At 72.1% G+C, this 52,785-nt stretch carries 58 protein-coding genes and 1 riboswitch; of the genes, 39 read left to right on the top strand and 19 right to left on the bottom strand.

The window, feature by feature from the left end; genetic code table 11:
* The first annotated feature begins 156 nt into the window (after window positions 1–156).
* A complete protein-coding gene (locus tag ABD211_RS30320; protein WP_344139202.1) occupies window positions 157–1,419 on the top strand; it encodes an endo-1,4-beta-xylanase in 1,263 nt (420 codons plus the stop codon).
* A 50-nt stretch (window positions 1,420–1,469) separates the two neighbouring features.
* On the opposite strand, the gene ABD211_RS30315 is transcribed toward ABD211_RS30320, so the two are convergent.
* Window positions 1,470–2,573, bottom strand: coding sequence for a glycoside hydrolase family 53 protein (locus ABD211_RS30315; RefSeq protein WP_344139200.1), 1,104 nt, complete (start codon window positions 2,571–2,573; stop codon window positions 1,470–1,472).
* Between the two features lie 273 nt (window positions 2,574–2,846).
* On the opposite strand from ABD211_RS30315, the gene ppgK reads away from it, so the two are divergent.
* The 4 genes from ppgK (at window position 2,847) to ABD211_RS30295 (ending at window position 6,142) form a co-directional block, all read left to right on the top strand.
* Window positions 2,847–3,593: a polyphosphate--glucose phosphotransferase gene (gene ppgK, locus ABD211_RS30310; RefSeq protein ID WP_344139198.1), complete on the top strand. Its 747-nt coding sequence runs from the start codon at window positions 2,847–2,849 to the stop codon at window positions 3,591–3,593.
* 103 nt (window positions 3,594–3,696) lie between these two features.
* The gene (locus tag ABD211_RS30305; protein WP_344139196.1) at window positions 3,697–4,278 is read left to right on the top strand and encodes a helix-turn-helix domain-containing protein; all 582 of its coding nucleotides are present in this window, start codon (window positions 3,697–3,699) and stop codon (window positions 4,276–4,278) included.
* Window positions 4,275–5,549, top strand: coding sequence for an MFS transporter (locus ABD211_RS30300; protein WP_344139194.1), 1,275 nt, complete (start codon window positions 4,275–4,277; stop codon window positions 5,547–5,549). The genes ABD211_RS30305 and ABD211_RS30300 overlap by 4 nt, the downstream gene beginning before the upstream one ends.
* A 101-nt stretch (window positions 5,550–5,650) precedes the next feature.
* A complete protein-coding gene (locus tag ABD211_RS30295; protein ID WP_344139192.1) occupies window positions 5,651–6,142 on the top strand; it encodes a DUF4262 domain-containing protein in 492 nt (163 codons plus the stop codon).
* Here the strand turns inward: ABD211_RS30295 and mug are convergent.
* The 4 genes from mug to ABD211_RS30275 all read right to left on the bottom strand — a co-directional run bounded on the left by mug (window position 6,139) and on the right by ABD211_RS30275 (window position 9,606).
* Window positions 6,139–6,705: a G/U mismatch-specific DNA glycosylase gene (gene mug, locus ABD211_RS30290; protein ID WP_344139190.1), complete on the bottom strand. Its 567-nt coding sequence runs from the start codon at window positions 6,703–6,705 to the stop codon at window positions 6,139–6,141. The two genes, ABD211_RS30295 and mug, sit on opposite strands and share 4 nt — an antisense overlap.
* A 234-nt stretch (window positions 6,706–6,939) precedes the next feature.
* Window positions 6,940–7,308 (bottom strand): VOC family protein, encoded by a 369-nt coding sequence (locus ABD211_RS30285; protein WP_344139188.1) that lies wholly within the window; start codon window positions 7,306–7,308, stop codon window positions 6,940–6,942.
* Window positions 7,309–7,458: 150 nt separating this feature from the next.
* Window positions 7,459–8,835 (bottom strand): VTT domain-containing protein, encoded by a 1,377-nt coding sequence (locus tag ABD211_RS30280; RefSeq protein ID WP_344139212.1) that lies wholly within the window; start codon window positions 8,833–8,835, stop codon window positions 7,459–7,461.
* Between the two features lie 81 nt (window positions 8,836–8,916).
* Window positions 8,917–9,606, bottom strand: coding sequence for an FKBP-type peptidyl-prolyl cis-trans isomerase (locus tag ABD211_RS30275; RefSeq protein ID WP_344139186.1), 690 nt, complete (start codon window positions 9,604–9,606; stop codon window positions 8,917–8,919).
* Window positions 9,607–9,711: 105 nt separating this feature from the next.
* Here ABD211_RS30275 and clsA point away from each other — a divergent pair, with 105 nt between their 5' ends.
* The 9 genes from clsA to ABD211_RS30230 all read left to right on the top strand — a co-directional run bounded on the left by clsA (window position 9,712) and on the right by ABD211_RS30230 (window position 15,454).
* Window positions 9,712–10,338 carry a cardiolipin synthase ClsA gene (gene clsA / locus ABD211_RS30270; protein WP_425560564.1) on the top strand — a complete coding sequence of 209 codons (627 nt, stop codon included), beginning with the start codon at window positions 9,712–9,714 and terminating at the stop codon, window positions 10,336–10,338.
* Window positions 10,335–11,210 carry a DUF881 domain-containing protein gene (locus ABD211_RS30265; protein WP_344139182.1) on the top strand — a complete coding sequence of 292 codons (876 nt, stop codon included), beginning with the start codon at window positions 10,335–10,337 and terminating at the stop codon, window positions 11,208–11,210. The genes clsA and ABD211_RS30265 overlap by 4 nt, the downstream gene beginning before the upstream one ends.
* On the top strand, window positions 11,210–11,542 hold the full coding sequence (locus ABD211_RS30260; RefSeq protein ID WP_344139180.1) for a small basic family protein: 333 nt from the start codon (window positions 11,210–11,212) through the stop codon (window positions 11,540–11,542). Before ABD211_RS30265 ends, ABD211_RS30260 begins: the two co-directional genes overlap by 1 nt.
* A gap of 77 nt (window positions 11,543–11,619) precedes the next feature.
* Window positions 11,620–12,426 (top strand): DUF881 domain-containing protein, encoded by an 807-nt coding sequence (locus ABD211_RS30255; RefSeq protein ID WP_344139178.1) that lies wholly within the window; start codon window positions 11,620–11,622, stop codon window positions 12,424–12,426.
* A 33-nt stretch (window positions 12,427–12,459) separates the two neighbouring features.
* Entirely contained in the window at window positions 12,460–12,846 is a 387-nt protein-coding gene (gcvH, locus tag ABD211_RS30250; RefSeq protein ID WP_344139176.1) for a glycine cleavage system protein GcvH, read from the top strand.
* 121 nt (window positions 12,847–12,967) lie between these two features.
* Window positions 12,968–13,414: an oxoglutarate dehydrogenase inhibitor Odhl gene (odhI, locus tag ABD211_RS30245; protein ID WP_344139174.1), complete on the top strand. Its 447-nt coding sequence runs from the start codon at window positions 12,968–12,970 to the stop codon at window positions 13,412–13,414.
* A 77-nt stretch (window positions 13,415–13,491) separates the two neighbouring features.
* Entirely contained in the window at window positions 13,492–14,157 is a 666-nt protein-coding gene (gene ftsR, locus ABD211_RS30240) for a transcriptional regulator FtsR (RefSeq protein WP_344139210.1), read from the top strand.
* 131 nt (window positions 14,158–14,288) lie between these two features.
* Window positions 14,289–14,753: a bifunctional nuclease family protein gene (locus ABD211_RS30235; RefSeq protein ID WP_344139173.1), complete on the top strand. Its 465-nt coding sequence runs from the start codon at window positions 14,289–14,291 to the stop codon at window positions 14,751–14,753.
* Between the two features lie 116 nt (window positions 14,754–14,869).
* A complete protein-coding gene (locus ABD211_RS30230; RefSeq protein WP_344139171.1) occupies window positions 14,870–15,454 on the top strand; it encodes a MerR family transcriptional regulator in 585 nt (194 codons plus the stop codon).
* Window positions 15,455–15,493: 39 nt separating this feature from the next.
* Here ABD211_RS30230 and ABD211_RS30225 read toward each other — a convergent pair whose 3' ends face one another.
* Both ABD211_RS30225 and mgrA read right to left on the bottom strand, forming a co-directional pair.
* Window positions 15,494–16,156, bottom strand: a complete 663-nt coding sequence (locus ABD211_RS30225; protein ID WP_344139169.1) for a hypothetical protein — start codon at window positions 16,154–16,156, stop codon at window positions 15,494–15,496.
* Between the two features lie 81 nt (window positions 16,157–16,237).
* Complete coding sequence (gene mgrA / locus ABD211_RS30220; RefSeq protein WP_344139167.1) at window positions 16,238–17,233, bottom strand: L-glyceraldehyde 3-phosphate reductase; 996 nt, start codon at window positions 17,231–17,233, stop codon at window positions 16,238–16,240.
* A gap of 104 nt (window positions 17,234–17,337) precedes the next feature.
* Here mgrA and ABD211_RS30215 point away from each other — a divergent pair, with 104 nt between their 5' ends.
* Both ABD211_RS30215 and gcvP read left to right on the top strand, forming a co-directional pair.
* Window positions 17,338–17,685, top strand: coding sequence for a hypothetical protein (locus tag ABD211_RS30215; protein ID WP_344139165.1), 348 nt, complete (start codon window positions 17,338–17,340; stop codon window positions 17,683–17,685).
* 95 nt (window positions 17,686–17,780) lie between these two features.
* A riboswitch (glycine riboswitch) is annotated at window positions 17,781–17,884 on the top strand.
* 72 nt (window positions 17,885–17,956) lie between these two features.
* Window positions 17,957–20,767 (top strand): aminomethyl-transferring glycine dehydrogenase, encoded by a 2,811-nt coding sequence (gene gcvP / locus ABD211_RS30210; RefSeq protein ID WP_344139163.1) that lies wholly within the window; start codon window positions 17,957–17,959, stop codon window positions 20,765–20,767.
* 100 nt (window positions 20,768–20,867) lie between these two features.
* Here the strand turns inward: gcvP and ABD211_RS30205 are convergent, their stop codons facing one another.
* The 4 genes from ABD211_RS30205 to ABD211_RS30190 all read right to left on the bottom strand — a co-directional run bounded on the left by ABD211_RS30205 (window position 20,868) and on the right by ABD211_RS30190 (window position 25,445).
* Window positions 20,868–21,077, bottom strand: coding sequence for a DUF5999 family protein (locus ABD211_RS30205; protein ID WP_344139161.1), 210 nt, complete (start codon window positions 21,075–21,077; stop codon window positions 20,868–20,870).
* 230 nt (window positions 21,078–21,307) lie between these two features.
* Window positions 21,308–22,504 (bottom strand): alanine racemase, encoded by a 1,197-nt coding sequence (locus ABD211_RS30200; RefSeq protein WP_344139159.1) that lies wholly within the window; start codon window positions 22,502–22,504, stop codon window positions 21,308–21,310.
* Entirely contained in the window at window positions 22,501–24,228 is a 1,728-nt protein-coding gene (locus tag ABD211_RS30195) for an IucA/IucC family protein (protein ID WP_344139157.1), read from the bottom strand. Before ABD211_RS30195 ends, ABD211_RS30200 begins: the two co-directional genes overlap by 4 nt.
* Window positions 24,225–25,445, bottom strand: coding sequence for an IucA/IucC family protein (locus ABD211_RS30190; RefSeq protein WP_425560565.1), 1,221 nt, complete (start codon window positions 25,443–25,445; stop codon window positions 24,225–24,227). The genes ABD211_RS30195 and ABD211_RS30190 overlap by 4 nt, the downstream gene beginning before the upstream one ends.
* A gap of 473 nt (window positions 25,446–25,918) precedes the next feature.
* Here ABD211_RS30190 and ABD211_RS30185 point away from each other — a divergent pair, with 473 nt between their 5' ends.
* From ABD211_RS30185 to ABD211_RS30175, 3 genes are read left to right on the top strand one after another with little or no spacing between them, the layout of a single operon-like run.
* Window positions 25,919–26,677, top strand: coding sequence for a class I SAM-dependent methyltransferase (locus ABD211_RS30185; protein ID WP_344139153.1), 759 nt, complete (start codon window positions 25,919–25,921; stop codon window positions 26,675–26,677).
* Window positions 26,678–26,722: 45 nt separating this feature from the next.
* Window positions 26,723–27,292: a hypothetical protein gene (locus ABD211_RS30180; protein ID WP_344139151.1), complete on the top strand. Its 570-nt coding sequence runs from the start codon at window positions 26,723–26,725 to the stop codon at window positions 27,290–27,292.
* A gap of 32 nt (window positions 27,293–27,324) precedes the next feature.
* Window positions 27,325–28,194, top strand: a complete 870-nt coding sequence (locus tag ABD211_RS30175) for a hypothetical protein (RefSeq protein ID WP_344139149.1) — start codon at window positions 27,325–27,327, stop codon at window positions 28,192–28,194.
* Window positions 28,195–28,229: 35 nt separating this feature from the next.
* Here ABD211_RS30175 and ABD211_RS30170 read toward each other — a convergent pair whose 3' ends face one another.
* Entirely contained in the window at window positions 28,230–29,243 is a 1,014-nt protein-coding gene (locus ABD211_RS30170; protein WP_344139147.1) for an alpha/beta hydrolase family protein, read from the bottom strand.
* A gap of 84 nt (window positions 29,244–29,327) precedes the next feature.
* On the bottom strand, window positions 29,328–29,735 hold the full coding sequence (locus ABD211_RS30165) for a protein-tyrosine phosphatase family protein (RefSeq protein WP_344139145.1): 408 nt from the start codon (window positions 29,733–29,735) through the stop codon (window positions 29,328–29,330).
* 60 nt (window positions 29,736–29,795) lie between these two features.
* On the opposite strand from ABD211_RS30165, the gene ABD211_RS30160 reads away from it, so the two are divergent.
* Both ABD211_RS30160 and ABD211_RS30155 read left to right on the top strand, forming a co-directional pair.
* Window positions 29,796–31,040 carry an FAD-dependent oxidoreductase gene (locus tag ABD211_RS30160; RefSeq protein ID WP_344139208.1) on the top strand — a complete coding sequence of 415 codons (1,245 nt, stop codon included), beginning with the start codon at window positions 29,796–29,798 and terminating at the stop codon, window positions 31,038–31,040.
* Between the two features lie 271 nt (window positions 31,041–31,311).
* Window positions 31,312–31,635 (top strand): hypothetical protein, encoded by a 324-nt coding sequence (locus ABD211_RS30155; RefSeq protein ID WP_344139143.1) that lies wholly within the window; start codon window positions 31,312–31,314, stop codon window positions 31,633–31,635.
* A 190-nt stretch (window positions 31,636–31,825) separates the two neighbouring features.
* Here the strand turns inward: ABD211_RS30155 and ABD211_RS30150 are convergent, their stop codons facing one another.
* A complete protein-coding gene (locus ABD211_RS30150) occupies window positions 31,826–32,479 on the bottom strand; it encodes a class I SAM-dependent methyltransferase (protein WP_344139141.1) in 654 nt (217 codons plus the stop codon).
* A gap of 147 nt (window positions 32,480–32,626) precedes the next feature.
* Window positions 32,627–33,193 (bottom strand): GNAT family N-acetyltransferase, encoded by a 567-nt coding sequence (locus ABD211_RS30145; protein ID WP_344139139.1) that lies wholly within the window; start codon window positions 33,191–33,193, stop codon window positions 32,627–32,629.
* A 64-nt stretch (window positions 33,194–33,257) separates the two neighbouring features.
* Here ABD211_RS30145 and ABD211_RS30140 point away from each other — a divergent pair, with 64 nt between their 5' ends.
* The 3 genes from ABD211_RS30140 to ABD211_RS30130 all read left to right on the top strand — a co-directional run bounded on the left by ABD211_RS30140 (window position 33,258) and on the right by ABD211_RS30130 (window position 35,570).
* Window positions 33,258–34,007: a Clp protease N-terminal domain-containing protein gene (locus ABD211_RS30140; RefSeq protein ID WP_344139137.1), complete on the top strand. Its 750-nt coding sequence runs from the start codon at window positions 33,258–33,260 to the stop codon at window positions 34,005–34,007.
* A gap of 12 nt (window positions 34,008–34,019) precedes the next feature.
* On the top strand, window positions 34,020–35,009 hold the full coding sequence (locus ABD211_RS30135) for a LacI family DNA-binding transcriptional regulator (RefSeq protein ID WP_344139135.1): 990 nt from the start codon (window positions 34,020–34,022) through the stop codon (window positions 35,007–35,009).
* 66 nt (window positions 35,010–35,075) lie between these two features.
* Complete coding sequence (locus ABD211_RS30130; protein ID WP_344139133.1) at window positions 35,076–35,570, top strand: hypothetical protein; 495 nt, start codon at window positions 35,076–35,078, stop codon at window positions 35,568–35,570.
* Here the strand turns inward: ABD211_RS30130 and ABD211_RS30125 are convergent.
* A complete protein-coding gene (locus tag ABD211_RS30125; protein WP_344139131.1) occupies window positions 35,460–36,626 on the bottom strand; it encodes a tyrosine-type recombinase/integrase in 1,167 nt (388 codons plus the stop codon). The two genes, ABD211_RS30130 and ABD211_RS30125, sit on opposite strands and share 111 nt — an antisense overlap.
* Before the next feature lie 140 nt (window positions 36,627–36,766).
* Between ABD211_RS30125 and ABD211_RS30120 the strand changes: the two genes are divergently transcribed.
* The 5 genes from ABD211_RS30120 (at window position 36,767) to ABD211_RS30100 (ending at window position 41,634) form a co-directional block, all read left to right on the top strand.
* Window positions 36,767–37,582, top strand: a complete 816-nt coding sequence (locus ABD211_RS30120) for a pentapeptide repeat-containing protein (protein WP_344139129.1) — start codon at window positions 36,767–36,769, stop codon at window positions 37,580–37,582.
* Between the two features lie 35 nt (window positions 37,583–37,617).
* On the top strand, window positions 37,618–38,091 hold the full coding sequence (locus ABD211_RS30115; RefSeq protein WP_344139127.1) for a peroxiredoxin: 474 nt from the start codon (window positions 37,618–37,620) through the stop codon (window positions 38,089–38,091).
* Window positions 38,092–38,180: 89 nt separating this feature from the next.
* A complete protein-coding gene (locus ABD211_RS30110; protein WP_344139125.1) occupies window positions 38,181–38,942 on the top strand; it encodes a hypothetical protein in 762 nt (253 codons plus the stop codon).
* A gap of 228 nt (window positions 38,943–39,170) precedes the next feature.
* The gene (locus tag ABD211_RS30105; protein WP_425560563.1) at window positions 39,171–40,259 is read left to right on the top strand and encodes a 3-deoxy-7-phosphoheptulonate synthase; all 1,089 of its coding nucleotides are present in this window, start codon (window positions 39,171–39,173) and stop codon (window positions 40,257–40,259) included.
* A gap of 313 nt (window positions 40,260–40,572) precedes the next feature.
* Window positions 40,573–41,634 (top strand): NADH:flavin oxidoreductase/NADH oxidase, encoded by a 1,062-nt coding sequence (locus ABD211_RS30100; protein WP_344139121.1) that lies wholly within the window; start codon window positions 40,573–40,575, stop codon window positions 41,632–41,634.
* Between the two features lie 67 nt (window positions 41,635–41,701).
* Here ABD211_RS30100 and cydB read toward each other — a convergent pair whose 3' ends face one another.
* The gene (gene cydB / locus ABD211_RS30095) at window positions 41,702–42,697 is read right to left on the bottom strand and encodes a cytochrome d ubiquinol oxidase subunit II (protein ID WP_344139119.1); all 996 of its coding nucleotides are present in this window, start codon (window positions 42,695–42,697) and stop codon (window positions 41,702–41,704) included.
* 9 nt (window positions 42,698–42,706) lie between these two features.
* The gene (locus ABD211_RS30090) at window positions 42,707–44,110 is read right to left on the bottom strand and encodes a cytochrome ubiquinol oxidase subunit I (RefSeq protein ID WP_344139117.1); all 1,404 of its coding nucleotides are present in this window, start codon (window positions 44,108–44,110) and stop codon (window positions 42,707–42,709) included.
* A gap of 149 nt (window positions 44,111–44,259) precedes the next feature.
* Here ABD211_RS30090 and ABD211_RS30085 point away from each other — a divergent pair, with 149 nt between their 5' ends.
* The 7 genes from ABD211_RS30085 to ABD211_RS30055 all read left to right on the top strand — a co-directional run bounded on the left by ABD211_RS30085 (window position 44,260) and on the right by ABD211_RS30055 (window position 50,458).
* The gene (locus ABD211_RS30085) at window positions 44,260–45,036 is read left to right on the top strand and encodes a lysophospholipid acyltransferase family protein (protein ID WP_344139115.1); all 777 of its coding nucleotides are present in this window, start codon (window positions 44,260–44,262) and stop codon (window positions 45,034–45,036) included.
* An 83-nt stretch (window positions 45,037–45,119) separates the two neighbouring features.
* Complete coding sequence (locus tag ABD211_RS30080) at window positions 45,120–45,551, top strand: hypothetical protein (protein WP_344139113.1); 432 nt, start codon at window positions 45,120–45,122, stop codon at window positions 45,549–45,551.
* Complete coding sequence (locus ABD211_RS30075; RefSeq protein WP_344139111.1) at window positions 45,545–45,778, top strand: helix-turn-helix transcriptional regulator; 234 nt, start codon at window positions 45,545–45,547, stop codon at window positions 45,776–45,778. Before ABD211_RS30080 ends, ABD211_RS30075 begins: the two co-directional genes overlap by 7 nt.
* On the top strand, window positions 45,775–46,740 hold the full coding sequence (locus tag ABD211_RS30070; protein WP_344139109.1) for an NAD(P)-dependent alcohol dehydrogenase: 966 nt from the start codon (window positions 45,775–45,777) through the stop codon (window positions 46,738–46,740). Before ABD211_RS30075 ends, ABD211_RS30070 begins: the two co-directional genes overlap by 4 nt.
* Before the next feature lie 56 nt (window positions 46,741–46,796).
* Window positions 46,797–48,182, top strand: coding sequence for an MFS transporter (locus ABD211_RS30065; protein WP_344139107.1), 1,386 nt, complete (start codon window positions 46,797–46,799; stop codon window positions 48,180–48,182).
* Window positions 48,183–48,680: 498 nt separating this feature from the next.
* Window positions 48,681–49,715, top strand: a complete 1,035-nt coding sequence (locus tag ABD211_RS30060; protein ID WP_344139105.1) for a S1 family peptidase — start codon at window positions 48,681–48,683, stop codon at window positions 49,713–49,715.
* Window positions 49,716–49,843: 128 nt separating this feature from the next.
* On the top strand, window positions 49,844–50,458 hold the full coding sequence (locus ABD211_RS30055; protein WP_344139206.1) for a thymidine kinase: 615 nt from the start codon (window positions 49,844–49,846) through the stop codon (window positions 50,456–50,458).
* Between the two features lies 1 nt (window position 50,459).
* Here the strand turns inward: ABD211_RS30055 and ABD211_RS30050 are convergent, their stop codons facing one another.
* On the bottom strand, window positions 50,460–51,416 hold the full coding sequence (locus ABD211_RS30050; protein ID WP_344139204.1) for a tyrosine-type recombinase/integrase: 957 nt from the start codon (window positions 51,414–51,416) through the stop codon (window positions 50,460–50,462).
* Between the two features lie 53 nt (window positions 51,417–51,469).
* Here ABD211_RS30050 and ABD211_RS30045 point away from each other — a divergent pair, with 53 nt between their 5' ends.
* From ABD211_RS30045 to ABD211_RS30035, 3 genes are all read left to right on the top strand, one after another.
* On the top strand, window positions 51,470–51,880 hold the full coding sequence (locus tag ABD211_RS30045; protein WP_344139103.1) for a nitroreductase/quinone reductase family protein: 411 nt from the start codon (window positions 51,470–51,472) through the stop codon (window positions 51,878–51,880).
* Window positions 51,881–51,940: 60 nt separating this feature from the next.
* A complete protein-coding gene (locus tag ABD211_RS30040; RefSeq protein ID WP_344139101.1) occupies window positions 51,941–52,273 on the top strand; it encodes a PadR family transcriptional regulator in 333 nt (110 codons plus the stop codon).
* A 65-nt stretch (window positions 52,274–52,338) separates the two neighbouring features.
* Window positions 52,339–52,785, top strand: a 447-nt coding sequence (locus tag ABD211_RS30035) for a hypothetical protein (RefSeq protein ID WP_344139099.1), incomplete at its 3' end; no start/stop codon positions are given.

Raw genomic sequence — 52,785 nt, 5'->3', positions numbered from 1 at the left:
GGTGGCGAAGAAGCGTGAACCCGGCACCGCCCATCCGGCGGGCAGGACCGGGACCGCCGCACCGCAAGGCGCGGCAGCATGATGAGCGCTTTCGAGTACTCGCATGCAACGGTAGGGTCCCCACGTCCGCAATGCCGCGAACACCGGAGGACCCGCATGCCGCCCGTCGTCGCCCGTACCCCTGAAGATTTTGATCCCGCGGTCCGGCCGCACCGCGTCGCGGACGTGAGTGTCACGGTGGTCGCGGACGGCGTGCCGCTCGCGGACGCCGAGGTGGTGCTCGCGCAGCGCAACCACCGGTTCCTGTTCGGCAACATCGGGTTCGACGAGATCGCGCTGGCCAACGGCGAGCTCGAGGGCGAGGCGCGCGAGCGCGCCGAGCGGGTCGCGGGCGCGTGGCTGGACGTGTTCAACGCGGTGACGCTGCCGTTCTACTGGGGGCGCTTCGAGCCGGAGCGCGGCGCGCCGGACACCGACCGGCTGCTGGCCACCGCACGGTGGTTCAAGGAGCGCGGCTGCGTGGTCAAGGGGCACCCGCTGGCCTGGCACACGCTCGCCCCCGGGTGGCTGCGCGACCTGCCGGTCGAGGAGGTCGCGCGGGAGCAGGTGGCGCGCATCCACCGCGACGCGGCCGCGTTCGCCGGCGTGCTCGACGCGTGGGACGTGATCAACGAGGTCGTGATCATGCCGGTGTTCGACAAGGAGGCCAACGGGCTCACCCGGCTGTGCCGCGACATCGGGCGCATCCCGCTGGTGCGGATGGTGTTCGACGCGGCGCGCGAGGCCGACCCGTCGGCGACGCTGCTGCTCAACGACTTCGACATGTCGACCGCCTACGAGTGCCTCATCGAGGGCGTCCTCGAGGCCGGCATCAAGATCGACGCGCTGGGGCTGCAGAGCCACATGCACCAGGGCTACTGGGGCGAGGAGCGCACGCTCGAGACGATCGGCCGGTTCGCCCGCTACGGCCTGCCGCTGCACTTCACGGAGACGACGCTGGTCTCCGGCGACCTGATGCCGCCCGAGATCGTCGACCTCAACGACTACCAGATCCCGTCGTGGCCGAGCACGCCCGAGGGGGAGGAGCGCCAGGCCGAGGAGGTCGTGCGGCACTACACGACGCTGCTGTCGCACCCGGCCGTCGTGTCGGCGACCTGGTGGGGCCTGACCGACGGCGGCTGGCTGGGCGCGCCGGGCGGGTTCCTGCGCGCCGACGGCACCCCCAAGCCGTCGTACGACGCGCTGTCCGCGTTGGTCAAGGGGGACTGGTGGACACCGCCGACACCGCTGCGCACCGACGCCGCCGGCCGGGCGCGGTTCGCGGGCTTTCTCGGGGAGTACGAGCTGGGTGCGGGGGGTCGGACCGCGACCTTCGACGTCTCCTTCCCCGGTGAGACGGCCGTGACGGTCGCGGTCTGACCCCCCGTGCCAGCGGTGGGGAGTGCCCCCACCGCCGGGGCACTACCTGGTCAGGGCGTCCACCAGATGTTCGGGTTGAGCTGCCCTGTCCAGTTGAAGATCGCCATGTTGTCCCACTCGTTGCCGGTCCCGTTGATGTTCGCCGGGTCCCAGCCGTTGCCGGCCCGGGCGACCCAGGTCGGCTCCCAGTAGAAGACGCCGATGGCGCCGGCGTTGCGCGCCGTGTTCTGCACGTGGGTGAAGTTCGTGCCCTGACCCGCCCAGGTTGCGGCGTAGCCCGAGCACGTGGTGTTCACCGAGTTGGCCTGACTGTCGGCATTGGACAGAGTGAAGGGGTACGCCGTTTCGGCGAGGATCACCGATTTTCCGTACCGGGCCTTCACGTCCGCGATGACGTTGTACAGGTTCGTCAGGTCGCCGTGCCACATGCAGTAGTACGACAGCGCGGTGATGTCCCAGTTGACACCCTTCGCCTTGATGCCGTCGTAGAACCAGCGGGCGTTGGCCATGCTGTTGGCGTTGGCCGTGTGGATGATGACCTGCGTGCTGCCGTTGCAGGCCTTCACCGCGTTGTACCCCTGCTTGAGCAGCAGACTGAGGTTGGTGAAGTCGTTGTTGACGACCTTCCCCTCGTTCCACAGCATGCCGACGTTGATCTCATTGCCGATCTGCACGGAGTCCGGCGTGGTGCCCTGTGCCTTCAGACTGTTGCAGACATCGAGCGTGTAGTTGTACACGTCCGTCTGCAGCTGGCTGATGTTGTGGCTCGACCACGCCGCCGGCTTGAACTGCTTGCCGGGGTCGGCCCAGGTGTCGGAGTAGTGGAAGTCGATCATCAGCTTCAGGCCCTTGGCCTTGATCGCCGCCGCCTGCGTGAGCACCTTGGCCTTGTTGTTGTATCCGCTGGCCGGGTTGTTCCAGACGCGCAGACGCGCGTAGTTCACACCCCGCGATTTCAGAATGTCGTACGGGTTCTGAGCCGTGCCCGACGCGTTGTAGTACGTCTGGCCCAGGTCCAGGCTGCGCTGCAGGGACGAGACGTCGGCGCCGAGCATCGACAAAGTCGCCGCGTGTGCGGTGCCCGGTGCCGTGAGGGTCGCGGCGATGACCGCGACGGTGGTCAGCGCGGCGGCCACGGCTCTGGAACGGATCATCCAGATCTCCTTCGGGTGGATGGACGATTCCCCCGTGGGGTGGATCTTTGTGAGCGCTCTCAAGCGCGCCGTCTAGATTGGTGGAGAGACCGTCCTACAGCAAGACCAAATGTGCTGCCCAAAAGGTGTGCAAATTTTGCCAGGATGGCTGGGAGCGCTCACAGGTTCCTGGTCGTGAAGGGGTTTTCATTGACGCATACAAGTGCGTCGCTGACTGATCCGTCCGTGGCGCGGGTAGGTAGTCTGGGCGCGAGAGACGTCGGAGGGGGCGCCATGATCCTGGGTATCGACATCGGTGGTTCCGGCATCAAGGCCGCACCGGTGGATCTCGACAAGGGCGCGTTCGCCGCCGACCGCAACCGGGTGGAGACCCCGCGCCCGGCCACGGTCACCGACGTGGTGGCGGCCACGGTCCGGGCCGTGTCCGCCTTCGAGGGGGCCGACCGGATCGGCGTGACGTTCCCCGGCGTCGTGCTGCACGGCGTCGTGCGCACGGCCGCGAACATGCACGACTCGTGGATCGACGCGCCGGCGGAGAAGCTGTTCGGCGAGGCCCTGGGTCGGCCCGTGGTCGTGCTCAACGACGCCGACGCGGCCGGTGTGGCCGAGATGACCTACGGCGCGGGCCGCGACCACCCGGGCGTCGTCGTGATGCTCACCTTCGGCACGGGCATCGGCAGCGCGGTCTTCGTCGACGGCCAGCTCGTCCCCAACACCGAGTTCGGCCACCTGCACTTCCACGGCGGCGAGGCCGAGGACTACGCGTCCGACCGGGCCCGCACCGTGTACGGGCTGGACTGGCCCAAGTGGGCCCACCGGGTGCAGGGCTACCTGCGCCACCTCGAGGTCCTGCTGACCCCCGACCTGTTCCTCATCGGCGGCGGCGTCAGCAAGAAGGCCGACAACTACCTGCCGCACATCAACATCCGTACGCCGATCCGGCCGGCCACCCTGCGCAACGACGCCGGCATCATCGGCGCCGCGCTGGCCGCGTCCCGGATGCCGCTCGCGGTCGGCTGACCGTCCCGGATCTCTGCCGGCCCGCGCCGCTTCGGCGCGGGCCGGTTGCGCTGTGCGCTGGTCGAGTTTGCAAAGAAACCTTTGCAAAGATATCTTTGCGGTTATGGTCCCCGCCGACGAGCGCGTCACCCTCACCGCGAGCACCCTCAAGGGCATCGCCCATCCGCTGCGCGTGCGCCTGCTCGGGCTGCTGCGCTCCGACGGGCCGTCCACCGCCACGAAGCTGGCCCAGCGGGTCGGCGAGTCCAGCGGCGTGACCAGCTACCACCTGCGCCAGCTCGCCCTGCACGGCTTCGTCGAGGAGGACCCCGACCGGGGCAGCGGCCGCGAGCGCTGGTGGCGGGCCCGGCACCGGTCCAGCGAACTCACCGCGGCGGACGCCCGCCAGGCGCCCGAGGACGCCGAGGCGTTCCTGCGCGCCGTCGCCGCGCTCGCCGCCGACCGCGTCAACGCCTGGCTCGACGGGGCGCCGACCCGGCCGGCCGCCTGGGACGACAGCGGCACCCTGTCCGACTGGTCGCTGCGGCTCACCGCCCAGGAGGCGGCCGCCCTGGTCAGCGAGCTCGAGGCCGTCGTCGAGCGGTACCGGATGGACCGGCCCGACGTGCCCGCCCCCGCCGGCACCGAACGCGTGATCGCGCAGATCCAGGTGCTGCCGTTCCTCGCCGACGAGCCGCAACCGTGAACCGCCGTCCGCTGGTCGGCCTGCTCGTCGCCGAGACCATCTCCAACCTCGGCAGCCGGATGACCATGGTGGCGCTGCCCTGGCTGGTGCTCGTCACCACCGGCAGCGCCGCCCGCACCGGCCTCGTCGCCGCGGTCGAGATCCTGCCCTACGTCCTGGCCAGCGCCCTGGGCGCGCCGGTCACCGACCGGGTCGGCGGCCGGCGCGTGTCCGTCGTCGCCGACGCGGCCAGCGTGGTCGTCGTCGGCGCGGTCCCGTTGCTCGCCGCGACCGGGGACCTCGGGTTCGGCGCGTTGCTGGCGCTCGTCCTCGTCGCCGGCGGGCTGCGCGGCTTCGGGGACGCCGCCAAGCGTGGCGCCATGTTCCCGCAGTCCGTGGCCGCCTCCGGGATGGAGATGACGCGGGCGGTCAGCCTGCACGACGGGTTGTCGCGGGCCGCGGGGCTGCTCGCCGCCCCGTTGGCCGGCGCGATCGTGGTCGCCTTCGGCGGCACCACGAGCGCGCGTGGGGCGCTGGCCGTGCTGCTTGTGGACGCGGTGTCCTTCGGCGTCTGCGCGCTGCTCGTCGCCTTCCTCGTGCGGACCCGGCCCGTGGAGTCGCAGGCGCGGGAGCCCTACGGGGCGGCGCTGCGCGCCGGGCTGGCGTTCGTCCGGTCCGACCGGCTGATCCTCGGGCTGCTGCTCATGGTGTCGTTCACCAACCTGCTCGACCACGCGACCGGGGCGGTGCTCGTGCCCCTGTGGGCGCGCGACGTGTTCGGCTCGCCGCTGGGCATCGGGCTCGTGTCGGCCGCGTTCGCCGCCGGCGCGGTGCTCGGCAACATCGTCTTCACGTACCTGGCGCCGCGGCTGCCGCGCTGGGCCCCGTACACCCTGGGGTTTCTCGTCTGCGGGGCGCCGCGCTACGTGGTGCTCGCGTTCGACGGCGGCGCGTGGTCCGTCGGGGCGGTCAGTTTCGTCGGCGGGCTGGGCGCGGCGGCGCTCAACCCGATCCTCGGGGCGGTGTTCTACGAGCGGATCCCCGAGCGGCTCATGGCCCGGGTGCAGGGGCTGTCCACGGCGGTCGCGTTCGCGGGTATGCCGCTGGGCGCGCTGCTCGGCGGCTGGCTGGGGGAGTACGGGGCGCGCGTGGCGCTGCTCGTGGTGGGGGCGATGTACCTGGCGGCAACGCTCGCGCCGCTGTTCGGGCGGTTCTGGCGGGAGATGGACGTGCGGCCCGCGCCACGGGTGCCGGTGCCCCGCGAGCCGGCTCCCGTCGAGGCGCTCGTCTGAGTTGTCAAGTCTGTCCACAGCGGGGTCGCCCGTCCACAGCCCGGCCCGCCGATCTCCATCGATCCCTATCGTCGGTGTTCTCACGCGACGGGGGAGTGGGTATGGACGAGCGGGAGCGGTTCGACGCCCGGGTCACGGCGGTGGTGCGCCGCTACGGCTGGTTCGTGCAGTACGTGCTGGGCGACACGTGCTCATCGACCACGTGCGGGTGTTCGCGGACGGGGGTGCCGGCGTACGCGTACTCCATCGGGCTGTTCGGGCTCGGGCATCCGGAGCTGGTCGTCTTCGGGCTGCCGCCGGACACGGCCGGCGGCGTCATCAACGCCCTCGGACGTCGGGTGCGCGCGGGCGGCATCCTCATCCCGGGCGAGGTGCTGACCTTCGACGAATGGGCGCACCGGGTGCGGCCCGAGGCGCTGCCGGACGCGGGCGAGCTCGCGCTCGGCGCGCACCGGTACTACCGCCGCGAGGTGCCGTTGCTGCAGCTCAGCTACGACGACCGGGCGGGGCGGTTCCCCTGGGAGCCCGATCATGCGGCCCCGCACCTGCAACCCCGTCCCGGCACCTTCCGGCCACCGGGCCCAACATCCTAGGATGCCTTAGGCGGTGTGACGTGGTGGGCGGCGGCCCGGCGTAGGGCGGCGAACTCGGCGGCCAGGGTGTCGACGGTGAAGTGCGCGTTGAGGCCGCTCGGGTTGGGCAGGACCCACACGTATGTGGTGCCGAGGCGGGTCGGTTGCCTGCCGAGGGCCGCGCGGCCGTCGCCGAACGCGGTCCGGTAGGCGGTCACGCCGACGACGGCGAGCCAGGCCGGCCGGTATTCGGCGACCTTGGCGCGAAGGCCCCCGCTGCCGGTGACCAGCTCGTCGGTGGTCAGTTCGTCGGCGCGGGCGGTGCCGCGGGCGACCAGGTTGGTGATCCCGAGGCCGTGGCCGAGCAGTTCGGCCTGTTCATCGGGGCGCAGTTGGCGCGGGGTGAAGCCGGACCGGTGCAGCGCCGGCCAGAACCGGTTGCCGGGCCGGGCGAAGTGGTGCCCGGTCGCGGCCGACCACAGGCCCGGGTTGATCCCGCAGAAGAGCACGTCGAGCCCGTGGGCGATGACGTCGGGGATGGTCGCGTCCCGCGCCGCCTCGAGCTGCTCCCGCGTCGGCCGCACGCCGCCTCCCTCCTGTGTTGACCTGCAAGTTTGGCGGCTACAGGGAGCGGCTGTAGCGACCGGACCCGCAAGTTCCGCGGTGACCTCTGGCAGCAGCCACCCGCGGTGTGAGCCGCGTGCGGCATCCCAGCACGTCACGGGTGATAACCTAGCGTCCTAGGACGACTTAGAGGTGGTGGCTTACGCCACCACTGAAGAACATTCAACGGCAAGAACAGAACGGGGTTCTCGCCGTCAGCGGTCGTAGGCGGTCTTGTGGCGGGGCTCGTAGAGCAGCATCTCGCCGGCGCCGGGGACCTTCAGGCGGATGGTCAGCCCGAACGACGTCTCCGCGATCTCGCCGGCGAACGTCGCGCCACGGGCGGACAGCGCCGCGACGGTGCGCTCGATGTCGTCGCACATCAGCGAGATCTCGTGGTGCACGGGGGTGCTCCACCCGTGCTCGTTCGTGGCGGGATGCACGCCGAGCTCCGAAGGCCCGGAGGTGAAGATGAGCCAGCCGTCGTGGGCGTCCACGTACGGCCAGCCGAGCACGTCGCGGAAGAACTCCCGGGCGGCCGGCGCATTCTCGGCGTAGACCAGCGCGTGCACCGCGGTAATCACGAGATCAGCGTAGTAAGGGCGAGGGCCGGGCACGCCCGTAATCGGCGTGCCCGGCCCTCGCGGGCGGGCGTCAGCCCTGGCGGGACCGTGCCAGAACGCCGATGTCGGGGTTGTCGGTGAATTGGCGGGATTGGAGATTACGGGCGGTGCTCAGCTCACGGTGGTGAGTTCGGGGGTGTCCTCGTCGGCGCGGACGCGGTCGCGGGTGCGCCAGGCGGAGGCGAACACGACGACCCAGAGGGCGCCGAGCAGGGTGGACGCGAGGATCTCGCTGGGCCAGTTCCAGCCGACGTAGACGCGGCCGGCGGCGACGAGCATGACGACGGTGACGGCGGTGATCCAGGCGGCGACGCGGATCTCCCAGCGGGGGCGGCGGCGGGCGATGAGCCAGGCGACCATGCCGAGGCTGGCGGTGGCGAGGGTGACCTGGTTGGGGAACAGGGCGCCAGCGCCGGCCTCGCCGCTTTCGCCGGGGCGGACCCAGTCGGCGGCGATGGCGAGGATGACCAGGGGCAGGAACGCGCCGACGGTGCCGAGGACGCCGAGCACGTCGGCGCGCCAGCGGGCGGGCCACGGGTTGAGGAGCAGGCCGACGATGCCGGTGGCTACGACGAGGTAGGACCCGCGCAGGACCGACAGGAGGGTGATGGTCGGTTCGGTGAGGGCGTCGGTGCGCAGGGTGGCGATCCAGTCGACGGTGACGCCGTCGATGAGGGGTAGGCCGCTGTTCGCGACGAGCGCGTCGATGGCCCAGGTGAGGCCGGCGCCGACGCCGAGGACGAGGCCGACGCCGAGCAGGACGCTGGTGGCGACGGCGCCGCCGACGCCGATGCCGGCGGTGAGCCAGCGGAAGGCGGTGTCGTAGGCGCGGTCGAGCAGGCGTAGCGGTCCCCAGGTGCCGAGCCGGTCGCCGAGGGCGGTGACGGGGTCGGGGTGACGGCCGAGGTAGCGGCCGAAGGCGACCATGGCGCCGACGACGATGAGCAGGAGGAGTACGGCGCCGGTGGCGCGGCCGAAGACGTGGGCGAGTTGTTCGTAGCTGGTGCCGGCGAGGTAGCCGAGGGCGAGGGCGCCGCCGACCTGGGTGGCGACGCCGGCGAGGTCCCAGGGGAGCAGCTGGCGGTAGGTGAGGCCGGACATGGCGGCGAGGCGGGGCATGAGGGTGCGGGCGAAGGCGACGTGGCGACCGAGGAGGATGGCGCGGCCGCCGTGGCGGGCGAAGAGGGCTTCGGCGCGGTGCCAGCGGGGTTCGCCGACCCAGTGGCCGAGGCGGCTGGCTTTCAGCCGGGGGCCGAGGCGGCGGCCTTCGGCGTAGCCGAGCGCGTCGCCGGCGAGCGCGGCGGCAACGAGGACGATGGCGGTGGGGATGGGGCTGGTGACGCCGGTGTAGGCGAGGAAGCCGGCGGCGACGAGGGTGACCTCGCCGGGGAGGACGAGGCCGATGATGAGGCCGGTTTCGGCGGCGACGAGCAGGGCGGCGACCGTGTAGACGGCGAGTGGGGGCAGTCCGTCGAGCCAGGCAATCATGGTCTGCACGGATGAGATGTTCTCAGTGTGCACAAGGGGGCCGCATCGGGGATGAACCCGATGCGGCCCCCTTGTCCTGTGTTACTGGGCCGGGGTGGAGGAGAGGATGTCGACGACGAAGCGCAGAGGGCCGGCAGGGCGGCCGCCGCTGGCGTCGTCGCCGTAGGCGAGGTTGGAGGGAATGTCGAGCTGCACCCGGCTGCCGACGGTGAGGCCGACGAGGCCCTGGTCCCAGCCCTGGATGACCTGGCCGACGCCGATGGGGAAGGTGGCGGGCTCGTTGCGCTTCCAGGAGGAGTCGAACTCCTCGCCGGTCTTGTAGGACACCCCGACGTAGTTGACGGTGATGTTCTCGCCGGCGTTGACGGCCCCGCCGGTGCCCTTCACCAGTGTGGTGACCTTGAGTTCCTTGAGGTCGCCGGTGCCCTTGGTGACGACGGGCTTGGTGGACAGCGCCGGGTCGAGGGAGACCTGCGGGGCCTGGGGGCCCGCGCCGGCGCCGGCGGTGGCGCCGGCGCTCGCGCTGGCGTCGGGGGTGCTCGTCAGCGACGTGTCCTTGGTGTCGAACACACCGGTGAGGGCGGCGACCACGAGGGCCACTGGGATGAGGGCGAGCAGCACGGCGCCGGCGGTGCGCAGCTGCTTGCTTCGCCGCTTGGCCTTGGCGCGCCGAACAGCGGCGGCTTTGCCGAGGGCGCGGCGTTCCGACTTGGGAGGCAGGCCCAGGCCAGCGTCGCCCGGCGCCTTCTTGGAATTGACCCGTGTGCTCACGGCAGCGAGCTTAGCGGCTCCGGCCGACGCGGTGCGGGGCGCGAGGTCGTGTCGGGGCTATAGTGACTTGCGTTTTGGGAGTCGCCACAGGCTGAGGAGGGTGCGGTGGCGCGTAGGCCGGGGGAGTCCGCTGCCCCTGCACCGCAGCCGCGTGGCCGTTCGGCGGTGTGGACCATTCCGAATTTGATCAGTTTCGCGCGCCTGTTGGGTGTGCCACTGTTCCTGTATCTGTTGCTGGTCGCGCACGAGGACGTGGCCGCGGTCGTGGTGTTGGCGGTCGGCGGCACGACGGACTGGGTGGACGGGTATCTGGCGCGCCGGTTGGGGCAGGTGAGCCGGCTGGGTGAGTTGTTGGACCCGTTGGCTGACCGGTTGTACATCCTGGCGACGTTGTTGGCGTTCACGGTCGACGGGGTGGTGGGCTGGCCGTTCACGATCGCGTTGCTGGCCCGGGAGGCCGTGCTGTTGATCAGCCTGGGGGTGTTGCGCCGGTACGGGTACGGGCCGCCGCCGGTGCATTACGTGGGTAAGACGGCGACGTTCATCCTGTTGGTGGCGTTCCCGACGTTGTTGTTGGCGACGGTGGGCGGCACGACGGGCACGGTGGCGTACGCGGCGGGTTGGGCGTTGGCGTGGTGGGGCCTGGTCCTGTACTGGGTGGCGGCGGCGCTGTATGTGGGCCAGGCGGCCGCGCTGGTCCGGGCGGCCCGGCGGGCCCCGGCGACGCCATGACCGAGCGCAGCGAGGGTCCGCGGTTCGCGCCGGATCTGCTGACGGAGATGTTCCAGAACCCGTTGGATCCGGGGTATGCGGACGCGGCGGCGCGGCGGGCGGCGGAGGGTCCCAAGCCGCGGTGGAGCCGGGTGACCAGCGGGGGGTTTCGCCTGTTGGTGCTGGTGGCGATCGGGTTGCTGTTCGCGGTGGCGTACCGGCATGTGGTGGCGGGTGAGTCGGAGAGCTCGCGGGCGCACGCGGGTCTGGTCGATGAGGCCCGAGGGGCGCAGGCGCGCACGGATGACCTGCAGGGGCAGGCGGACGCCCTGCGCGACGAGGTCGCGGCGCTGCGGGCTGAGGCGTTGGGCGCGGGTTCGGGTGAGCTGCGGGCGTTGCGGGAGCGGGAGGCCGCGACGGGGCTGGCGAAGGTGACCGGCGACGGGGTGATCGTGACGGTGTCGGACGCGGCCCCGCAGGTGGACCCGACGACGGGCAAGCAGGTGACGCCGGAGGGCGGCCGGGTGCTCGACAAGGACCTGCAGGAGGTCGCGAACGGGCTGTGGGCGGCGGGCGCGGAGGCGGTCGCGGTGAACGGTCAGCGGTTGACGGCGACGTCGACGATCCGTACGGCCGGCAGCGCGATCCTGGTGGATTTCCGGCCGGTGACGAGCCCGTACCAGGTGACGGCGATCGGCCCGGATGACATGTTGGACCGGTTCCTGGCCGGGCCGGCGGCGGCGCTGCTGCGCGGGTTGAAGACGCAGTACGGCATCGATTTCGCTACGTCGCGTCGTGATGATCTGATTCTGCCGGCGGCGGGCACGGACATTCCGTTGCGGTTCGCCCGGCCTGACGTGTCCCCGTCGCCCACGCCCACCGGAGGTGGCTGATGATCGCGGTGCTGTTCCTGGTGGTCGGCATCGTCCTCGGTGTCGTGCTCGAGCCGACGGTGCCGGTGGCGTTGCAGCCGTATCTGCCGATCGCGGTGGTGGCGGCGTTGGACGCGGTGTTTGGTGGGGTGCGCGCGAAGCTGGACGGTGTGTTCGACGACAAGCAGTTCGTCATCTCGTTCATCTCGAACGTGCTGGTGGCGGCGTTCATCGTGTATCTGGGTGACCAGTTGGGGGTGGGCGGTCAGCTGTCGACGGGTGTCGTGGTGGTCCTGGGTGTGCGGATCTTCGGCAATGTGGCGGCGATCCGCCGGCACCTGTTCCGGGCGTGAGTGCCGTGGCTGACGAGTACCCCCCTCTGACGCCCGCGGACGGTGAGCGTCGCGCGGACAGTGGCCTGGGTTGGCCTGTGGCGGCGGCTTCGCCGCCGCGCGAGGACGTGGTGGCGGAGCCTGAGCCGGCGCCCGAGAAGGAGGCGGCGGCCGAGGTCGCGCCCGAGAAGCCCGACGCGGGCGGCGGGCGGCGCCTGTCGGCGGCCGGGGCGGTGATCGGGCTGCTCGTGGGGTTGCTCGGGTTCGCGCTGGTGGTGCAGTTGCGCAGCAACACGGGCGACACGCAGTTGCAGAACACCCGCCCGGAGGACCTGGTGCGGATCCTGTCGGACCTCAACGCGCGGGAGGAGCGGCTGCGGTCGGAGATCGGCAACCTGCAGTTGACGCGTAGCCAGCTGGCGTCCGGCGCCCAGGGCCGGGAGGCGGCGCTGGCGGAGGCGCGTCGGCGCGCCGACGAGCTGGGCATCCTGGCGGGCACCCTGCCGGCGGTCGGGGAGGGTTTGAAGATCCAGCTGGTGCCGGGCCGCGACGATCCGATCAAGGCCGCGACGGTGCTCGACGCGGTGGAGGAGCTGCGGGGGGCCGGGGCGGAGGCGATGCAGATCGCCGGGAACAACGGGACCACGGTGCGCATCGTGGCCTCCACCTACTTCGTTGATTCCTCAGCGGGGCTCACAGTGGACGGAAAGGGTCTCACGGCCCCGTACGCGATCACGGTGATCGGTCCGGCGCAGACGATGAACACGGCGTTGACGATTCCCGGCGGGGTCGCTGACGCGGTCGCGCGCGACGGCGGTAACGTGATCGTCGACAACTCGGGGGAGGTTCACGTTGACGCGCTGCACCCTGCCAGCCCGTTGCGGTGGGCCAACCCCGTGTCGTGAGTTGCCCACCACGAGTTCGCGAGGACGAGACACGTGATCCCTGAGAACCTTCGCTACACGGCCGAGCACGAGTGGGTCGGCGCGGTGGCCGGTGCGGACGCGCTGCGGGTGGGCATCACGGACTTCGCCCAGGACTCTCTCGGTGACATCGTCTTCGTCGACCTTCCCGACGTCGGGTCGACGATCGAGGCTGGTCAGCCGTTCGGTGAGGTGGAGTCGACCAAGAGCGTCTCCGAGTTGTACGCTCCCGTGACCGGCACGGTGGTGGCCCGCAACGACCAGCTCAACGAGGAGCCGGAACTCGTCAACACCGATCCCTACGGGTCGGGTTGGCTCATCGAGCTGGCCCCGGCGTCGGCGGAGGATCTCGACGAACTGCTCGACGCGGCGGCGTACGGCGCGCTGACCGAGCAGTCATAGACACCCCGGCCGCCGCCGGCGTCGCACAGTGTCGTGGGCTTCGTGTGGCGCGTCCGGTTGACCCTTTGTTCAGGCCATGGCTAGGCTCGCCCAGTCGACTAATGATCCGTGAGGTGGTCCGATGACGCGCCCAGACGACGAGTACCCCCCGCTCGACGTCACTTCGACGCTGCACCTCGGCGGACTTGACGAGGTCCTTGAGACCCCTGGTGACTCCGACGTGGTGCCGAGCCGGGTGGCTGGTTCGCTTCCGCCGGGGATGGCGCTGCTGGTGGTGCGCCGTGGCCCGAACGCGGGGGCCCGGTTCCTGCTCGACCACGATGTGACGACGAGCGGCCGGCACCCGGACAGTGACATCTTCCTCGACGACGTGACGGTGTCGCGTCGGCACGCCGAGTTCCACCGCGACGGTGGCACCTTCACGGTCCGCGACGTGGGCAGCCTCAACGGCACGTACGTGAACCGTGAGCGGGTCGAGGCGGCCACGCTGAGCAACGGTGACGAGGTGCAGATCGGCAAGTTCCGGTTGGTGTTCATCGCGGGGCCTCGGCCAGACGACCTGGCGTGACGGCGGAGGCGGCGGCGCGCGGCCGGCCGCGCGAGCAGACGGTTCCCACGGGCGCGTCGGTGTCCGTGGGTGCCACGCTGAGCATCGGTGAGGTGCTCGCCGAGCTGCGCGGCCAGTTCCCGGACGTCACCATCTCGAAGCTGCGGTTCCTGGAGGCCGAGGGGCTGATCGAGCCGCACCGGGCGCCGTCGGGTTACCGCAAGTACAGTTCGGCGCACGTGGAGCGGTTGCGGTTCATCCTGTCGGCGCAGCGCGACCGGTACCTGCCGTTGCGGGTCATCCGCGAGCAGTTGGCGGCGGTGGACCGGGGCGAGCGCGTCGTCGGGGTCGCGTCGGCGCGCCCGGACGGGGACACCGGCTCGGGCACGGTGGAGGTGCGGCTGAGCCGGGTGGACCTCGCCGAGCGGGCCGGTCTTGACGCCGAGGCGGTCACCAACCTCATCGAGTACGGGCTGCTGGTCCCGTCCGGGGACGGTTCGTTCGACGCGGAGGCCCTCGCTGTGGCGCGGGCGGCCGCCCAGTTGGCGGCGTTCGGGATCGCGGCGCGGCACCTGCGGGCGTCGCGGGCGGCGGCGGACCGGGAGGTGGGGCTGCTGGAGCAGATCGTGGCCCCGATCGCCCGGCACGGTGGGCCGGGCGGGCGGGCCCAGGCGCTGGAAACGGTGCACGAACTCGCCGCGTTGACCGCCCAGTTGCATGCGGCGCTGGTGCGGGCCGGGCTGCGCCGTGGCCTGGGTGTTTGACCACTTCTGTATCTGCCGTCACACCCGTTGTCACGATCACGGCACGGCGGCATGCGGACGGTGCGGTCGCGACCCGTGTACCGTGCAAAGGAGAGCAGGCGCCAGGGCCGAAAGAAGGGGCGAGGACTGAGGTGCGCGAGCTGAGCGTCGTGGGCGTCAGGGTCGAGCTGCCGGGCAACCAACCGATCGTGCTGCTGCGCGAGGTTGACGGCGACCGGTACCTGCCGATCTGGATCGGTGCGGTGGAGGCCACCGCGATCGCCTACGAGCAGCAGGGCATCAAGCCGACCCGGCCGCTCACCCATGACCTGTTGCGGGATGTGCTGGCCGCGCTGAAGGCGCCGCTGCACGCCGTGGAGATCATGGAGATGAAGGAGAACATCTTCTACGCCGAGCTGCTGATCGGGGACGGGCTGCGGATCTCCGCGCGGCCGAGCGACTCGATCGCGTTGGCGTTGCGGGTCGGCGCGCCGATCCGGTGCACGGACGAGGTTCTGTCCGAAGCGGGCATCATCATCCCCGATGAGCAGGAGGATGAGGTGGAGAAGTTCCGGGAGTTCCTGGAGCAGGTGCGCCCCGAGGATTTCGCCGGCTGACAAAGGGCTTTCCCCGTCGGCGGGATGCTCGGCGTGTCGTGCGTGACGTTTCCCGGCAACCCTCAACGCGAGCTATAGGGTGGGCCACAGGAAGCACCGCGGCGGGAGGTAGGCAGATGCGGGAGCCTGCGAGTCCGGGCGTCACCACCGATCCCCAGGTGGCCGAGTCGCCCGACGGGTCGGGTGACTCCGTCGGCTACCGCGGCGTCACCGCGTGCGGGGCGGCCGGCATCAGCTACCGCCAGTTGGACTACTGGGCCCGCACCGGGCTGGTCGTGCCCGGGGTCCGTGACGCGTCCGGCTCCGGCACCCAACGGTTGTACTCGTTCCGCGACATCGTCGTCCTCAAGGTCGTCAAACGGCTCCTCGACGCGGGCGTGTCCCTGCAGAACATCCGCAAGGCGATCGACACGCTGCGCCAGCACGGTGTGGAGGACCTGGCCGGCATCACGTTGATCTCCGACGGAACGTCGGTGTATGAGTGCCGTTCCGCCGAGGAGGTCGTCGACCTGCTGCAGGGCGGGCAGGGGGTGTTCGGCATCGCCATCTCCGGCGCGTTCAAGGAGATCCAGGGCTCCCTGGCGCACCTGCCGGTCGCTGGCGAAGGCTCCCCGGAGCCGGTCGCCGAACCGGCCGGCGAAGCGAACTCCGAGGCCGGCGACGAGCTCGCGGCGCGCCGGGCGCGCCGCCGCGTCGGCTAGACCGTGGTCAGTGGTGGGCCACGTCCGCAGCCTCGTCGGTTAGTCAGCCGTCAGGGACACCCGGCACAAGGGCGCGGCGACCTGCCGATCGGCGAGCGCGTTCCATCTGTTCAGTTCCACAGCGTCGCAGCGCGCGGTCGCCAGCGGTTCGCGGCGCCGCCGAGCCACCCAGTCGACCAGCTGTTGCGGGTCGTTGACCGGCCCAGCGAATCCGATCAGGGTGGCGTGCCAGATGTCGCGACGATAGCCGCGTTCGAAGCCGTCAGCGTCGCGGGTGGCCAGTGATTCCGCGAGCCGGGCTCGCAGCCTGTCAGCCGTGTCGTCGACCGGGTAACCGCAGGCCATCACGTTGCCCGGCGCGAGGGTAAGCCCATCGAAGCGCAGCCGCACCGGCCCCAGCCCCGCCACCGCTTCCCGTAGCGCGTCCGCGTACAGGGTCATCCGGTGTTCGTCGATGGTGTCGTCCGACGCCGGGTGCACGGCACGAACCGTCACATGGTGATCAAAATGGTAGGCGTCGCCGATGACGGCCGCAGCCTCGCTGGCCAGGGTGGCGAATGTGCTCCGGGTTGTCTCATCGAGCCGCAATGCGATCGACACGGGCCACCGACCTGTGCCCAGCGGCCCGTCCTGGGTGACCGCATCGCCACGCAGGATCGCGCGACTGCCCTGTGTCCACAACTCCTGATAACGATCGGCCACCCACGTCCCTACGATGCGGTGTCGGTTGCTGTGGCGGGAAGTTGCCCCTGGAGGGGTGACTTCCCGCCACAGCATGGAAGGCTAGGCTTCGGTGGCGTAGCGGTCGATCTCAGTGAGCTCCGTGTCGGTGAACGACAGGTTGGTCAGGGCAGCCAGGTTGGCTTCCAACTGGGCGACGCTGGACGCGCCGATGATGAGGCTGGTCATCCGCGGGTCGCGCAGCGCCCAGGCCAACGCCAACTGGGCCAGGGACTGGCCGCGCTTCGCCGCGATGTCGCCGAGCGCCCGCACCTTCGCCATCGTCGCGTCCGTCAGGGCGTTCTCGGACAGGAACCGGCTGGTCGCGATCCGCGAGTCGGCCGGGACGCCGGCCAGGTAGCGGTCGGTGAGCAGGCCCTGGGCGAGCGGCGAGAACGCGATGCAGCCCGCGCCGACGTCGGAAAGGGTGTCGAGCAGCCCGTCGCGCTCCAACCAGCGGTTGATCATCGAGTACGACGGTTGGTGGATGAGCAGCGGCGTGCCCAGCGACCGCAGGATCTCCGCCGCCTGCCGGGCCAGGGTGGCCGGGTAGTTGGAGATGCCCACGTACAGCGCCTTACCGGCGCGCACGGCGGCGTCCAGCGCCCCCATCGACTCCTCGAGCGGCGTGTCGGGGTCGGGGCGGTGGTGGTAGAAGATGTCGACGTAGTCCAGTCCCAGGCGGGCCAGCGACTGGTCCAGCGACGCGAGCAGGTACTTGCGGGAGCCGAAGTCGCCGTACGGGCCGGGCCACATGTCGTACCCGGCCTTGCTGGAGATGATGAGCTCGTCGCGGTACGGGCGCAGTTCGCGCCCCAGCAGGCGGCCGAAGTTCTCCTCGGCGGCCCCGGGCGGGGGCCCGTAGTTGTTGGCGAGGTCGAAGTGCGTGACGCCCAGGTCGAACGCCCGGCAGGCGATCTCGGCCTGGGTCTGCAGCGGCCGGGCGTGCCCGAAGTTGTGCCACAAACCGAGCGAGATGGCGGGCAGCAGCAGCCCGCTGCGCCCGGTACGCCGGTAGGTCATGGTCTCGTAGCGGTCGTCGGCCGCGCGGTACGTCACGTGATCACCCTAACGGGCCCGCCCACTATGGAGAGTTTTGGGCGCGAACGGTCGGGGTACCCGCCCAGGTAGACAGTGACGCAAGCGGCGATGAGGAGGCGGCCATGAGCCGAAAGCGGCGCAAGGAGGTGTCCCGTCTCGTCGATCACGCGTGGGGCAACCTGACCTCGGCGGCGAGCACCGGCGGGGACAAGGCCAAGCAGTACGGCGCGAAGGTCGGCGCCGGTTCGAGGGAGGCCCGGCGGCGCGCGGACGCGGCGCTGGACGCCCTGTCCGGCAAGCGGCCGCCGGTGCCGTGGGGCCTGGTCGCCGGCGTGGCGGCGCTGGGTGTGGCGTTGGGCTGGGCGGCGACCGTGTTCGGTCGCCGCGCGGTGACGACGGCGCAGCAGCAGTTGACCGCCGACCCGGAGGACATCACGCTGTACGCCGACGAGGTCACCCCCGCGCACTGACGCGTGCGGTCGCCGGCCGGGGTGTGGGATCTTCAACACTCCCGGCCGGCGACACACGGGCGTAACGGCCGCGCTGGTAGCGTGGCTAGAGCCGACACACCCACACGGGAGAGTCCAGCCACCGGGTCATGCCCGGGGCCGGCGCCGAAGGGGCAATTCCTCCCCGGAACCTCTCAGGCACCCGGACCGTGCAGGGCAGGCGACTCTGAAACGCCGCAAGGTGTGACAGAAGGGGAGGAAGGCCCACGCCATCCTCACCCCTGGAGAGTCCGTGAAGCCGTCCGAGTTCGCCGACCGCCACATCGGCACCACCGCAGACGCCCAGCGGCGCATGCTCGACGTCGTCGGTTACGGCGGTGTCGAGGAGCTCATGGACGCCGCGATCCCCGAGGTCATCCGCTGGCACGGCGCCCTGGACCTGCCGGCCGCCGCGAGCGAGGCCGAGGTGCTCGCCGAGCTGCGCGAACTCGCCGCCGCGAACACCGCCGCCGTCTCCATGATCGGCCTGGGTTACTACGGCACCCACACCCCCGGGGTCATCCGCCGCAACGTGCTGGAGAACCCGGCCTGGTACACGGCCTACACCCCGTACCAGCCGGAGATCTCGCAGGGGCGCCTGGAGGCCCTCCTCAACTTCCAGACCATGATCGCGGACCTGACCGGGCTGACCACCGCGAACGCGTCGATGCTCGACGAGGGCACGGCCGCGGCCGAGGCGATGACGCTGGCCCGCCGCTCCAGCAGGACCAGGAGCAACGTGTACGTCCTGGACGCCGACACGCTGCCGCAGACCATCAACGTGATCGCCACCCGGGCCGAACCGCTCGGCATCGAGATCCGCGTCGTCGACCTCGACGCCGGCGAGGCGCTGCCGGAGGCGTACTTCGGCATCCACCTGCAGTACCCCGGCGCGAGCGGGGCCGTGCGCGACCACAGCGAGGTGATCGCGGCCGCGCACGCGGCCGGCGCCCTGGTCACCGTCGCCGCCGACCTGCTGGGCCTGTGCCTGCTGCGCGCGCCCGGCGAGATCGGCGCCGACATCGCGGTCGGCAGCGCGCAGCGCTTCGGCGTCCCGATGGGCTTCGGCGGCCCGCACGCCGGCTACCTCGCGGTGCGTGCCGGCCTGGAGCGGTCCCTGCCGGGTCGGCTGGTCGGGGTGTCGCGCGACGCGGACGGGGCGAGCGCGTACCGGCTCGCGTTGCAGACCCGCGAGCAGCACATCCGCCGGGAGAAGGCGACCAGCAACATCTGCACCGCGCAGGTGCTGCTCGCCGTCATGGCCAGCATGTACGCGGTCTACCACGGCCCCGACGGGCTGCGCGCGATCGCGGCCCGCGTGCACGGGCGGGCGGCGACCCTCGCGGCCGGCCTGCGCGCCGGCGGCGTCGAGGTCGCCCACGCGGACTTCTTCGACACCCTCACCGCGGTCGTGCCGGGGCGGGCGGGGCAGGTCGTCGCCGCCGCCGAGGCGGCCGGGGTCAACCTGTGGCACATCGACGCCGACCGGGTCGGGATCTCCTGCGACGAGACGACCACCCGCGCGCACCTGGAGACGGTCTGGGCGGCGTTCGGCGTCGCGCCCGTCGAGGATGTCGCCGGGGACGTCGCGATAGCCCGTACCAGCGAGTTTCTGACCCACCCCGTGTTCGGGGCGCACCGGTCGGAGACGGCGATGCTGCGCTACCTGCGCTCGCTGTCGGACAAGGACTACGCCCTGGACCGCGGCATGATCCCGCTCGGGTCGTGCACCATGAAGCTCAACGCCACCACCGAGATGGAGCCGGTGACCTGGCCCGAGTTCGCGAACGTGCACCCGTTCGCGCCCAGGAGCCAGACCCGGGGGTACGAGCGCCTGGTCGCCGACGTCGAGGCGTGGTTGGCGGAGCTCACGGGCTACGACGCGGTGAGCGTGCAGCCCAACGCCGGTTCGCAGGGGGAGTTGGCCGGGCTGCTGGCGATCCGGTCCTACCACCGTTCGCGCGGGCAGGCGGACCGCGACGTGTGCCTCATCCCGTCGAGCGCGCACGGCACGAACGCCGCGTCGGCCGTCATGGCCGGCATGCGGGTCGTTGTCGTGGCCTGCGACGCGGACGGCAACGTCGACCTGGCCGACCTGGACCGGCAGGTCGAGGCCCACCGCGACGACCTCGCCGCGATCATGGTGACGTACCCGTCGACGCACGGCGTGTACGAGACGGGCATCTCGGAGCTGTGCGCGAAGGTCCACGACGCGGGCGGGCAGGTGTACGTCGACGGCGCGAACCTCAACGCCCTGGTCGGGTACGCGCTGCCGGGCAAGTTCGGGGCCGACGTGTCGCACCTGAACCTGCACAAGACGTTCTGCATCCCGCACGGCGGCGGCGGCCCGGGCGTGGGCCCGGTCGCGGTGCGCTCGCACCTCGCGCCGTTCCTGCCCGGCGACCCGCTCGTCGGGAACGGGCACGCGGTGTCGGCGGCGCCGCACGGGTCGGCGGGCATCCTGCCCATCCCGTGGGCGTACCTGCGCCTGATGGGGCCCGACGGGCTGGCGCGCGCGACGGGCGCGGCGGTCCTGGCGGCCAACTACGTGGCGGTGCGGCTGCGCGAGCACTACCCGGTGCTGTACACGGGCGCGAAGGGTCTCGTGGCCCACGAGTGCATCCTCGACCTGCGGCCCATCACGAGGGCCAGCGGGGTCAGCGTGGAGGATGTGGCGAAGCGGCTCATCGACTACGGCTTCCACGCCCCGACCATGTCGTTCCCGGTCGCGGGGACGCTCATGGTGGAACCCACCGAGTCGGAGGACCTCGTCGAGCTGGACCGCTTCATCGACGCGATGATCGCGATCCGCGCGGAAATCGACAAGGTGACGGCCGGCGAGTGGCCCGCCCAGGACAACCCGCTGGTCAACGCCCCGCACACGGCGGCGTCGGTCAGCGCCGACGAGTGGCGTCACGCGTACCCGCGCTCGGTCGCGGCCTACCCCGACGGGGTGGACGCCGCCCGCAAGTACTGGACGCCGGTGCGGCGCATCGACGGGGCGTACGGAGACCGCAACCTGGTCTGCGCGTGCCCGCCGCCGGAGGCGTTCACTGCCGGCTGAGGCCGCAGCCGTTCTTTTGGCGAGGACCGAAGACGGCCGAGCCAGTGCCGAGTGAGCAACCCCGCCTCGATGCGGGGGTCCCGGCCGGTGCGTCGTGTCGCTATCCGCCGATGAGGGCGTGCCTGGCGGGGCCACGGTGGGGTGCCACCACGAGCCCGTCGGGCATCAGCTCACCGGTGTCCTCGAACACGATGACACCGTTGCAGAGGAGGCTCCATCCCTGCTCAGGGAAGGTAGCGATCATTCGGGCGGCGTCGTGGTCCACAGCGGCGGCGCCCGGGCATGGGGGTTGGTGTTTGCACTCTTGCATCGTTGATCTGCTCCGGGGTGGAACGGTTGTTACCTAGGTCACGTGACCAGTGATGCACGCTACTCCGGAAAGTGGTGCACAACGGAGCATGTGACCCCGGCTTTGCGGCATATTCCACCCTTCGTAGGACTGTAGTCCACCTGAAAGGCCATCCGGACCAGGGCGCGCCGACGATACGTGATAGCCGTTCGTGGGAGCGCTCCCGATATTCCTGAAGTCACCCAAACATCTCAGACAACGAGGATGTTCGGCGGATCGTGTCGCAGGAACTGCAGGTGCGAAATGTCCCATCCGTACGCGCCGGCGCGGCCCAGGACGATCAGGTCCCCGACCCGCACCCGGCCCAGGGCCTGGTCGCGGGCCAGCACGTCGCGCGGGGTGCACAGCTCGCCGACCACGTCGACCGGCTCGTCGCAGTGCGGGCGCGGGTACGGGTGCGGCCAGTCGTCGACCGGCACGACCTGGCACGGGTGGCTGTAGCCCCACGCGGCCGGCAGCCGGAAATGGTGCGTGCCGCCCCGCACGACCGCGAACCACCGCCCGTGGGTGGCCTTGACGTCGACGACCTCGGCCGCGTACCAGCCGGCGTCGGCGGCGAGGAACCGGCCCGGCTCCATCACCAGCGACGCGCCGTAGGGCAGCGCGGCCGTCGCCGTGGTCAGCCCGTGGGCCAGCACCGCGAGATCCAACCGGGACGTGCCGGTGTAGTCCACGCCCAGACCGCCGCCCAGGTTCACGTACGTCAGGTCCACACCGTGGCGGTGCGCCGCCCGCACCGACCAGGCCACCGCGTCGGCGGCGAACCGCCCGTGCGCGACCGCGTCCAGGCTGTTGGACACCGCGTGCAGGTGGAACCCCACCAACCGCAGCCCGGGGGTGGCCAGCGCGAGGGCGACCGCGTCGGGCACGTCGGCCTCGTCCAGGCCGAACGGCGTGGCCACGCCCGTCATCTGGTGGGAGCCGTCGGGGACCGCGCCGGGCCGGTTGACCCGCAACGCCACCCGTACGCCGTCCGGGCCGGCCAGGCTCGCCACGGCCGCCAGGCGGCGCAGCTCGTGCAGGCTCTCCACGTGCACGGTCACCCCGGCCGTCGCCGCCGCGAGCAGCTCCGCGTCGGTTTTCGCCGGGCCGCTGAACGCCACCGCGGCGCCCGTCACGTCGGCGACCAGGTCCAGCTCGCCGCCGGACGCGACCTCGAACCCGTCGACCTCGTCGACCAGCGCCGCGAGCAGCGCCGGATGCCCGTTGGCCTTCACCGCGTACAGCAGGCGCCCGGCCGGGGGCAGCGCCGCCTTGACGGCCCGCGCCGCGCTCACGGCCGCGGTCGTGTCATAGACGTACGCGCAGCGCGGCGGCGTCAGCCCCAGCAGCGCCGCCCGGACCCGCTGCGGAACATGCCCGAATACGTCAACGCCTGGTCCCGTCACGTGCGGCTCAACGGGTTGTCGACCGGGACGTAACGATCGCCGCCCGCCGGGTCCAGACGCATGCGCAGCAGGGCCTTGTGGGGCATCGTCGGGGCCGTCAGGAACGCGTGGTCGGCCGCGGCCGCCGCGTCGTGCGGGCCGCCGCGCAGGCCGGCGTACACCTCGTCGATCACGGCCCGGACCACCGACCAGGCCACCGCCTCGTCGAGACCGTGCGAGACGACCAGCCCGAGCACCACCTCGCCCAGGTGCGCCTGCAGCGACGTGTACCCGAGCTTCGCCAGCATCGTGGTCACGTCGGCGGCGCCGATCACCGAGCCCGGCCACAGCCGCAGCGGGCGGCCCAGGCGCGGCTGGTGGACGCGCAGGCCAGCGAAGTCGCGCAGGGCGAGGCGGTGCGGCACGCCGCCGATGAACGTCGGGACGCAGTTCTGCAGGTGCGCCTCCAGGCCGATGCCGTGACACGTCGCCAGGCGCAGCGCCGCGGGCAGGAGCAGCCGGGCGTACCCGTCGAGGAAACCCCGCGCGGCACTGGCGCGCTGGCGCACGCCGCGGGTCGCGGCGTAGCGGTCCACCAGCTCGGCGAGGACCGTCATGCCGGTCAGCGGCGACGTCGAGTACAGGGCGGTGCCGGGGATCGCGACCTCGCCGGGGCGCAGCCGACCGGACAGGCCGGTGCGCAGGATCGCGGCCAGGTCGCGTTCGCGGTCGCCGCCGGCGGCCACCGCCGAGCCGGCGAGCTCGTCGAACAGCACCACCCGGGCACCGTCGGGGTCGGCGTCGAGCAGGTCGCGCAGCAGGGCCGAGATCGTCGGACCGTTGCGGGTGCTGGCCACCGAGATGCTGCGCCGGGTCGAGGTGACCTGGATGTCCAGCGACAGCTTCAGGTAGCGGCGCTCGCCGCGACGGTCCGGCGGCAGCAGCAGGGTGCGCAGCGCGGCCGTCGGGACCGCGGGCAGGCGCGCGCCGTCGATCGGCACGAGGGCGCCGTCGGCGAGCAGGTCCGCGTACCGGGTGGGCAGGAGCCGGTCGAGCTGCCACGCGTGGGCGGGCGTCACCGCGTAGCGGGTGCGGTTGAGCCGGTGCGCCAGCTCCGGGTACGCCGTGGCGAGCGTCTCGCCGAAGTCGTCGCCCAGGTGCAGGTCGCGGCGCACGGCGACCAGGCCCAGGCTGGTGCCGGGCGATTCGAGGTCGTGGCGCAGCACGTCGGCGAGGTCCCAGCCCAGCCGGGTGCGCCCGCACGGGTGCAGGTTGTGGCCCTCGGTGGTGAGGCGTTCGAAGAACACGCACTGCGCGTCGGGGTCCAGGCCGGCGGCCAGGTCGAGGGTGTCGCGGGCGCCCGTGCCGCGGGCCCGCTGCCGGGTCACCGCGTCCGACCAGGTCCGGCGCGCGTACGCGAGGGCGAGGTTGGCGGTCGCGTCGGCCAGCTCGACGGCGACCTGGCGCGCGTCGGCGCCCAGGACGGCGCACGCGAGGCCGGCCGGGTCCTGGTCGGTCCCGCCCGCCGGCACGATCCGGCCGAAGCCGAACCGGGTCGCGTCGGCGGGCGGCTCGGCGAGGCCCTCGCGCCACGCGGCGGCGAGCAGCCGGTCGCGGACCACGTCCGCGGCGCGGGGCACGTTCGCGCGGAACTGCTCGTGCAGGTCCGGCGCGAGCGTCGCGAGCTGCCGCTCCGTTGACCGGCACGCCCGCGCGGTCAGCGTCTCGGCAAGAATCGCACTCATGATGCAGCCGCCATGGGATTCGGCACGGTGATCCAGGTGTCGTCGAGGGGGGCGGCGGCCAGGCGCATCGTGGTCATGGCCTTGAGCGGCAGCGGGTCGCGCCACACCGGCGGTGGGGCGTTCGCGGCGCGCAGGGCCGCGGCCACGCCCGCCCACAGCGGCGCGGCGTCGGCGTCGAACTCGCGGGCGAGCACGGTCACCAGCTCGGCCAGCACCGTGGTGACGAACGCGGCGACCAACTTGGTGCGCAGCTCGTCGGGATCGTCGATGGCGAGGTCGCCGCGCAGGTCGGACGCGGCGATGCCGAGCCGGCCCGGGCTCAGGCGCACCCCGCCCACGTCGCGGTAGAGCAGCCGTACGGGCCGGCCGTCGCGGAGTACCACCAGGGTGTTCTGACCGTGGGCCTCCAGTGCCACGCCCGCGTGCAGCAGCGCGAACAGCGGCGGGCAGGCCAACGCGAGCAGATCGTGGAGGAACCCGGCGGCCGCGCCGGCGTAGCCCTCGGTGACCGCCTCGCGGATCAGGGGGCGGCCGTCGGCCGGTGACGGGGCGGCGAGCGCGGCGAGGGGGACGGCGATCTCGCCGGGGGACAGGTCGGGGGAGCGGCGCACCACGTAGGACAGGCCGCGTGCCGGCACGCCGTCGACGAGGACCGCGCCGGCGGCGACCTCGCGCAGGACCGCGATGGCGGGCATGCCCGCGGTGAGCCGGGTCAGCAGCGTCGACACGAACGGCCCGTTGTGCACGGCGGCCGGCGACACGATGCGGACCGCGCTGGTCATCTGCACGTCGACGGCGGTCTTGACGTGGATGCCGGGCTCGTGGACGGGGGCGAGCGTGCGCAGCGACATGAGCGGCCGGGCGGGCACGTGAGCGCCGGTCGGGGTGAGGAACGGGAACGCTCCCGCCACGTGGTGGGCCTGCCAGGGGTGCAGCAGCAGGCGCGGCGGCAGGCCCTCGCCCGTGGACAGCCACCGCTCGGCCGGCACCGCCACCTCGACCAGCGACACCGTGGGGCGGTGCTCGGGGGCGTAGGCGAGGACCTCGGCGGTGCTCATGCCCAACCGGGTGCGGCAGCACGGGTGCAGCGGGTGCCCGTCCACCACGTACTGCTCGACGGCGGCGAGCGGGTCGGCGGCGGACAGCAGCGCCCGCAGCGCCGGCGGCCCGCCGGTGGGTGCCGGCTGGGCGGCACGGGCGAGGGCGAGGTTGTGCACGCTGTTGTCCAGCTCGGCGGCCAGGCGGGCGACCTCGCCGGGCAGGCGCAGGTCGCGCAGCAGAGCGCCCGGGTCGGTGTGCGGGCGGCCGTCGACGGTGACGGTGAGCCCNGGGCGGCCGTCGACGGTGACGGTGAGCCCGACCGGCGCGTCGGCGAACGCCGCCGGGTCGCCGCGCAGCCGGTCAGCGTCGACGAGCTTTTCGCGGCGCAGCGCGCCCGACAGCTTCGCGAGCACGGTGGCCCGGGCGCCGGGCAGGGCCGCGGTGTAGGCGGAGTGTAGGTGGGCCGGGACGTCGGCGACCGGCGCCGACGGTGGCGCGGCCGTGAGCTGTTCAGGCACCCGTGTGACCCTCCCCAATCCGTCGCCCGAGGTCCCAGGTTAGCCGTTTCGATCATTGAGCGCCCGGTCCGGCGCGCGTGGCGCGGCTGAACGTTTAGTGAAGATTGCCAGATAATCACGCTATGTCAGAGATGGGACGATCCACCACCGGGACCACGCCCGCCCGCCCCGGCCCCCGTCGCTGTTTCGCCACCCCCGCCGACGCGCACCGCGCCGTGCAGCAGGTCGTCACCGACGTGCTCACCGCGCGGCGGCGCCCGCGCGTGCTGGAGGCGGGCGCCGGCAAGCGCACCCGGTTCGACCTGCCGTCCGACGCGTACGTCGTCGGCGTCGACACCGACGAGGTCGCCATCGTCCGCAACGAGCGCCTCGACGAGCGCGTGCTGACCGACCTGGCCGCCTACGCCGCCCCGGCCGCCAGCTTCGACCTCATCACCTGCTGGTACGTCCTCGAACACGTCGACGACCCGGCCCTGCTCGTGGACCGGTTCGCGACCTGGACCGCGCCGGGCGGGCTCGTCGTCATCGCCGTACCCAACCTGCGAAGCGTCAAGGCGTTGGTGACGAAGGCGACGCCGCACGCGTTCCACGTGTGGTTCCGCCGGTACGTGCTCGGCTACCGGCAGGCGGGCCGCCCCGGGCACGGCCCGTACCCGACGACGCTGCGCCGGGCCATCGCGCCCGCCGCGCTGACCGGCCGGTTCGTCGCCCGTGGCCTGCTGCCCGTCTTCGAGGGCCACTTCGAGGACGCCAAGCAGGTCGCGTTCCGCGAACGGTTACGCCTCACCGGTGACCGGTGGGACGCCGCCGACCGGTGGGTGACCCGGGCCAGCCTCGGTCGCCTCGACGCGGCCCGCAGCGAGTACGTCGTGGTGCTGCGCCGGGTGTGAGCGTGCGTCCTCGTGGGCACTAGCTCCACGAAGGAGGAACACGCCATGACAGCCACCCAGATCGTGATCACAGTCGTTGTCGTGCTCGTCGTCGTGGCCGCGGTCGTCGCCGGTGTGCTGGCCGCGACCCGGTGGTCGCTGCGGCAGCAGTTCGGCCCGGAGTACGACCGGCTCGTCGCCGAGCGCGGTGGCCGCGCCGACGCGGAGCGTGAGCTGCGCGAGCGCCGCAGCCGTCACGCCGCTCTGTCGCTGCGGACCCTCGATGACGAGGCCCGGACCCGCTACGCCACCCGGTGGGCCGACATCCAGGCCCGTTTCCTCGACGAGCCCGAGGCGGCCGTGGCCGACGCCGACGCCCTGGTCGGCGACCTGCTCACCGAGCGCGGCTACCCCGACGCCGAGGTGGACGAGCGCGTCGCGCTGCTCAGCGTCGAGCACGCCCACCGCCTCGACGACTACCGCGCCGCGACCGGTGTGGTGGCCACCGAGAAGGCCACGACCGAGCAGTTGCGGCAGGCCATCGTGCAGTACCGCGCCGTCATCACCGACCTCATCGGCGGCGAGCCCCTGCGCCTCGCCGGCGACCCGACCGAGCCCGCCGCGACCACCCGCTGACCTCGCTGAACTCGCAGAAGGAGACCGCCCCCATGATGTTCAAGCACGACACCCGCCCCGACGCCGAGGTCCGCGACGACGAGCTGCCCGCCGGCGACCGCCAGGTGGTCGACGGTGAGCTGGTTGACGAGTACGACGGCAGGGCGCGTCCCGTGGACGCGACCACGGACGACACGGTCGTGACCGACGCGCGCGCCGACCATGACCCCGACGACGACAGTGACGAGGTCGTCGACGACGGGGAGCCGGGCGCGGACGGTCCCGACGCCGCCACGACGTTCGACCACGCGGCCGACGAGGACGAGGACATCGTCGCCGACGACGAGCCGACCGCCCTGACCGACGAGGCGGCGGACGACGATGACGACGACGCGCTCGACCGCGACACGGTGGCCGGGCACGACGCGGCGGCCGACGAGGACCTGCCCGACGCTGACCTGGCCGACGAGGCCGACGCCCTGACGGCGGCGGACGCCGACGCCGTGACCCCGTTCACGCCCGACGAGGGTGCCGACGCCGAGCCGGTCGTTCCCGCCGACACGCTGCCCGGCTACGACGCGACCCCGGGGCCGGCCGAGCCGACCGCGGTCGACGAGCCGGCCGCGCTGGTGCCCGGCGCGGTGACCGACGAGCCCGGCGCCGGACGCTGGGCCGACGCGGACGGGCAGGCCTTCCGCGACCGGTGGCGCGACGTGCAGCTGCGCTTCGTCGACGACCCGCGCGGCGCGGCCGCCGAGGCCGGCACCCTGGTCGGCGAGGCGGTCGAGGCGTTCACCGCGGCGCTGGCCCGCCAGCGGCAGGAGCTCGACGCGTGGCAGTCGACCGAGGGCGACGACACCGAGATCTTCCGGGTGGCCGTGCGCCGCTACCGCGACCTGCTGGACAAGATCGTGTCCAGCTGACCGACCCTCCCCAGGGGAACCGACAGCAGCCGTCTCTACAGGCGGCTGCTGTCGTATGTGGACACCCCGCCGCGGCGCGCGTCGGCGGCCAACCGCTTACGGGCGGCCGCGTCGCCGTAGAGGGTGGCCCGCCAGAAGTCGGTGGTCGTGGCATTGACCTGGTCGAACCCCTTCGCGCCCGGGCGCAGGTACTCCCCGTGGCCCTGACCGGTCAGCGTGAGGAACCCCTTGGGCCAGGACAGCTTGCGGTACGCCGTCCGGGCGCCGGAGACGGCGACCGTCTGATCGTCGGAGCCGTGCACGAACAGCACCGACGCGGCGGGCCCGGTGAAACTGCCGCCCAGCGACGCCCCGGCGATGACGATCGCCGCGTCGACGCGCTCGTCGCGGTTGGGCGAGGAGAGCATGCCGATGGTGGTGAACCCGCCGGCCGAGTGCCCGGCGGCGCCCACGTGCGCGGTGTCCAGGTGCCCGGCGAGCGGGTCGCCGGACTTCGTGTTCAGGCCGCGTACCTTGCTGATGACGGCGGCCGCGTCGAGTGGTTGCTGGCCCACGTCGGTCACGTCGAACGGGTCGGCGTTCGCGTTCGTCCTCGGGTACGCCGGGGCGGCGACCACGAAGCCGGCGGCCGCCCACCGGGTGGTCACCGCCGCGTAGTACTCCGGCAGGCCACGCAGGCCGTGGCTGAACAGCACGATCGGGAACGTGCCGGACGCGACCCTGGCGCCGGAGCGGGCGTTACCACCGGCGGACCCGGTCGCCGGGTACCAGATCGTGGTGGCCAGTTTTCGCCCGTCGCGCACGACGGTCAGCTGGCGCACCCCGACCGCGAACGACCGTGCGGGCGCCGGCGACGGGGCCGCCTTCGTGCGCGGGGCGGCCGACGGGAGCGCGGGCCGGGTCGTCGTACCGGCGGTGGGTGCCGCGGTGGGTGGCCCGGCGGCGTCCGGACCGGCGGCCGGCGGAGCGCCCGGCGAGCAGCCCACGATCAGGGCGAGCGCGGCGACGGACGCGGCGAGGCGGGCGAGGGTACGACGTGGCGCGGGCATCCCGCCGAGTATGGCCGCCCACCCGCGCTCCGACCACCCGTGACGCGCGCGATCTTGGGTAGGTGGGTCCGTTATGTCGGCCTTTCAGGTGACGTGGCGCAGCCAGCGACGCTGCCACAGCGTCTCCACCGCGCGGCGGTGGTAGTGGGCGCGCACCCAGGTGACCGCCGCGCGACGGTCGAGCCCGTCGAGGATGACCAGCGCCGCCAGGGCGGTGCCGGTACGCCCGACGCCACCGCGGCAGGCCACCTCGACCCGCTGCCCGGCGTGCGCGCGCCGGTGGGCCTCGCTCAGCGCGTCCAGCGCGTCGGCCGTGTCGCGCGGGGTCCGGAAGTCGGGCCAGTCCACCCGCCGGTGCGCCCAGCCCGGCGTGGGCCCGTCCGCCAGCAGCAGCGCGAAGTCGGCCGGGCTGACCGGGTCGGCCACCCGCCGCCCGCGCACCCGCACCCCGGACGGCAGCGCGAACACGCCCGTCCCGTCATCCCATGCCATCGCCGTGAAGTATCGCGCACGGGGCGCGGGCCCGTGTTGAATGAGGACGTGGCCACCGTGATGGAGACCGATGTCTGTGTCGTCGGGGGCGGCCCGGCCGGCCTCGTGCACGCGCTGTTGCTGGCGCGCGGCGGGGTGCGGGTGACCGTCCTGGAGAAGCACGCCACGTTCCTGCGGGACTTCCGCGGTGACACCGTCCACCCGTCGACCCTGACCCTGCTCGACGAGCTGGGCCTGGGGGAGCGGGCCGAGGCGCTGCCGCACCGCAAGGTGACCCGTCTGCAGGGCGTCTTCGCCGACGGACGCTTCACGCTCGCCGACTTCACCCGGGTCAGGATCGCCCACCCGTACATCATGTTCGTCCCGCAGTGGGACTTCCTCGAGATGATCGCGGACGAGGCGGGCAGGTACCCGAACTTCACCCTGCTGCGCTCGCACGACGTGGTCGATCTGATCCGGGAGCCGCACCCACGGGTCGGTGACGTGGTCACGGGCGTGGTGGCACAGACAGGGGGGAGGGACGGGGAGCGGGTCGAGGTCCGTGCCCGGCTCACGGTCGCTACCGACGGACGCCACTCCACGGTACGACAGCTGCTGGGCTGGGTGCCGAAGGACTACGGCGCGCCCATGGACGTGCTGTGGTTCCGGCTGCCCAGGCACGAGTCCGACGGCGACGGCGTGGCCGGCCGCGTCGGCAAGGGCAAGATCATGGTGTGCATCGACCGGGGCGACTACTGGCAGCTGGCCTACGTCATCCCCAAGGGCGGGTACGGCACGGTCGTCGCGGCCGGCCTGGACGCCCTGCGTAGCTCGCTGGTGCAACTGTGGCCCGACCTCGCCGACCGGGTCGACCAGATCACCGGCTGGGAGCAGCTGAGCATGCTGACCGTGCAGGTCAACCGGCTCGCCCGCTGGCACGCCCCCGGCGTGCTGCTCATCGGGGACGCCGCGCACGCCATGTCACCGATCGGCGGGGTCGGCATCAACCTCGCCGTCCAGGACGCCGTGGCCGCCGCCCGGCTGCTGCTGCCCGCGCTCAGGTCCGGGCGCCTGTCCGACGCGGAGCTGGCGAAGGTGCGCCGGCGGCGGCTCGTGCCGACCGTCGGCACCCAGTTGGCGCAGCGCGGCATGCAACGCGCGCTGCTCGGCCCGGTCCTGGCCGGCACCGGCCCGGTCAACGCGCCCTGGCCGCTGCGGCTGCTGCGCCGCCTGCCCGCGCTGCAGGCGCTGCCCGCCCGGGCGGTCGGCGTGGGCCTGCGCCCCGAGCACGCCCCACCCCCGCCCACCGGCAGACCGGCGCCGTGACCAGCGGCGCGTGATCGGTCCTGTGCTTGCCCATCATTTCCCTCCCGTGGGACGGGCCGGTGCCACACGATGGGAAGAGGGAGATACCACCCCGCCCGGAGCGCCGTGAGCGGGCGCGCCGGGCGTTCGAGCGCCGGGCCAGGCGCCTCGCGGCCGCGACCCGGTTCGACTGCCTCGGCGCGCAACAGACCGAAAAAATCCGTATGAGCCGGGTATTTCTGGCGCCCGTCGGCTGATGCTCGGCCCGCAGCGGACAGAGGGGGAGCGGGCCATGAACAGCACGTTGACCTCGGCATACGCCGAGGCACTGTTCAACAGTGAGCTGCCAACGGGATCGACGCCGACCCGGGCCGAGGCCGCCACGGCGATCCGCCGGGCGATCGCGGAGTTCGGCGGCGTACGGGCCTGTGCCAGCGTGATGGCCAGCGAGTACGGCGACCATCCGGAGACCGCGATCCGCCGCATGCGGTGGGCCCTGGCCGTCGCCGAGTCGCACGTGCCCACGCCGGCCCGTTACGCCATCCGATGTGCCCGCAGCCGGGCGCACCACCACCACCGACACCACCGCACCTATGTACCGCTTCATTCATCCTGAAAAGAGAAACGTCATGCGCATCAAGCCGATCCTCATGGCCCTCAGCGTCGCCGCCGGCGGCATCCTCGTCGCCTGACGTTCCACTGCGACAAGGAGGGCGAAGGCGGCTACACCTGGACCCACCTGCGCGACGAGGAGCTCGACCTGAACGGCTCCATCGTGGAGTGCTGACAGGTGCGCGGTGGGCGGGTCAGCCGACCCGCCACACCGTCACGTCCTTGGTGTCCGCGTCCTCCAGTGAACGGTCCACCGGCACCCGGTAGTCGGCCACCCGCGTGAACCGCTCCCGCGGCAGGTACGCCCGGCCCGGGTCGCCCACCAGCACCTGCGCGCCGCGCGCCCGGGCGCGCTCCAGGAACGCGAGCACCCGCTGCGCCATCGCCCGCGAATAGAACACGTCCCCGGCGAACACCACGTCCGCCGCGCCGCCGTCACCGTCGAGCAGATCGCCGTGCACCACGTCCACCACGAACCCGTTGGCGTCGGCGTTGAGCGCGATCGCCGCCGCGGCGTACCCGTCGATCTCATTGGCCACGACGGACGCCGCGCCGGCCGCGGCGGCGGCCACCGCGACCAGGCCCGACCCCGAAGCCACATCGAGTACGCCCCGGCCGGCCACCAGGTCCGGGTGCTCCAGCACGTAGCGGGCCAGGGCGTGCCCGCCCGCCCACGCGAACGCCCAGAACGGCGGCGGCGTGCCGGTGGCGCCCAGGTGCGCCTCGGTCGTCTGCCACAGGTCGATCGCGTCGTCGGCCTGGTGCAGCAGCAGCGACGGCAGGCCCGGCACGGGCCGCAACGTGGTGTGCGCGCGGACGAAGTCAGCCACGCCCAGTGTCGTACTCACCCGCCGGACGCTACCGTGACGCCCATGCGACGCGTCCTGCTGTGGTTAGGTCTGATCGAGGAACCCGATCCCGAACCGGGCCCGCCCTGGTATGTGACCCTCACGGTTACCTTCGTGTGCATGCTGGCCGGCATCCTGCTGCTGCGCTCAAGCTTCTTCGGCCTCCTGATCGGCATGGCGGCGGGCATGGTCATCAACAGCGCCATCGACCGCCGGTGGCCCACCAGGGCGTCGAACCGCAAGGGGTAATCCGGCGGTGTAGTGGGCGATCGACTGGCCCGCGTGCTCGGTGACCCGGCCCGACGCGGCGAACCCGTGCCGCAGGTACAGGCGCTGGGCGCGCACGTTCGCCTCGCCCGTCCACAGCTGCAGCCGGTCGTAGCCGCGCGCCGCGGCCTGCCTGGCCAGCGCCCGCAGCACCGCGCCGCCCACGCCCCGACCCCAGCGGTCGGGGCGCGTGAAGACCATCGCGACGTGGCACAGGCCCGCGATCAGCTCGCCGTCGCCGTCGTCCGCGCGGGCCGGGACACCCACCGCCATGCCCACCACCCCGGCGTCGACGGCCACCACCACCAGCGCGTCCGGGGCGTGGACCTTGGCGGTCACGGCGGCCACCCGGCGCTCGTCCGGGAACCTGCCCCGGGCGGCGTTGGCCGCGCGCCACACGGCCAGGGCGGCGGGCAGGTCGTCGGCGGTCGCGACGCGCGTCAGCATGCCCGCCACACTAATCGTCAACCTCGGGTTGACGACGTCGGATCGTCAACCTACGGTTGACGGTATGACAGCCTCTCCGCAGATCCGCCTCGACGATCTGATCCAGGGGATCAAAAAAGCCAACCCCGACGTCCTCGACCAACTCTCCGGCGCCGTCGTCGTCGCCGAACACCTCGGCGACATCGCCGACCACCTCGTCGGACACTTCGTCGACCAGGCCCGCCGCTCCGGCGCCTCCTGGACCGACATCGGCCGCAGCATGGGCGTCACCAAACAGGCCGCCCAGAAACGCTTCGTCCCCAAACCAGACGTCGACGCCAACCAGGGCTTCGGCCGCTTCACCCAACGCGCCCGCCACGTCGCCTTCGCCTCCCAGGAAGAGGCCCGCGCCGCCGGCAACGCCACCATCGGCACCGCCCACCTCATCCTCGGCCTCACCGCCGAACCCGAATCCCTCGCCATCAAGGTCGTCAACGCCCAGGGCGTCACCGTAGAGGACCTGCGCCGGGCCGCCACCGCCAGCCTGCCCCCGCGCGACGACCAGGTGCCCGACCTCATCCCGTACGACGCCGGCGCGCAGAAAGCACTGGAACTTACGTTCCGCGAGGCACTACGGCTCGGACACAACTACGTCGGCACCGAACACATCCTGCTCGCCCTCCTCGAACTCGAGGCCGGCACCGGCGTGCTCACCAGCCTCGGCGTCGACAAAGCCAAAGCCACCACCGACATCGACAACCTCCTCGCCGCCTACCGCAACCTGGCCGGCAACCTCGACACCATCGCGGCGGAGGCCAGCCGACCCGAACAGTAGGACGATGGCCCGATGAGGGACCGTCAGCGAGCCAAGACCATTGAGGACGTCGCCCGGCTGGCGGGCACCTCGCGGGCCACCGCCTCGCGGGTGCTCGCCGGCTCCCCAGCCGTGTCCGACTCCGCCCGCGAACGCGTCAACCGGGCCGCCGCCGACCTCGGCTACGTCCCCAACGCCATGGCCCGCGCCCTGGCCACCGGACGCGGCGACCGCATCGTGCTCGGCATCGTCTCGCCCCAGCCCGTCCTGTCCGTCGACCTCTACCTGGGGCGCGCCGTCACCGCCGCGACCCAGGCCGCCACCGCCGCCGGCGTCGGGGTCAGCGTCCACGTCCTGCCGCTCGGCGCCCCCAACCCGCTCGCCGACCTCGCCGCCGACCGCACCGTGTGCGGAGTCGTCCTGTTCAACACCACCTTCGGCCTGCTCACGTCCGTACCCCGGGCGCTGGCCGGACGCGCGGTGTCCATCGGCGTGGGCAGCGACCTCGTCCCGTCGATCGACGTCGACAACGGGGGAGCGGCCCGCGAGATCGCCCGGTACCTGTACGCCACCGGGCGGCGCGAGATCGCCATGATCGGCGGGCCGCGGTGGATGCCGTGCACCCTGCGGCCCCGACAGGCCTACACCGAGGTGATGGCCTCCGTCGGGCTGCCCACCCGGATCGTCTACGGCGACTTCACCGCCGACAGCGGACGCGAGTCGGCCGCCCGACTGCTCGCCCAGTGGCCCGAGACCGACGCCATCTACGCCAGCTGCGACGCCACCGCCCTCGGCGTGCTCAGCCTGCTGGGGGAGCGGCGGATCGACGTGCCCGGCGACGTCGCCGTCGTCGGCTTCGACGACATCCCGTACGCCCAGGTGGGTTGGCCGCCGTTGACCACCGCCACGCACCCGGTGGAAACCATCGTCGAGTACGCCGTACAGACCGTCCTCGCCGGCCGTCCGGGCCGGGCCGACGACCGCATCTTCGACTCCCACCTGGTCCTGCGCCGCAGCGCCTGACGTCGCACGGATCACTATGATCGCCCGATACGCCGAACGAGCATCACCAACGGTCTGACGCTCGAGGTGACCGGTCGCCCGCGGCCCGCCCTCCGGACCCTCGTCACCGCCGGCGGCCGGCTGCTGCTGAGCCAGAACGACGAACCGGTGCTCCTGGCCAAGGTGTGGAACGACCACGGCCTGTTGTGGTGGCTCAGCGCGCTCGACAGCTACGTCATTCTCGACGGGCATGACCGGATCGTCGCCGCCGTCGCGGAGGACGTCGAACCGCCCCTGATGGCGCTGGCCCGGGCCGCCCCCCGGCGCGCCGCCGAGGACACCCGGCTCGTCGTCGACCGGTTCGTGGCCCAACAACCCCTGCTGCCCGAGGCCGGACAGGCCGTGGCCGACCGGAGCCTCGCGCGGACGCTGACCGGTATCGAGACCGACTACCACCGCTCCCGGGCCTGGTCACTGCCCGGCGGCCCCGCCGCGTGGGACGCCATCGCGCGCGCCCACAGCGTCGCCTGGGCGCAGGACATCGCGTGGCTCGTCGCTCTGGAGCGGCGGCCGGTCCGGTGACATGGCCAAGGGGGAGTGGTCCACCGCGTCAGCCGCCGCGAGCGCCGACTTGTCCATGTACCGCGACGTGGTCGACAGACTCTCATGCCCGGCGATGTCAGCGACCGTCGCAATGTCCACTCCGGAACGGGCCAGGATCGTCAACGCCGTGTGCCGCAGCCCGTGCGGCGTGACCCGGATGCCCAACGTCCGGGCGTGCCGGTCGACCATCCGCTGCACGTCGCGGGCGTTCATCCGCCATCCCCGTACGGTCACGAACAGCGCCCGCCGCGCGTCCTGGATCCGCGCGCGCTGCACCGGGTCGCGCGGATCCTCGGCCGTCGGCGTCGTCGGCCGCTCGTTGGCGAGGTAGTCCTCGATCGCCTCGACCGTGAGCGCGGACAAGGGAAGGTCTCGGGTCTTGCTGCCCTTGCCGAGCACACGCAGCACGGGGCGGGCGGTCTCCTCGTGCGTGCGGATCGCCTCGCGGTTGGCTCCGCACACCTCGGCCACCCGGGGACCCGTCTCGGTGAGCAGACACAGGATCGCCTTGTCCCGCAGGGTCAGCTGCTGCTGTGCCGGGCGGCGCAGCGTCCGCGCGGCCGCGGGCGCCGCCCGCAGCTCCTCGGCTCGGTCGGTGGCGATGCCCAGGCGGGCCCCGCGTGCCCGGTTGGGGGTCCGCGGGGTGCGCATCGCCGCCATCGGGTCGGCCTGCACGTAGCCGCGCTGCTGCGCCCACCGGAACAGGCCGCGCACCGACACGAACCATCGGGCGCGCGAGTGCGCGCCCCGGCCCGCGGGCCGGCCGCCGTCGTGGCCGATCTTGACACCCCTGGTGTACCGGCGGTCGGGTGCCGCGGCGATGCGGGTCAGCGCGCGGTCGAGGTCGTCCTGCTCCACATCGTCCAGCACGGTGTCCGCACCGAACAGGGCGACGAACTCGTCCAGGTCCCTGATGTAGGTCTTGAACGTCAGCGCGGCCAACTCGTTGCGCGCGACGCGACGCTCGAGCGCCTCGCGATACTCAGCGACAGCCTCGCCGATGGTGATGCGAGCGAGGGCAGGCGGTCGAGCCATGCCTCGGACAATACAGCGTCGCGTGGGGAATCGGACCTAACCATGTCGTAGATTGCATGTCATACGACGTGGTTATTGTTTTGGTGATCGTGAACCAGTCTGGTACTCCCAGGTACCAGACTGGTTCTGAAGGAGGCCCGATGTCCGAGGATGCCCGCCCGCGGTTGCGTGCCGACTGCTCGCGGTGTTTCGCGCTGTGCTGCGTGGCTCCGGCGTTCGCCGCGTCCTCGGACTTCGCGTTGACCAAGCCGGCCGGCAGGCCGTGCCCCAACCTGGCCGCCGACTTCCGTTGCGGTATCCACGCCGACCTGCGCGGCCACGGCTTTCCCGGCTGCGTGGTCTACGACTGTTTCGGCGCCGGCCAGCAGGTGTCCCAGGTGGTCTACGCCGGCCGGGACTGGCGGGCGGCCCCCGAAAACGCGCCCCAGATGTTCGCCGTGTTCCCGATCGTGCGTGACCTGCACGAACTGCTCTACTACGCGGCCGAGGCGCTGACGCTGGCGGCGGCCGAGCCGGTGCACGACGAGCTGCGCGCGGCAGCCGACGCGATCGAGCGACTCACCGCCGCCGACGCCGGGACGCTGTTGGCGGTTGACGTGACCGCGCGCCGCGGCGAGGTCAACGTGTTGCTGTCGCGGGCCAGCGAGCTGGTCCGGGCGCAGGTGCCCAGCCGCCGCGCCGACCACCGGCGTGCGAACCTGATGGGCGTCCGCCTGGCCGGACGGGACCTGCGTGGAGCCAACCTGCGCGGCGCGCTGCTCATCGGCGCTGACCTGCGCCGGGCCGACCTGCGGCTCGCGGACGTGACCGGGGCCGACCTGCGCGGCGCGGACCTGGGCGGGGCCAACCTGAGCGACACTCTGTTCCTGCTGCAGTCGCAGCTGACGGCCGCCCACGGCGACGCCCGGACGATGGTGCCGGCGACCCTCGTCCGCCCAGCTCACTGGCCCGCGTAATCTTCCGCGTGGAAGATCGCGGATGGAGGACGGGTATGGCGCGCAACCTCACGGCCGGCGACGTGGTGGACGACTTCGAGCTGCCCGACGAGACGGGCACGCCCCGTCGGTTGAGTGGGTTCCTCGAGTCCGGGCCGGTGGTGCTGTTCTTCTACCCCGCCGCGATGACCCGCGGTTGTACGGCGGAGAGCTGCCACTTCCGCGACCTGGCCAAGGAGTTCACGGAGGTCGGCGCGGTGCGGGTCGGCATCAGCCGCGACAGCGTCGAGCGGCAGAAGCGGTTCTCCGACAAGCACGGCTTCGACTACCCGTTGCTCAGCGACGTAGACGGTGTGGTGGCCGATCTGTTCGGGGTGCGGCGCAAGCTGCCGCTCGGTCCGTTGAGCATGCGGCGGCTCACGTTCGTTATCGGCGTCGACCGGGTGATCCTCGGGGTGCTGGACAGTCAGCTCAACATGGACGCACACGCCGACGGGGCCTTGCGCATCCTGCGCGACCAGGCGTCGTAGCCTCACCTGGGCGGCGTGCCGGTCGACGTTTGTCGGACCCGCCTGGTAGAAAGACTCAATCAAACAGGTGTACGAGAAGGAGGCGGCCAATGGCGGCCACGCGCAGCCCGGCCCCCACCCTGGGCGCGGGTCTGTCCACGCAGGAGCTGGAGACCATCCGCGACTCGCTTGCCAACGGGCGCAAGCCCAAGGTGGTTTTTACCGACAACGCCGGCCAGATGGCCGGTCAGACGGGGCAGGTCATCGAGCTGACCGACCCGGAGCTGTCCGACGAGTGGGTGGTGGTCCGGTTCGGCCGCGATGAGCTGCCCTTCTCCCCCGCCGACCTGGCGGTCCCGCCGAAGGGCACGCGCAGCGCGCCGCGCACCTCGGTGCCGGAGATGGAGCCGGAGCAGGCTCCCCCGCCATTCATGATCACCCGTGACCCCGCGCCGGCGGCCGTGCCGGCGCCCCGCAAGGAGGAGACCGTGGCCCAGCCGACCACCACCGCCGAGCCGACGGCCACCGAGGCGATCCCGGCCCAGGGCGGCGAGGCCAAGCCGGCCCGCAAGGCGGCCGCCCCCAAGGCGGCCAAGGCCAAGCCGATCCCGGCGCTGACGGTCACCCTGGCCTACGCCGACGGCGAGTGGACCGTCGGGGCCAACCAGGGCACCAAGGCGGTCGCGAAGCCGTACGTGATCCGGCCCACGGAGGCGCTCAAGATGGTGGCGCTGCTCGACGTGCCGGCGGTGCACGAGGCGGTCGAGCAGATCCTGGCCGCCGAGCGGTCGGAGGCCGAGCACCAGGCACAACGGCTGCGCGCGGAGCTCGCCGAGGTCGAGGCGAAGCTCGCGGACCTCAACACCCGCTGACCGGTCCCCCGGCGGGTCGGTTGGCCAACCGACCCGCCGGGGGGTAGTGTGTTCGACGTGGTTCACCGTTATTGGCGCTTTACGTTGGCTCTGGTCCGAGCCGACGGTCGCGTGCGCTGACCGACAACGAACCAGAGCCAGCAGGGCAGGGAGCGATCTCCCTGCCCTTTGTCATGTAACCGGCGGGCTGGCCTGGTGTGACGCGGGCGGCCTGCCTTAGAGGACAAGGTGCCCAGGATGACCACCCAGGACAACCCCGGCGAGGATACGAGCGACCTGCACGTTGCCGCGTTCCAGCCGTTGATCTCCCCACATGACCTGCTGGCCGAGCTGCCGCTCGGCGAGCAGCGTGCCGCGCTGGTGCGCCGCACGCGCGACGAGGTGCGCCGGGTCATGGCCGGCGAGGACGACCGCCTGCTCGTCGTGGTCGGCCCGTGCTCGGTGCACGACCCGGCCGCGGCGCTGGACTACGCCCGGCGCCTGAAGGCGTTCGCCGACGAGGTGCGCGACGAGCTGGTCGTGGTGATGCGGGTGTACTTCGAGAAGCCGCGTACCACGCTGGGGTGGAAGGGCCTGATCAACGATCCGGGCCTGGACGGCACGTACGACATCCACCGGGGGCTGCGCACCGCGCGGCGGCTGCTGTTGGACATCCTCGACATCGGGCTGCCGGTGGGCTGCGAGTTTCTGGATCCGACCAGCCCGCAGTACATCGCGGACACGGTTACGTGGGGGGCGATCGGGGCGCGGACGACGGAGAGCCAGGTGCACCGGCAGTTGGCGTCGGGCCTGTCGATGCCGGTGGGCTTCAAGAACGCCACCGACGGTGACGTGCAGGTGGCGGTGGACGCGAGCCGGGTGGGCCGGGGCAGTCACGTGTTCTTCGGCGTCGACGACGCGGGCCGGGCTGCGATCGTGACGACGACCGGCAACCCGGACTGTCACGTGATCCTGCGGGGTGGCACCCGGGGCCCGAACTACGGCGAGGGGGACGTGGCCGACTCGTTGAAGCTGTTGGAGAAGCACAGTCTCACGCAGCGTCTGGTGATCGACGCGAGCCACGCGAACAGCGGCAAGGACCATGTGCGTCAGGCGGTCGTGGCGTCGGAGATCGCCGGGCAGGTGGCGGCCGGTCAGGCCGGCATCGGCGGCGTCATGCTTGAAAGTTTCCTGGTGGCGGGCCGTCAGGAGATCGGTCCTGAGATGACGTACGGGCAGAGTGTCACCGACGCCTGCATGGGTTGGGACACCACGGAGGGTGTTCTGGGTACCCTCGCGGCGAGCGTGCGCGAGCGGCGCTCGGCGGCGGGCGCCTGACGGGCGCTCGCCCGGCGCCGGGACGCCGGGCGACGTCGCGGTGCGGACGGGTGGGTGGCGTGCGGCGGGGGCACGCCGCCCACCCGTCCGGGTTACGGGCCCGCCGGTGCTGGGTAGGTCGTGGTCATGGCTATCGACGTGATGAGCAGGTGTCCCGAATGTCAGGCCCGCGTGCATGTGAACGCGGGGTCCCCCACGCCGCCGCATACCGCGGAGGGCACCAACATCCCGTGCCCGGGTGCGGGCCAGCCCACGCGTTGAGGATTGGGTCACACTCGGGAACACCCTCCCGCGACCTGCGGTTCGCGGGAGGGTGAGTGAGCTTTTCCGTCCCCTGACCCTGCGGGGTGTGACCCTGCCCAACCGCGTGTGGGTCGCGCCGATGTGCCAGTACTCGTCCGTTGACGGGGTGCCGACAGACTGGCACCTGGTCCACCTGGGCGGGCTGGCCCGCGGCGGGGCGGGCCTGGTGATCGCCGAGGCGACCGCGGTCACCCCGGAGGGCCGCATCTCGCCGCGCGACGCGGGCATCTGGACGGACGAGCAGGCCGCGGCGTACCGGCGGATCAACGCGTTCATCACCGAACAGGGGTCGGTGCCGGGCATCCAGCTCGCGCACGCCGGGCGCAAGGCGTCGGCGTACGTGCCGTGGCAGGGGCGCGGCAGCGTGCCGGTCGCCGAGGGTGGCTGGCCGACGGTGGGCCCGTCGCCGGTGGCGTTCGCCGGGTACGCGACGCCGGCCGAGTTGAGCGTCGACGAGATCGCGGTCATCGTGCGGCAGTGGTCCGAGGCCGCGGTCCGCGCCGTGGCGGCCGGGTTCCGGGTGGTCGAGGTGCACGCCGCGCACGGGTACCTGCTGCACGAGTTTCTCTCCCCCGTCTCCAACAGGCGCGGTGACGGCTACGGCGGTGACCTCGTGGGCCGGTCGCGGCTGCTGGTCGAGGTCGTCGACGTGGTCCGCGCGGCGCTGCCCGACGAGGTGGCGCTGTTCGTGCGGGTGTCGGCGACCGACTGGGTGCCCGGCGGGCTCGACGTCGACGAGGTGGCCGAGGTCGCCCGGGTGTTGGCCGGTCACGGCGTGGACCTGGTCGACGTGTCCTCGGGCGGCAACGCCGCCGAGCAGCACATCACGCCCGAGCCGGGCTACCAGGTGCCGTTCGCGCGGGCGATCCGCGAGCACAGCGGGTTGCCCGTCGGCGCCGTCGGGCTGATCACCGAGCCGCGGCACGCGCAGAAGATCCTGGCCGAGGGCTCGGCGGACGCCGTTCTGCTCGGTCGGGCCCTGCTGCGCGAGCCGACCTGGCCCCAACGCGCGGCCGCCGAACTGGGCGCGGACCTGCCCTGGCCGCCCCAGTACGCGACCGCCCGGCGCTGATCGCGACGTCTGGGCGGTTGGGCGCTTCATTCACACCAGCGCTTGACCGCCCAGACGTCGGCGGGGGTCAGGCGGGGATGTCGGAGGTGCCCAGGCGTTTGCGGAAGACCCAGTAGGTCCAGCCCTGGTAGATGAGGACGATCGGGGTGAAGACGACCGCCACCCAGGTCATGATCTTCAGGGTGTAGGGGGTCGACGACGCGTTGTGGACGGTGAGGCTGTTCGCGTCGGCGACCGTTGAGGGCATGACGTTCGGGTAGAGGGCGGCGAACAGGCACGCGACGGCGAGCGCGATCGCGGCCGCGGTGCCGATGAAGGCCCAGCCCTCGCGGCGTACCCGGTTGGCCAGCAGGCCGCCGACCAGGGCGAGGGCCGCGAGCACCGCGAGCACGACGGCGGCCGGGCTGCTGCGGATCAGCAGCGACCAGACCAGGAACGCCACCGCCGCGGCGGCCGCGACGAGGCCCACCCGCCCGGCGAGGATGTTGGCCCGGTCGCGGACCTCTCCCCTGGTCTTCAGGGCCAGGAAGATGGCCCCGTGGGTGACGAACAGTGCCAGGGTGGTGACCCCGCCGAGCAGGGCGTACGGGTTGAGCAGGTTGAAGAACCCGCCGACGTACTCGTGGTCGGCGTCCAGGGGTACGCCGCGCACGATGTTGGCGAACGCGACGCCCCACAGGATGGCGGGCAGCAGTGAGCCGCCGAAGATGCACCAGTCCCAGCGGCGCTTCCAGCGCTCGTCGTCGCGCTTGCCGCGGTACTCGAAGGCGACGCCGCGCAGGATGAGCGCGACGAGGATGAGCAGCAGCGGCAGGTAGAAGCCGGAGAACAGGGTGGCGTACCACTCGGGGAACGCGGCGAACATGGCGCCGCCGGCGGTGATGACCCACACCTCGTTGCCGTCCCAGACGGGTCCGATGGTGTTGATGAGGACGCGGCGTTCCCGGTCGTCGCGGCCCAGCGTGCCGAGCAGGACGCCGACGCCGAAGTCGAAGCCCTCCAGAACGAAGTACCCGATGAACAGGATCGCGATGAGGACGAACCAGACGGTGGTCAGTTCCACGGGTGGCTCCTAGTACGCGAAGGCGAGCGGGCGGTCCTCGCCTTCCTCGTCGACGGGTGGGGCGGAAACGTCGGGCAGGCCCTTGCGGATGAAGTGCAGCAGGAGGCCGACCTCGACGACGGCGAGGCCGCCGTAGAGGAGGGTGAACACGGTCAGCGACGTGACGACCTCGGCGGTGCTGGTGCCGGGCGAGACGCCGGCCGCGGTGAACAGTTGGCTGAACACGATCCAGGGTTGGCGGCCCATCTCGGTGAAGATCCAGCCGGCGGAGTTGGCGGCGAGCGGCAGCAGCGGCAGGGCGATCGCCGACCAGAGCAGCAGCTTCGACGTGGGTGCGCGGCCGCGGCGGATTGCCCACAGGGCCCAGAGGGCGATGAGGCCGGCGACGATGCCGAACCCGATCATCAGCCGGAACGTCCAGTACGCGACGGGGATGTTGGGTTTGTAGTCGCCGGGCCCGTAGGTGATCTCGTATTCCTTCTGCAGGTCGTTGATGCCCTGGACCTCGCCGTCCCAGGTGCCGGTGGCCAGCCACGACAGGAGATTCGGGATCTTGATGGCCCAGACCTCCTCGCTGCCGTCGAGGGTGCCGATGGTGAGGATGGAGAACGACGCCGGTTGCTCGGTGTCGTAGAGCGCCTCGGCGGCGGCCATCTTCATCGGCTGCACGTCCGTCATGATCTTGCCTTGGATGTCGCCGCTGATGGTGACGGCGGCCAGGCCCGCGAGGGTGGTCCAGGCGCCGATCTTCAGTGCGGAGCGGAACGGTGCGGTGTCCACGCCGGGCCGGCGGATGAGGTGCCAGACGGCGACGGCGCAGACCAGCGCGCCGGCGGTCATGAACGCGCCCGCGATGGTGTGCGGGAAGGTCACCAGGGCGACCTTGTTGGTGAGCACGGCGCCGAAGTCGGTCAGTTCGGCGCGGCCGCGCTCGGCGTTGTAGGTGAAGCCGACCGGGTGCTGCATGAACGAGTTGGCGGCCAGGATGAAGTACGCGCTGAGCAGCGTGCCGATCGCCGCTGCCCAGATGCAGGCCAGGTGGATGCGTTTGGGCAGCCGGTCCCACCCGAAGATCCACAGTCCGAGGAAGGTGGACTCCAGGAAGAACGCGAGCAGCGCCTCGATCGCCAGCGGCGCGCCGAAGATGTCGCCGACGAACCGCGAGTACGTGCTCCAGTTCATGCCGAACTGGAACTCCTGGACGATGCCGGTGACCACGCCCATGGCGAAGTTGATGAGGAACAACTTGCCGTAGAACTTGGTGAGCCTGAGCCACTTCTCGTTGCCCGTGCGCACCCAGGCGGTCTGCAGGGCGGCGACGATGAACGCCATGCCGATCGTGAGCGGCACGAACAGGAAGTGGTACACGGTGGTGATGCCGAACTGCCAGCGAGCGATGTCGAGTGCGTCCATGCCCCTAGTCCGATGTCCGTTTTAAACGCGTAGGCATACAACGTATCGCGCCGGTCACCGACGTGCACTGTGACCCCGGTAATGTTTCTGCGCTCGGCGACCATCAGATCGCCCCGACCGCCCCATCGACCACGGCAGAACGGCCCGGCATGCAGAGTCCACAGTCCCGATGGGTCACCCCGCTCATCTGGCGGCTGCTGCTGCGCTTCGCCAGCGTGGCCATCCCGCTGCTGTGCCGGCTGCGGGTCACCGGCGACGTGCCCGACGCGATGCGCGGCGGGCCGCTGGTCCTGGCCGGCAACCACATCGGCAACTACGACCCGCCCGCGCACGTGGCCGCGTGCGCCCGCCGGCGGATCGCGCCGCGCATGATGGCCACGGGCGGCCTGTTCCGCGCGCCGCTGTTCGGCTGGATGATGCGTGCCAGCGGGCACATCCCGGTCCACCGCGGCCGGGCGGACGTCGGCGACGCGGTCGCCCAGGCCACCGAGGCGCTGCGGCACGGGTCGGTCGTGTTCATCTACCCCGAGGGCCGCATCGGTCTGGACCCGGCGATGTGGCCGGAGCGGCCCAAGACCGGGCTGGCCCGGATGGCCCTGGCCACCGGTGCCCCGGTGGTGCCGGTGGCGGTGTGGGGCACGCACGAGGTCATCGCCTACCACGGCGCGGGCGCCATGGCGCGCACCGCGTTCACCGCCCTGTTCCGGCGGCCCGTCGTGCGGGTCCACTTCGGCGAGCCGGTCGACCTGTCGGACCTGCGCATCGGTGACGTGGGTGCCGCGCAGCGTGCCTCCGACCGGATCATGGACGCGATCACCGAGGCGCTCGCGCCGCTGCGCGAGCACGAACTGCGGCTGCCGCGCCACGTCGACCACACCAGACCTTTGAGTACGGCGCGGGTGCGCCGCCCGGCGCGCCGACCCTGACGAGCGTGTAAATAAACTTTGACACGGTGTCCGGGCCGCTTTACATTGGTCGATGTCAGCTTTGTTTTACATGGGGAGCGGGCATGGCCTTGGAGGAGAAGCGCGCCTGGGTGATGATCGTGATCACCATCGTCGGGTACGCGGTCTACGTCAGCATCATCCTGGGGCGCACCGGAGCGACGCCGCTCGTCGACGTCCCCTACGCGGCAGCCATGTTGTGGACCATCGGCGGCGGGATCGTCGCGGGGATCCTGGCGAGCATCGCCGTGACCATCGCGGGCGGGCACGCGTCGGACCGCAAGGACGAGCGCGACCGCGCGATCGACCGGACCGGCGAGCGCATCGGGCAGTCGTTCGTGATCATCGGCGGGGTCGCCGCGCTCGGCATGGCGATGGCCGAGCTGCCCTACTTCTGGATCGCCAACGCCGTCTACCTGGCGTTCATCCTGTCGTCCCTGCTCAGCTCAACCGCCAAGATCATGGCGTACCGGAAGGGCGGCTTCCAGTCGTGGTGAAACCGACGCGGGTGACCAACTCGATCCGGGCCCTGCGCTTCGCGCACGACGAGATGACCCAGGCCGAGCTGGCCGACCGGGTCGGGGTCACCCGCCAGACCATCATCGCCATTGAACAGGGTCGCTACTCCCCGTCGCTGGAGATGGCGTTCCAGATCGCCCGGGTGTTCCGGGTCCGGCTCGACGACGTCTTCGGCTACCCCGACACCGAAGGAGACCCCTCATGAAAGCGATCGTCCAGGACGAGTACGGCCAGCCCGACGTGCTGCGCGTCGAGGACCTGCCCACGCCGGTGCCCGGCCCCGACGACGTGCTGATCCGGGTGCGCGCGGCCGGCGTCGACTACGGCGTGTGGCACACGATGACCGGCCTGCCGCTCATCGCGCGCCTCGGCTTCGGGTTGCGCCGGCCCCGTAACCGGGTGCTCGGCATGGACGTGGCCGGCGTCGTCGAAGCCGTCGGCGCCAAGGTGACCGACCTGCGCCCCGGCGACGAGGTGTACGGGGCGGGCGCCGGCACGTTCGCGCAGTTCGCGCTCGCCCGGCCCGCCAAGCTGGCCCGCAAGCCCGCGGGCCTGTCCTTCGTCCAGGCGGCGGCCGTCCCGGCGTCGGGCGTGACCGCGCTGCGCGCCGTGCGCGACGTCGGCCGGGTCGCGGCCGGTGACCGGGTGCTCGTGATCGGCGCGGGCGGCGGGGTGGGCAGCTTCGCGGTCCAGCTGGCCGCCGGCGCCGGAGCGCGGGTCACCGGCGTGTGCAGCACCGCCAAGGGCGACCTCGTCCGGTCGCTGGGCGCGCAGGCCGTCATCGACTACACGCGCGAACCGCTCGCCGGGACGTACGACGTGATCATCGACATTGCCGGCAACCGGCCGCTGTCGCAGCTGCGCGGCCTGCTCACCGATCAGGGCCGGCTGGTCCTCATCGGCGGCGAGGAAGGCGACCGGTGGTTCGGCGGCATGCTGGACCGGCCGCTGCGGGCCCAGCTGGCGAACCCGTTCACCCGGCAGAGCCTGCGCATGCTGCTCGCCCTGGTGCGCACCGCCGACCTGGACGCGCTACGCGAGCTCATCGAGTCCGGCGCGGTGCGGCCGGCCGTCGGGCGTACGTACCCCCTGGCGGAGGCCCCCACGGCGGTGGGTGACCTGGCCGCGGGCAACGCGGCCGGCAAGCTTGTCATCACGGTTGATTGACCTCGGGGTATCGGTATCCATATCCTTCGGCGACGTCCTGGCAGAGAGGTGCTCCGATGACGGTCGACAGCCCGGAGGTGGCGGCCGAAAGCTGGTCCCAGGGGCGCAGGGAACGCACCGGTTGGTATATGTACGACTGGGCCAACAGCGCCTTCTCGACCACGGTCATCTCGGTGTTCCTCGGGCCCTACCTGACCTCCATCGCCCAGACGGCCGCGGGCTGCCCCGAGAACGCGGCCGGCGACGTCGAGTGCGGCGACCGGGTCGTGCACGCGCTGGGCATCCCGATCGCCCCCGGCTCGCTGTTCTCCTACGCGCTGTCACTGTCGGTGATCCTGCAGGTCATCGTGCTGCCCGTGGTCGGCGCGATCGCTGACCGGTCCGCCCGCAAGAAGGAGCTGCTGGCGACGTTCGCCTACATCGGCGCGGGCGCCACCGTCGGGCTGCTGTTCCTCACCGGCGACCGGTTCCTGGTCGGCACGCTGTTGTTCGTGCTCGCCAACATCGCGTTCGGGGCGAGCATCGTCGTCTACAACTCGTTCCTGCCGCAGCTCGCGCCGCCCGACAAACGCGACGCGGTGTCGTCGCTGGGCTGGGCCATGGGCTACGTCGGCGGCGGCCTGCTGCTGCTGCTCAACCTCGTGGCGGTCATCGTCCTCGGCGACACCTACGGCAAGGGTGAGATCGCCCGGTGGAGCATCGTGTCGGCCGGCCTGTGGTGGGCGGCGTTCACGACCATCCCGCTGATCCGGCTGCGCAACCGGCCGGCCGTGGCCGGGGCGGCGCGCGGCAACCCGCTCACCGACGGGTTCCGGCAGCTGTGGCACACGCTCTCCGAACTCAAGTCGTACCCGCTGTCGCTGTTCTTCCTGCTGGTCTTCCTCGTCTACAACGACGGCATCCAGACCGTCATCGGCGTGGCCAGCATCTACGCCGACCAGTACCTCAAGCTCGACCAGTCGGTGCAGCTGCAGACGATCCTCATCGTGCAGTTCCTCGCCTTCGGCGGCGCGCTGCTGCTGGGCCGCATCGCCAAGACCTACGGCGCGTGGAAGACCGTGCTGGGCAGCCTCGTGCTGTGGACGATCGTGCTCGCCGTGGCGTACTTCCTGCCGGTCGGCAACGCGGGCGCGTTCATGGCGCTGGGCGCCGGGCTCGGCATCGTGCTCGGCGGTAGCCAGGCGTTGAGCCGGTCGCTGTTCAGCCAGCTCATCCCGCACGGCAAAGAAGCCGAGTACTTCGGCATCTACGAGATCTCGGACAAGGGCACCTCGTGGCTCGGGCCGCTGCTGTTCGGCATCACGTACCAGGTGACGGGCGAGTACAAGGTGGCGATCATCTCGCTGATCGCGTTCTTCGTCATCGGGTTCATCGGCCTGGCCGCCGTGCCGATCCGCCGGGCGATCGTGGAGGCGGGCAACACCCCGCCGAAGGTGTTGTAGCCGGGTACACAACCGGGCTCCTCCGTAGCGTTGACGTGGCGGAGGAGCCGGCAGCAGGCACCTGGCCGAGGACCTGGTCCAGGACGCACTGGCCTAATGTGGCGGTCGGCGAACGTACCGGGGAGCTCGTGGGCGACCGCACCCTGCTGGTGGTGGACGCGCCCGGGGTCCCGACGCTCAGTTCCACCGATCTGGTGCGGTTCGCCGTGGGGATCCACGTCGCGCCGGGACGCGGGCCGAGGTCCGACCCGTACGCTGACGCAACCGTCGCACCCCGCCCCGCTGTCGGGGCGGGGTGCGACTTTGTCCGCAAGGGTTTCCTCTATGCCTTACATAGGGAAATCCCGATATCTTACGTCCGCGCATTGTGAACTGTCTGAACAGCTGCCAGGATCCCGCTGAGCGGAGGAATTGATATCGGTCGAACGATCGATGTCAAGCCGCCCACCCCGGCGCGGCTCAACCGGAGCCGCGATCCCCCACCCAAGGGAGGCTGGCGTGAGACTCACAAGGTCAACGCTGGATCGATCGGCGCTCGCGGGCGCCGTGGCCGTACTCATCGGCGCGCTGCTCGTCCCCTCGGGGGCGCAGGCCAAACCCACCACCCCCACCGACGTCGCCGCGTCCCGGCTCGCGGAGGCCCTCGGCGACCGGTCGCCCGGCTCCTACGTCGACGCGTCCGGCGCGCTCGTCGTCACCGTCACCGACGCGACCGCGGCCGCGCAGGTCCGCGCGGCCGGCGCCACGCCCCGGCTCGTCACCCGCTCCGCCGCCGTCCTGGGCGCCGCCACCGCGGAGCTGAGCCGCTCGGCGAGCATCGCGGGCACGTCCTGGGCCGTCGACCCGGTCACCAACCAGGTCCTGGTGTCCATCGACCCGACCGTCACCGGCGCGAACCTCGCCAGGCTCAACGCCGTCATCGCGCGGCTGGGCGACGCGGTGCGCGTGGAGTACCTCGCGAACGCGCTCACCATGACGGCGAGCGGCGGCGACGCCATCTACACCGGCTCGTCGCGGTGCTCGCTCGGGTTCAACGTGCGCAGCGGCAGCGGCGCGTACTACTTCCTCACCGCCGGGCACTGCACCAACATCGGCTCGACGTGGTACGCCAACTCGTCGCGTACCCAGGTGCTCGGCACCCGGGCGGGCACGAGCTTCCCCGGCAACGACTACGGCATCGTCCGCTACACCACCACGGGCACCCCGCCCGGCACGGTCGGCAGCCAGGACATCACCTCCGCCGGTACGCCCGCCGTCAACCAGACCGTCATCCGGCGCGGCTCCACCACCGGCACCCGCAGCGGCCGGGTCACCGCGCTCAACGCGACGGTGAACTACTCACAGGGCTCGGTGTACGGGCTCATCCGCACCACCGTGTGCGCCGAGGGCGGCGACAGTGGCGGCTCGCTCTACTACGGCACCGTCGCCTACGGCCTCACCTCGGGCGGCAGCGGCAACTGCAGCTCCGGCGGGATCACGTTCTTCCAGCCGGTCGTCGAGCCGCTGAGCGTCTACGGCGTCTCGGTCTACTGAGTTCGGGTGACGCGGTGGCCAGGAGCTGGCCACCGCGTCGCTGTTCCGATCATGCTCTAGGCTGCGTGTCCGTGACCCCCGACGACTCCGCCCTGTCCCCGGTGTGCCCGGCGGCCGGCGACCGGCGCATGCGCGACGGCGCCCAGCTGAAGTTCTTCTACGGCCCGATGGACTGCGGCAAGTCCACGCTCGCGCTGCAGATGAACTACAACCACGCCCGCCAGGGCCGTCGTGGGCTCATGCTCACCCGGTACGACCGTTCGCTCGGCGCCCGGGTGACCAGCCGGATCGGGCTCAGCCGCGAGGCGATCGAGGTCACCGATGAGCTGGACCTGCGCGCCCTGGTCCGCCGGCACTGGGCGGCCGGCAGCCGGGTCGACTACCTGATCTGCGATGAGGCGTGCTTCTACACGGTCGACCAGATCGAGCAGCTCGTCGACCTGGTCGACGTGCACGACGTGGACGTGTACGCGTTCGGCCTGGCCACCGACTTCCGCTCCGAGCTGTTCCCGGGCGCGCGCCGACTGCTCGAGCTCGCCGACGAGGTGAGCCGGCTGCAGGTCGAGGTGCTGTGCTGGTGCGGGCGCGAGGGCCAGCTCAACGGCCGCGTCGTCGGCGGGCGGCTCACCCGCGAGGGCGAGCAGGTCGTCATCGGCGACACCGCCCCCGACGACGGCGAGATCCACTACCAGGTGCTGTGCCGGCGGCACTACCGCGCGGGGGACCTCGGCCCGCGCGTCTGAGTCAGCCCCTGCGGCGGGCGCGGGCCGTCCAGATCGCGTACGCGGGGTCGCGGTCGAGGTTGTGCCGGTCGCGGTCGTAGCGGCGGGTGGTGCGCGGGTCGGCGTGGCCCATCGCGTCCTGCACGTCCTCCAGCGGCACGCCCTCCTCACGGGCGGTGGTGGCGAACGCGTGCCGCAGCGAGTGCGGCGACAGCCGCGCCCAACTGGTCACCCCGGCGTCGCGGGCGAGCTGACGGACCAGGCGGAACACCGCGTGCCGGTCCAGGCGCGCGCCCGACGCGGTGACGAACAGCGGCCCCTCGGCCGGGTCGCCGCGGTCGGCGAGGTAGGCGTCCAGGGCCGCGACGCAGGCGGGGCTCAGCGCCCGCCGGCGCGCCACGCCGCCCTTGCCGGTGAAGCGCAGGCTGCGGTGCCCGCGTTCGGCGCCCAGGTCGGTCACGTCGAGGCCGACCAGTTCGCCGACGCGCAGCCCCAGGTCGGCCAGGACGGTGACGGCGGCCAGATTGCGGGCCGCCGCCGGGCCCCGGGCGGCCGGGGCCGCGCCGAGCAGAGCGACGACCTCCTCGGGCCGCAGGCCCACGGTCGCGGAGTGGTCCCGGGACACCCGCGGGCGGTCCGCCCCGTCGACCGGGTTGGCGCTGATCGCGGTCAGCCGCACCAGGAACGCGTACCAGCTCGACAGGCCGGACAGCTTGCGGGCCACCGTGGCGGTGCTCAGCGTCCTGCCGGTGCGCGCGTCCACGGTCGCGTCGAGTTCGCGCGCGTACGCGTTGACGTGCACGAACGTGGCCGCCAAGGGGTCGAGGCCGCGACCGGCGCACCAGGCCAGCCACGCGGTCACGTCGCGGCGGTAGGCGTCGCGCGTGTGTGCGGACAGCCGGCGGTTGGCCAGCCACGCCTCGGTGACGTCGAGGGGGTCGGCCACGGCCGGCTCGCCGGCCGTCGACCGCGTGACCAATTGCGCACCGTGCAGCCCGGACACCGGCCCTCCCCAGGTCGTACGCTCGCGGCATGCGGCGTTCGGTCAAGTATCGCGTGGTGACCACGGTGGAGCGTGTCAACAACCGCCTCACCCGCGCCGCGTTGCGCCGGGGCTGGGCGCCGAACGCGTTCACGCTGCTGGAGACGACCGGTCGCCGCAGCGGGCAGCCGCGGCACACCCCGGTCGGCAACGGCCTCGACGGGAACACGTTCTGGCTGGTCGCCTACCACGGCAGGCAGTCCGACTACGTGCTCAACATCCTCAACAACCCGCTGGTACGGGTCAAGGTCGGTGGCCGGTGGCGGTCGGGCACGGCGGTCGTGCTGCCCGACGACGACCCGATCGCCCGCTCCCGCACGATGCGCTACCAGTGGGACGCGGCGCTCGGCCGGATGATGGCCAGCCAACCGTTGACGATCCGGATCGATCTAACGTCTTGACCAGCACGGATAGAGTGTTGGAGAGTGCGATATCGGAGTGCGATAGGCGAGGCGGGTGCGATGGACGCGGGACTGCTGCGCGGCAACCTGGAACTGATCCTGCTCGCCGCGATCGGTGACCGCGAGGCGTACGGGCTGGAGATCGCCAACCGCGCGAAGAGCCGCTCCGCCGGGTACTTCACGTTCTCTGTCGGCAGCCTCTACCCGGCGCTGCACCGGATGGAACGCGACGGCCTGGTCACCATCCGCACCGGCCCGGCGCCGGCCGGCGGCGGGGTCGTGAAGTTCTACCGGCTCACCGACTCCGGGCGCCGGGCGCTGGCGCTGCGCCGGCGCGAGTTCCGCCGGTTCAGCAAGGCGCTGCTGACGCTCGCCACCGAGTCGGCCAGCTAACATCGACGGCGCACCCTGTTCGGGGGTCCTCCGGTTCGCTGGCGATTCGTCATATAGTCCACCGCATGGGCGAACCGAGCCAGGACAGCGCGGCACAGTCCGCGCGCCGGCCGAGCCTGCTCGCCTCGATCGGCGCCGTCGAGCACCCCGGTGAGCTGCACACCGAGGAGCGCGCGGCGGCCGAACCCGGCCAGTTCATGAACGACGGCGAGCGCCTCGTCGCGTTCTCGCCCGTCGGGTCCGACCCACCGCCGCCGGCCGACGCCGGGCCGCTCCCTGTCCGGCTCTCCTCGGATCCGTTCGCGGAGTTCGAGGCGGCTCTCGCGGCGACCTATCCGCCGCCGGCCGCGCCGGTCACCAGGCGGCCGCGTGGCATCCGGCTCGGCCGCCGCGACCTGCGTTGGGTCGTCCTCGGCGCGACCCTGGCGCTGCTCGCCGCGACGCTGGTGGTGGTGTTCTGGTCGGGGCCCGCCTGCTGCGGCGACGCGCGCGCGCCGCAGGCGCGCCCGACG

Source organism: Luedemannella flava (assembly GCF_039528515.1).
Lineage (GTDB): Bacteria > Actinomycetota > Actinomycetes > Mycobacteriales > Micromonosporaceae > Luedemannella > Luedemannella flava.
This window is presented reverse-complemented; position numbering and strand designations above follow the sequence as displayed.

Bases quoted from the DNA above. Each gene is read 5' to 3' on its own strand.
- ABD211_RS30320 (WP_344139202.1), top strand. From the start codon at position 157: ATGCCGCCCGTCGTCGCCCGTACCCCTGAAGATTTTGATCCCGCGGTC.
- ABD211_RS30315 (WP_344139200.1), bottom strand. From the start codon at position 2,573: ATGATCCGTTCCAGAGCCGTGGCCGCCGCGCTGACCACCGTCGCGGTC.
- ppgK (WP_344139198.1), top strand. From the start codon at position 2,847: ATGATCCTGGGTATCGACATCGGTGGTTCCGGCATCAAGGCCGCACCG.
- ABD211_RS30305 (WP_344139196.1), top strand. From the start codon at position 3,697: ATGGTCCCCGCCGACGAGCGCGTCACCCTCACCGCGAGCACCCTCAAG.
- ABD211_RS30295 (WP_344139192.1), top strand. From the start codon at position 5,651: ATGGACGAGCGGGAGCGGTTCGACGCCCGGGTCACGGCGGTGGTGCGC.
- ABD211_RS30280 (WP_344139212.1), bottom strand. From the start codon at position 8,835: ATGATTGCCTGGCTCGACGGACTGCCCCCACTCGCCGTCTACACGGTC.
- ABD211_RS30265 (WP_344139182.1), top strand. From the start codon at position 10,335: ATGACCGAGCGCAGCGAGGGTCCGCGGTTCGCGCCGGATCTGCTGACG.
- ABD211_RS30260 (WP_344139180.1), top strand. From the start codon at position 11,210: ATGATCGCGGTGCTGTTCCTGGTGGTCGGCATCGTCCTCGGTGTCGTG.
- odhI (WP_344139174.1), top strand. From the start codon at position 12,968: ATGACGCGCCCAGACGACGAGTACCCCCCGCTCGACGTCACTTCGACG.
- ABD211_RS30230 (WP_344139171.1), top strand. From the start codon at position 14,870: ATGCGGGAGCCTGCGAGTCCGGGCGTCACCACCGATCCCCAGGTGGCC.
- ABD211_RS30215 (WP_344139165.1), top strand. From the start codon at position 17,338: ATGAGCCGAAAGCGGCGCAAGGAGGTGTCCCGTCTCGTCGATCACGCG.
- ABD211_RS30205 (WP_344139161.1), bottom strand. From the start codon at position 21,077: ATGCAAGAGTGCAAACACCAACCCCCATGCCCGGGCGCCGCCGCTGTG.
- ABD211_RS30195 (WP_344139157.1), bottom strand. From the start codon at position 24,228: ATGAGTGCGATTCTTGCCGAGACGCTGACCGCGCGGGCGTGCCGGTCA.
- ABD211_RS30185 (WP_344139153.1), top strand. From the start codon at position 25,919: ATGGGACGATCCACCACCGGGACCACGCCCGCCCGCCCCGGCCCCCGT.
- ABD211_RS30180 (WP_344139151.1), top strand. From the start codon at position 26,723: ATGACAGCCACCCAGATCGTGATCACAGTCGTTGTCGTGCTCGTCGTC.
- ABD211_RS30175 (WP_344139149.1), top strand. From the start codon at position 27,325: ATGATGTTCAAGCACGACACCCGCCCCGACGCCGAGGTCCGCGACGAC.
- ABD211_RS30170 (WP_344139147.1), bottom strand. From the start codon at position 29,243: ATGCCCGCGCCACGTCGTACCCTCGCCCGCCTCGCCGCGTCCGTCGCC.
- ABD211_RS30165 (WP_344139145.1), bottom strand. From the start codon at position 29,735: ATGGCATGGGATGACGGGACGGGCGTGTTCGCGCTGCCGTCCGGGGTG.
- ABD211_RS30160 (WP_344139208.1), top strand. From the start codon at position 29,796: ATGGAGACCGATGTCTGTGTCGTCGGGGGCGGCCCGGCCGGCCTCGTG.
- ABD211_RS30155 (WP_344139143.1), top strand. From the start codon at position 31,312: ATGAACAGCACGTTGACCTCGGCATACGCCGAGGCACTGTTCAACAGT.
- ABD211_RS30145 (WP_344139139.1), bottom strand. From the start codon at position 33,193: ATGCTGACGCGCGTCGCGACCGCCGACGACCTGCCCGCCGCCCTGGCC.
- ABD211_RS30140 (WP_344139137.1), top strand. From the start codon at position 33,258: ATGACAGCCTCTCCGCAGATCCGCCTCGACGATCTGATCCAGGGGATC.
- ABD211_RS30135 (WP_344139135.1), top strand. From the start codon at position 34,020: ATGAGGGACCGTCAGCGAGCCAAGACCATTGAGGACGTCGCCCGGCTG.
- ABD211_RS30125 (WP_344139131.1), bottom strand. From the start codon at position 36,626: ATGGCTCGACCGCCTGCCCTCGCTCGCATCACCATCGGCGAGGCTGTC.
- ABD211_RS30120 (WP_344139129.1), top strand. From the start codon at position 36,767: ATGTCCGAGGATGCCCGCCCGCGGTTGCGTGCCGACTGCTCGCGGTGT.
- ABD211_RS30115 (WP_344139127.1), top strand. From the start codon at position 37,618: ATGGCGCGCAACCTCACGGCCGGCGACGTGGTGGACGACTTCGAGCTG.
- ABD211_RS30110 (WP_344139125.1), top strand. From the start codon at position 38,181: ATGGCGGCCACGCGCAGCCCGGCCCCCACCCTGGGCGCGGGTCTGTCC.
- ABD211_RS30090 (WP_344139117.1), bottom strand. From the start codon at position 44,110: ATGGACGCACTCGACATCGCTCGCTGGCAGTTCGGCATCACCACCGTG.
- ABD211_RS30085 (WP_344139115.1), top strand. From the start codon at position 44,260: ATGCAGAGTCCACAGTCCCGATGGGTCACCCCGCTCATCTGGCGGCTG.
- ABD211_RS30080 (WP_344139113.1), top strand. From the start codon at position 45,120: ATGGCCTTGGAGGAGAAGCGCGCCTGGGTGATGATCGTGATCACCATC.
- ABD211_RS30070 (WP_344139109.1), top strand. From the start codon at position 45,775: ATGAAAGCGATCGTCCAGGACGAGTACGGCCAGCCCGACGTGCTGCGC.
- ABD211_RS30065 (WP_344139107.1), top strand. From the start codon at position 46,797: ATGACGGTCGACAGCCCGGAGGTGGCGGCCGAAAGCTGGTCCCAGGGG.
- ABD211_RS30055 (WP_344139206.1), top strand. From the start codon at position 49,844: ATGCGCGACGGCGCCCAGCTGAAGTTCTTCTACGGCCCGATGGACTGC.
- ABD211_RS30045 (WP_344139103.1), top strand. From the start codon at position 51,470: ATGCGGCGTTCGGTCAAGTATCGCGTGGTGACCACGGTGGAGCGTGTC.
- ABD211_RS30040 (WP_344139101.1), top strand. From the start codon at position 51,941: ATGGACGCGGGACTGCTGCGCGGCAACCTGGAACTGATCCTGCTCGCC.